Source organism: Streptomyces sp. NPDC101152, assembly GCF_044768275.1.
Classification (GTDB): Bacteria; Actinomycetota; Actinomycetes; order Streptomycetales; family Streptomycetaceae; genus Streptomyces.
Genome location: NZ_JBIWPO010000017.1, coordinates 1 through 56352 on the forward strand (window position 1 = coordinate 1; position 56352 = coordinate 56352).

Annotated in this window: 54 protein-coding genes (1 of these 54 only partly in view); 16 read left to right on the plus strand and 38 right to left on the minus strand. The window is 70.6% G+C overall.

Annotation, left to right across the window (positions count from 1 at the left end; genetic code table 11):
• Positions 1–360, plus strand: a 360-nt coding sequence (locus ACIRVK_RS22485) for a transposase (RefSeq protein ID WP_404249674.1), incomplete at its 5' end; no start/stop codon positions are given.
• Positions 361–408: 48 nt separating this feature from the next.
• Here the strand turns inward: ACIRVK_RS22485 and ACIRVK_RS22490 are convergent.
• Both ACIRVK_RS22490 and ACIRVK_RS22495 read right to left on the minus strand, forming a co-directional pair.
• Complete coding sequence (locus tag ACIRVK_RS22490; RefSeq protein ID WP_404249676.1) at positions 409–1848, minus strand: alkaline phosphatase PhoX; 1440 nt, start codon at positions 1846–1848, stop codon at positions 409–411.
• Positions 1849–2043: 195 nt separating this feature from the next.
• Complete coding sequence (locus ACIRVK_RS22495; protein WP_404249678.1) at positions 2044–3471, minus strand: hypothetical protein; 1428 nt, start codon at positions 3469–3471, stop codon at positions 2044–2046.
• Between the two features lie 277 nt (positions 3472–3748).
• On the opposite strand from ACIRVK_RS22495, the gene ACIRVK_RS22500 reads away from it, so the two are divergent.
• Positions 3749–5575: an endonuclease/exonuclease/phosphatase family protein gene (locus tag ACIRVK_RS22500; RefSeq protein WP_404249680.1), complete on the plus strand. Its 1827-nt coding sequence runs from the start codon at positions 3749–3751 to the stop codon at positions 5573–5575.
• A 44-nt stretch (positions 5576–5619) separates the two neighbouring features.
• Here ACIRVK_RS22500 and ACIRVK_RS22505 read toward each other — a convergent pair whose 3' ends face one another.
• The 6 genes from ACIRVK_RS22505 to ACIRVK_RS22530 form a co-directional block, all read right to left on the minus strand.
• Entirely contained in the window at positions 5620–6351 is a 732-nt protein-coding gene (locus ACIRVK_RS22505) for an SRPBCC domain-containing protein (RefSeq protein WP_404249682.1), read from the minus strand.
• 13 nt (positions 6352–6364) lie between these two features.
• The gene (locus ACIRVK_RS22510) at positions 6365–6961 is read right to left on the minus strand and encodes an ArsR/SmtB family transcription factor (RefSeq protein ID WP_404249684.1); all 597 of its coding nucleotides are present in this window, start codon (positions 6959–6961) and stop codon (positions 6365–6367) included.
• A 114-nt stretch (positions 6962–7075) separates the two neighbouring features.
• Positions 7076–7603 carry a DUF3618 domain-containing protein gene (locus tag ACIRVK_RS22515; protein WP_404249686.1) on the minus strand — a complete coding sequence of 176 codons (528 nt, stop codon included), beginning with the start codon at positions 7601–7603 and terminating at the stop codon, positions 7076–7078.
• Entirely contained in the window at positions 7600–8019 is a 420-nt protein-coding gene (locus ACIRVK_RS22520) for a phage holin family protein (RefSeq protein ID WP_404249688.1), read from the minus strand. The genes ACIRVK_RS22515 and ACIRVK_RS22520 overlap by 4 nt, the downstream gene beginning before the upstream one ends.
• Before the next feature lie 71 nt (positions 8020–8090).
• A complete protein-coding gene (locus ACIRVK_RS22525) occupies positions 8091–8783 on the minus strand; it encodes a hypothetical protein (protein ID WP_404249690.1) in 693 nt (230 codons plus the stop codon).
• Positions 8780–8920, minus strand: a complete 141-nt coding sequence (locus ACIRVK_RS22530) for a hypothetical protein (RefSeq protein ID WP_404249692.1) — start codon at positions 8918–8920, stop codon at positions 8780–8782. The genes ACIRVK_RS22525 and ACIRVK_RS22530 overlap by 4 nt, the downstream gene beginning before the upstream one ends.
• A gap of 166 nt (positions 8921–9086) precedes the next feature.
• Between ACIRVK_RS22530 and dapA the strand changes: the two genes are divergently transcribed.
• On the plus strand, positions 9087–9992 hold the full coding sequence (dapA, locus tag ACIRVK_RS22535; protein WP_404249694.1) for a 4-hydroxy-tetrahydrodipicolinate synthase: 906 nt from the start codon (positions 9087–9089) through the stop codon (positions 9990–9992).
• 89 nt (positions 9993–10081) lie between these two features.
• Here the strand turns inward: dapA and dapD are convergent, their stop codons facing one another.
• The 3 genes from dapD to ACIRVK_RS22550 all read right to left on the minus strand — a co-directional run bounded on the left by dapD (position 10082) and on the right by ACIRVK_RS22550 (position 12060).
• Positions 10082–11071, minus strand: coding sequence for a 2,3,4,5-tetrahydropyridine-2,6-dicarboxylate N-succinyltransferase (gene dapD, locus ACIRVK_RS22540; protein ID WP_404249696.1), 990 nt, complete (start codon positions 11069–11071; stop codon positions 10082–10084).
• 126 nt (positions 11072–11197) lie between these two features.
• Positions 11198–11740, minus strand: a complete 543-nt coding sequence (locus ACIRVK_RS22545; protein WP_404249698.1) for a TetR/AcrR family transcriptional regulator — start codon at positions 11738–11740, stop codon at positions 11198–11200.
• Positions 11740–12060: a DMT family transporter gene (locus ACIRVK_RS22550; RefSeq protein WP_404249700.1), complete on the minus strand. Its 321-nt coding sequence runs from the start codon at positions 12058–12060 to the stop codon at positions 11740–11742. The genes ACIRVK_RS22545 and ACIRVK_RS22550 overlap by 1 nt, the downstream gene beginning before the upstream one ends.
• 211 nt (positions 12061–12271) lie before the next feature.
• Between ACIRVK_RS22550 and ACIRVK_RS22555 the strand changes: the two genes are divergently transcribed.
• On the plus strand, positions 12272–13111 hold the full coding sequence (locus ACIRVK_RS22555; protein WP_404249702.1) for an AbfB domain-containing protein: 840 nt from the start codon (positions 12272–12274) through the stop codon (positions 13109–13111).
• An 84-nt stretch (positions 13112–13195) separates the two neighbouring features.
• On the opposite strand, the gene ACIRVK_RS22560 is transcribed toward ACIRVK_RS22555, so the two are convergent.
• Genes ACIRVK_RS22560 through ACIRVK_RS22595 form a run of 8 tightly spaced genes read right to left on the minus strand, consistent with a single transcriptional unit; the run spans position 13196 to position 19778 of the window.
• Positions 13196–13528 carry a metal-sulfur cluster assembly factor gene (locus tag ACIRVK_RS22560; protein WP_404249704.1) on the minus strand — a complete coding sequence of 111 codons (333 nt, stop codon included), beginning with the start codon at positions 13526–13528 and terminating at the stop codon, positions 13196–13198.
• A complete protein-coding gene (gene sufU / locus ACIRVK_RS22565) occupies positions 13525–13992 on the minus strand; it encodes a Fe-S cluster assembly sulfur transfer protein SufU (protein ID WP_404249706.1) in 468 nt (155 codons plus the stop codon). Before sufU ends, ACIRVK_RS22560 begins: the two co-directional genes overlap by 4 nt.
• A 9-nt stretch (positions 13993–14001) precedes the next feature.
• The gene (locus ACIRVK_RS22570) at positions 14002–15276 is read right to left on the minus strand and encodes a cysteine desulfurase (protein ID WP_404249708.1); all 1275 of its coding nucleotides are present in this window, start codon (positions 15274–15276) and stop codon (positions 14002–14004) included.
• Positions 15273–16037, minus strand: a complete 765-nt coding sequence (gene sufC, locus ACIRVK_RS22575; protein WP_404249710.1) for a Fe-S cluster assembly ATPase SufC — start codon at positions 16035–16037, stop codon at positions 15273–15275. Before sufC ends, ACIRVK_RS22570 begins: the two co-directional genes overlap by 4 nt.
• Positions 16038–16045: 8 nt before the next feature.
• Positions 16046–16363 carry a bifunctional 3-phenylpropionate/cinnamic acid dioxygenase ferredoxin subunit gene (locus ACIRVK_RS22580; RefSeq protein ID WP_133042646.1) on the minus strand — a complete coding sequence of 106 codons (318 nt, stop codon included), beginning with the start codon at positions 16361–16363 and terminating at the stop codon, positions 16046–16048.
• The gene (gene sufD / locus ACIRVK_RS22585; RefSeq protein WP_404249713.1) at positions 16363–17580 is read right to left on the minus strand and encodes a Fe-S cluster assembly protein SufD; all 1218 of its coding nucleotides are present in this window, start codon (positions 17578–17580) and stop codon (positions 16363–16365) included. Before sufD ends, ACIRVK_RS22580 begins: the two co-directional genes overlap by 1 nt.
• Before the next feature lie 57 nt (positions 17581–17637).
• Positions 17638–19062, minus strand: coding sequence for a Fe-S cluster assembly protein SufB (gene sufB, locus ACIRVK_RS22590; RefSeq protein ID WP_208782930.1), 1425 nt, complete (start codon positions 19060–19062; stop codon positions 17638–17640).
• Positions 19059–19778, minus strand: a complete 720-nt coding sequence (locus ACIRVK_RS22595; RefSeq protein WP_404249715.1) for a helix-turn-helix transcriptional regulator — start codon at positions 19776–19778, stop codon at positions 19059–19061. Before ACIRVK_RS22595 ends, sufB begins: the two co-directional genes overlap by 4 nt.
• 162 nt (positions 19779–19940) lie before the next feature.
• On the opposite strand from ACIRVK_RS22595, the gene ACIRVK_RS22600 reads away from it, so the two are divergent.
• The 4 genes from ACIRVK_RS22600 (at position 19941) to ACIRVK_RS22615 (ending at position 23651) form a co-directional block, all read left to right on the plus strand.
• Positions 19941–20789, plus strand: coding sequence for an aminoglycoside N(3)-acetyltransferase (locus ACIRVK_RS22600; RefSeq protein WP_404249717.1), 849 nt, complete (start codon positions 19941–19943; stop codon positions 20787–20789).
• Positions 20790–20799: 10 nt separating this feature from the next.
• Positions 20800–21723, plus strand: a complete 924-nt coding sequence (locus tag ACIRVK_RS22605; RefSeq protein WP_404249719.1) for an ABC transporter ATP-binding protein — start codon at positions 20800–20802, stop codon at positions 21721–21723.
• 145 nt (positions 21724–21868) lie between these two features.
• Positions 21869–22585 (plus strand): ABC transporter permease, encoded by a 717-nt coding sequence (locus ACIRVK_RS22610; RefSeq protein WP_404249924.1) that lies wholly within the window; start codon positions 21869–21871, stop codon positions 22583–22585.
• A 46-nt stretch (positions 22586–22631) separates the two neighbouring features.
• Complete coding sequence (locus ACIRVK_RS22615; protein ID WP_404249926.1) at positions 22632–23651, plus strand: heme A synthase; 1020 nt, start codon at positions 22632–22634, stop codon at positions 23649–23651.
• Here ACIRVK_RS22615 and ACIRVK_RS22620 read toward each other — a convergent pair.
• From ACIRVK_RS22620 to ACIRVK_RS22635, 4 genes are all read right to left on the minus strand, one after another.
• A complete protein-coding gene (locus ACIRVK_RS22620; RefSeq protein ID WP_404249721.1) occupies positions 23606–24349 on the minus strand; it encodes a nucleotidyltransferase domain-containing protein in 744 nt (247 codons plus the stop codon). The two genes, ACIRVK_RS22615 and ACIRVK_RS22620, sit on opposite strands and share 46 nt — an antisense overlap.
• Positions 24350–24367: 18 nt before the next feature.
• Positions 24368–25474, minus strand: coding sequence for an amidohydrolase family protein (locus ACIRVK_RS22625; RefSeq protein WP_404249722.1), 1107 nt, complete (start codon positions 25472–25474; stop codon positions 24368–24370).
• Between the two features lie 102 nt (positions 25475–25576).
• Positions 25577–25897 (minus strand): hypothetical protein, encoded by a 321-nt coding sequence (locus tag ACIRVK_RS22630; RefSeq protein WP_404249724.1) that lies wholly within the window; start codon positions 25895–25897, stop codon positions 25577–25579.
• Between the two features lie 71 nt (positions 25898–25968).
• A complete protein-coding gene (locus ACIRVK_RS22635) occupies positions 25969–26922 on the minus strand; it encodes a heme o synthase (protein ID WP_404249726.1) in 954 nt (317 codons plus the stop codon).
• A gap of 368 nt (positions 26923–27290) precedes the next feature.
• Between ACIRVK_RS22635 and tkt the strand changes: the two genes are divergently transcribed.
• From tkt to pgl, 5 genes are read left to right on the plus strand one after another with little or no spacing between them, the layout of a single operon-like run.
• On the plus strand, positions 27291–29393 hold the full coding sequence (gene tkt, locus ACIRVK_RS22640) for a transketolase (protein WP_404249728.1): 2103 nt from the start codon (positions 27291–27293) through the stop codon (positions 29391–29393).
• Positions 29394–29426: 33 nt separating this feature from the next.
• Entirely contained in the window at positions 29427–30545 is a 1119-nt protein-coding gene (tal, locus tag ACIRVK_RS22645; protein WP_404249730.1) for a transaldolase, read from the plus strand.
• A 3-nt stretch (positions 30546–30548) separates the two neighbouring features.
• On the plus strand, positions 30549–32072 hold the full coding sequence (gene zwf / locus ACIRVK_RS22650; RefSeq protein WP_404249732.1) for a glucose-6-phosphate dehydrogenase: 1524 nt from the start codon (positions 30549–30551) through the stop codon (positions 32070–32072).
• Positions 32069–33196: a glucose-6-phosphate dehydrogenase assembly protein OpcA gene (opcA, locus tag ACIRVK_RS22655; RefSeq protein ID WP_404249734.1), complete on the plus strand. Its 1128-nt coding sequence runs from the start codon at positions 32069–32071 to the stop codon at positions 33194–33196. Before zwf ends, opcA begins: the two co-directional genes overlap by 4 nt.
• Positions 33193–33975, plus strand: a complete 783-nt coding sequence (pgl, locus tag ACIRVK_RS22660; RefSeq protein WP_404249736.1) for a 6-phosphogluconolactonase — start codon at positions 33193–33195, stop codon at positions 33973–33975. The genes opcA and pgl overlap by 4 nt, the downstream gene beginning before the upstream one ends.
• 38 nt (positions 33976–34013) lie before the next feature.
• Here the strand turns inward: pgl and ACIRVK_RS22665 are convergent, their stop codons facing one another.
• The 5 genes from ACIRVK_RS22665 to ACIRVK_RS22685 form a co-directional block, all read right to left on the minus strand.
• Complete coding sequence (locus ACIRVK_RS22665) at positions 34014–34853, minus strand: carbohydrate ABC transporter permease (protein WP_404249738.1); 840 nt, start codon at positions 34851–34853, stop codon at positions 34014–34016.
• Entirely contained in the window at positions 34850–36208 is a 1359-nt protein-coding gene (locus ACIRVK_RS22670) for a carbohydrate ABC transporter permease (RefSeq protein ID WP_404249740.1), read from the minus strand. Before ACIRVK_RS22670 ends, ACIRVK_RS22665 begins: the two co-directional genes overlap by 4 nt.
• A gap of 6 nt (positions 36209–36214) precedes the next feature.
• Positions 36215–37543: an ABC transporter substrate-binding protein gene (locus ACIRVK_RS22675; RefSeq protein WP_404249742.1), complete on the minus strand. Its 1329-nt coding sequence runs from the start codon at positions 37541–37543 to the stop codon at positions 36215–36217.
• A gap of 39 nt (positions 37544–37582) precedes the next feature.
• Positions 37583–39193, minus strand: a complete 1611-nt coding sequence (locus ACIRVK_RS22680) for an alpha-amylase family glycosyl hydrolase (RefSeq protein WP_404249744.1) — start codon at positions 39191–39193, stop codon at positions 37583–37585.
• A gap of 149 nt (positions 39194–39342) precedes the next feature.
• Entirely contained in the window at positions 39343–40614 is a 1272-nt protein-coding gene (locus tag ACIRVK_RS22685) for an ABC transporter substrate-binding protein (RefSeq protein ID WP_404249746.1), read from the minus strand.
• A 298-nt stretch (positions 40615–40912) separates the two neighbouring features.
• Here ACIRVK_RS22685 and ACIRVK_RS22690 point away from each other — a divergent pair, with 298 nt between their 5' ends.
• From ACIRVK_RS22690 to ACIRVK_RS22700, 3 genes are read left to right on the plus strand one after another with little or no spacing between them, the layout of a single operon-like run.
• Entirely contained in the window at positions 40913–41428 is a 516-nt protein-coding gene (locus tag ACIRVK_RS22690; RefSeq protein ID WP_404249748.1) for a PadR family transcriptional regulator, read from the plus strand.
• Positions 41425–42174 carry an ABC transporter ATP-binding protein gene (locus ACIRVK_RS22695; RefSeq protein WP_404249750.1) on the plus strand — a complete coding sequence of 250 codons (750 nt, stop codon included), beginning with the start codon at positions 41425–41427 and terminating at the stop codon, positions 42172–42174. The genes ACIRVK_RS22690 and ACIRVK_RS22695 overlap by 4 nt, the downstream gene beginning before the upstream one ends.
• 59 nt (positions 42175–42233) lie before the next feature.
• Positions 42234–44516, plus strand: a complete 2283-nt coding sequence (locus tag ACIRVK_RS22700) for an ABC transporter permease (protein ID WP_404249752.1) — start codon at positions 42234–42236, stop codon at positions 44514–44516.
• A gap of 171 nt (positions 44517–44687) precedes the next feature.
• On the opposite strand, the gene ACIRVK_RS22705 is transcribed toward ACIRVK_RS22700, so the two are convergent.
• The 10 genes from ACIRVK_RS22705 to uvrC form a co-directional block, all read right to left on the minus strand.
• A complete protein-coding gene (locus ACIRVK_RS22705) occupies positions 44688–45023 on the minus strand; it encodes an RNA polymerase-binding protein RbpA (RefSeq protein ID WP_003976875.1) in 336 nt (111 codons plus the stop codon).
• Positions 45024–45250: 227 nt separating this feature from the next.
• Positions 45251–45484: a preprotein translocase subunit SecG gene (gene secG, locus ACIRVK_RS22710; protein WP_404249928.1), complete on the minus strand. Its 234-nt coding sequence runs from the start codon at positions 45482–45484 to the stop codon at positions 45251–45253.
• 94 nt (positions 45485–45578) lie between these two features.
• A complete protein-coding gene (tpiA, locus tag ACIRVK_RS22715; protein ID WP_404249754.1) occupies positions 45579–46355 on the minus strand; it encodes a triose-phosphate isomerase in 777 nt (258 codons plus the stop codon).
• Between the two features lie 7 nt (positions 46356–46362).
• Entirely contained in the window at positions 46363–47574 is a 1212-nt protein-coding gene (locus ACIRVK_RS22720) for a phosphoglycerate kinase (protein ID WP_404249756.1), read from the minus strand.
• Positions 47575–47699: 125 nt separating this feature from the next.
• A complete protein-coding gene (gap, locus tag ACIRVK_RS22725) occupies positions 47700–48707 on the minus strand; it encodes a type I glyceraldehyde-3-phosphate dehydrogenase (RefSeq protein ID WP_133042677.1) in 1008 nt (335 codons plus the stop codon).
• Positions 48708–48935: 228 nt separating this feature from the next.
• Positions 48936–51890, minus strand: coding sequence for a M14 family zinc carboxypeptidase (locus ACIRVK_RS22730; protein WP_404249758.1), 2955 nt, complete (start codon positions 51888–51890; stop codon positions 48936–48938).
• Positions 51891–52040: 150 nt separating this feature from the next.
• Positions 52041–53030: a DNA-binding protein WhiA gene (whiA, locus tag ACIRVK_RS22735; RefSeq protein ID WP_404249760.1), complete on the minus strand. Its 990-nt coding sequence runs from the start codon at positions 53028–53030 to the stop codon at positions 52041–52043.
• Positions 53021–54088, minus strand: coding sequence for a uridine diphosphate-N-acetylglucosamine-binding protein YvcK (gene yvcK, locus ACIRVK_RS22740; RefSeq protein WP_404249762.1), 1068 nt, complete (start codon positions 54086–54088; stop codon positions 53021–53023). The genes whiA and yvcK overlap by 10 nt, the downstream gene beginning before the upstream one ends.
• Positions 54085–55044 (minus strand): RNase adapter RapZ, encoded by a 960-nt coding sequence (gene rapZ, locus ACIRVK_RS22745; RefSeq protein ID WP_404249764.1) that lies wholly within the window; start codon positions 55042–55044, stop codon positions 54085–54087. The genes yvcK and rapZ overlap by 4 nt, the downstream gene beginning before the upstream one ends.
• Positions 55041–56352, minus strand: partial view of an excinuclease ABC subunit UvrC gene (gene uvrC / locus ACIRVK_RS22750; RefSeq protein ID WP_404249766.1) — the 3' portion only. It continues 761 nt past the right edge of the window; only the last 1312 of its 2073 coding nucleotides appear in the window; its start codon lies beyond the right edge, outside the window; it ends in the stop codon at positions 55041–55043. Before uvrC ends, rapZ begins: the two co-directional genes overlap by 4 nt.

The following is a 56352-nucleotide window of genomic DNA, read 5'->3' on the forward strand; positions in this document are numbered from 1 at the left end:
CTTGCCACGACCCTGGACCTGCTGGACGACCTCGGTCCGCTGCCCGACGACATCACTGTCCACCTGGACGCCGGCTACGACTCGGACAAGACCCGCACCGAACTCACCGCCCGCAACCTGCACGGCCGCATCGCCCACAAGGGCGAGAAGGCGCCCATCCAGGCAAGCCAGCGGTGGCACATCGAGCGCACCCACGCCTGGCAGAACGCCTTCCACCGCCTCGCCCGCTGCTACGAACGCCGGGCCACGGTCATCAACGCCTACTTCGACCTCGCCGACACGATCATCACCGTCCGTAGCCTAATCCGCCGCGCGTGGACCACCCACCGCTGGGACGACCGCCCGAACCACCGCCCATGAGTGCGCCTATCTGCGCGAGCTCTTAAAGGCCGTTCCCGTCGGCGCGACTTACCGCTTCTGCCGCTTCCACGGTCCCGTGATCGCCAGCATGACCCCCGGCTCCTGGATGTTGGCGTACAGGGTCCTGCCGTCGGGCGAGAAGGTGACGCCGGTGAACTCGCTGTATTCGGGCTTGTCTTCGGTGCCGATGTTGAGTTCGTTGCGGGCGATGGGGTAGGTGCGGCCGCTGTCGGTGGCGCCGAACAGGTGCTGCAGGCCCTCGCCGTCCTCGGCGATGACCAGGCCGCCGTACGGGGAGACGGTGATGTTGTCGGGGCCGTCGAAGTGGCCCTCGGCGGAGGGGTCGGGATTGACGCCGATCAGGACCTTGAGAGTGAGGGTGCGGCGTTTCGGGTCGTAGAACCAGACCGCGCCGTCGTGCTGGACGGGGCTCTCGTCGCGGGCGTACGAGGAGACGATGTAGGCGCCGCCGTCGCCCCACCACATGCCCTCCAGCTTGCGGGCGCGGGTGATGCGGCCCTCGGGGAACTGCTTGCGTGTCGAGACCGTCTTCGCGTCCCGGTCGGGGACATCCACCCAGTCGACTCCGTACACCGTGCCGATCTTCGTGGCGCGGGAGAGGTCGTCGACGAACTTGCCGCCGGAGTCGAAGCACTTGAAGGCCTGCAGGACGCCCGCGTCGTCGGCGAGGGTGCGCAGCTTGCCGCGGCCGTGGCGGAAGCCGGCCGGCGGGGTCCAGCGGTAGAGCAGGCCGTTGGGGCCGGAGGCGTCCTCGGTGAGGTAGAGGTGGCCGCGCCGGGGGTCGACGACGACGGCCTCGTGGGCGTAACGGCCCAGCGCCTTGACGGGCCTGGGGTTCCGGTTCGCGCGGCGGTCGGCGGGATCGACCTCGAAGACGTAGCCGTGGTCCTTGGTCATGCCGTTCTGGCCGGCCTTGTCCTCGGTCTCCTCGCAGGTCAGCCAGGTGTCCCAAGGGGTGTTGCCGCCCGCGCAGTTGGTGGAGGTGCCGGCGATGCCGACCCATTCGGCGACGTGGTCGCGGCGCACCTCGACGACCGTGCAGCCGCCGGACGCGGCGGGGTCGTAGACCAGGCCCTCGGTGAGCGGGACCGGGTACTTCCAGCTCGAGCGAGGGCCTTTGAGCTCATGGTTGTTGACCAGCAGGGTCGCGCCGCGGGGGCCGTCGAAGGTGGAGGTGCCGTCGTGGTGGGAGGGGGTGAACTCGCCGGACTCCAGCTTGGTCCGGCCGCCGTAGGTGATGACCCGGTACGAAAAGCCGGCGGGGAGGGCGAGGATGCCGTCCGGGTCGGGGAGCAGCGGTCCGTAGCCGACGCCGCCGTGGCCGTGCGCCGTCTCCTCGTCGCTGTCGGTCTCCGTGGAGGCGAGGGCGCCCGGGGCGGTGGCGAGGGCGCCGACGCTGCCCGCCAGCGCGACTCCGGCGCCGGTGATCGCGGATTTCCTGGCGAAGTCCCTGCGGGTGAGCGACATGGTTTCTCCTGTGACGGTGGGCGTGCCGTGGAGGGTGGCGGACCTCGGGTCTGCGCCACCGTTTCGCCCATGTCTGAACGGGAGTCGAACACCGGACGTCCGGACCGGACACAGTTCCATGAGTCCGCATGCCGCAACCCATGGGAACGGAAAGTCCCTTGGGGTGTTCTTTGGAGATCCGGGTGGGCCGCCGCGTCAGCCTCCGTGCTGCGAGCGCGCCTTGAACGCGGCCTTGCGGGCTTCCTTCGCGATCCGCTTGTCCGGATGCAGCCGTCCCATCGCCTCCAGCACGTCCGCGGTCGACGGGTGATCGACCCGCCAGGCCGCCGTGAAGAAGCCGCTGTGCTGCTGGGCCAGGCCCTCGACGAGCTCGCGAAGCTCCTCGGAGTTCCCCTCGGCGGCGAGTTGCGCGGCCACGGTGTCGACCGTCAGCCAGAAGATCATCGCCTCCGAGGGCGGCGGTACGTCGGACGCGCCGTGCTCAGCCAGCCACACCCGGGCCAGGCCGCCCAGCTCGGGGTCGTCCAGCACCTCGCGCAGGGCCGGCTCGGCCTCCGCGCCGACGAGCGACAGCGCCTGCTGGCAGCGCAGCCGCCGCAGTGGCGCACCGGCGTCCAGACCGCGGGCCGCCGCCAGCAACTCCCGTACGGCGGCGAGGGGTTCACGTCGGGCGAGCCACTGCTCGGTCTCCGCCTGCGCGGCACGTTGCGGGAACGTCGCCGTTCCGTCGAGCAGCGCGTCCGCCCCCTTGTCGGCGAGGTCGCCGACCGCGGGTGCCGTGAACCCGGCCTCCAGCAACCGGGCGCGCAGCCCGTAGAGCCCGAGCGGGGTGAGGCGCACCATGCCGTAGCGGGAGACGTCCGTGTCGTCGACCTGCGCGGCGGGTTCCTCGTCGGTGTCCGCCATCAACGCCTCGTCGACGGGCTGGTACTCGACGAGTCCGACCGGCTCCAGCAGCCGGAACTGGTCGTCGAGCTTCATCATCGCGTCGGAGACCTGCTCCAGGACGTCGTTGGTGGGCTCGCCCATGTCGGAGGGCACGATCATGGACGCGGCGAGCGCGGGCAGCGGGACCGGGGAGTCGGCGGGCCCGTCCTCCGCGACGGACAGCAGGTACAGGTTGGCGAGGACGCCGTCGAGGAACTCGGCCTCCGCCTCCGGGTCCCACTGGAGCTGCGCGAAGTCGAGTTCGCCGCCCTCGTCCAGCGCTTCCTCCAGGCCGTCCAGGTCGGGCACGCTCGCGTCGGCGATCAGGGTCTCCAGCGCCCCCTGCCACACGGCGAGCACGTCGTGCGGGGAACCGCCGGTCAGCAGCGCCAGGTCCGGTCCGGCCGTCACGGTGCCCTCGTCCTCGTCGGCGATCTCGACGAGCCCGGTGTCCAGGGCGACCCGCCAGGCCTCGCTCGCGTCCGCCGCGGCCTCGTCCCCGGTCAGCCCCAGGATCTCGGCGGCGGCCGGCACCTGCTCGTCGACGAGTCCGCCCCCGGCGTCGACCCGGGTGTCCGGGCCGGCCCAGCGGGCCAGCCGCGCGGCCCGGGACAGCAGGGGCGTGGACAGCGCGTCCCGCGCCAGCTCCGCTTCGGGGTGCAGCCGTACCGGCGGCAGGGGGGAGCTGTCTGACATCGGCTGGTTCTCCTAGGGGACCGGACGGCCGCACGACCACCTGGACGACGTACGACTCAGTCGCTCAGCCTAGACGGATTTCACCCCATGCCGCCCGGTTCATCTCCCGGCCAGGGTCCGTACATGGCCGAAACCTTGACAACTGGCCTGAGCAGGCAGGAGATTGACGCGCGTAGAAACGGGGGGTCAGGTGTTCACCTCGGCTCTACGCGCGTCACCAGTCGCTTCTCGCACCACCCTCGTCCCGGCGCTCACGTACGTCCCCGGAGGGATTCCGTTGCCGAGCAAGTCTTCCGCGCGTCTCGCCGCGCTCACCGTCGCCGCAGTGTGCTCCGCCGCGTCCACCGTCGCCCTGACCGCGCCCGCGCACGCGGACTCGGTGCGCATCCATGACATCCAGGGCACGACCCGTATATCGCCGTACGCCGGCCAGAAGGTCACGGACGTGCCCGGCATCGTCACGGCCACGCGCACGTACGGCTCGTCCAGAGGTTTCTGGCTGCAGGATCCGAACCCGGACGACAACCCGGCCACCAGTGAGGGCGTGTTCGTCTTCACCGGCTCCACGCCGAAGGTCGCCGTCGGTGACTCCGTCACGGTCACCGGCACGGTCTCGGAATACGTGCCGGGCGGTGCCGCGAGCGGCAACCAGTCGCTGACCGAGATCACCAAGCCGACCGTCACCACCGTGTCGACGGGCAACGCGGTCCCGGCGCCGGTCGTGATCGACGCGAAGTCGGTGCCCCGCGAGTACGCCCCGGCCGGCGACGCCACGACGAACAACTCGATCAACGGGCTGCCGCTGCAGCCGTCGAAGTACGCCCTGGACTACTACGAGTCCCTGGAGGGCATGAACGTCCAGGTCGCCGAGGCCCGGGTGGTCACCGCGACCGACCCGTACAGCGAGCTGTGGGTGACGGTGAAGCCGCACGAGCACCCGACCCGCCGCGGCGGCACACTGTACGGCTCCTACACCTCGCAGAACACCGGCCGACTGCAGATCCAGTCGCTGGGCCCGACGACCGACTTCCCGAAGGCGAACGTCGGCGACACCCTCACCGGCACCACGACCGGCCCGCTGGACTTCAACCAGTTCGGCGGCTACACGCTGGTCGCCTCCCAGCTGGGCACGCTCAAGAGCGGTGGCCTGCAGCGCGAGACGACGAAGAAGCAGGCTCACGGCGAGCTTGCGGTGGCCACCTACAACGTCCAGAACCTCGACCCGTCCGACGCCACCTTCGCGGCGCACGCCTCCGCGATCGTGAACAACCTCCAGTCCCCCGACATCGTGTCCCTGGAGGAGATCCAGGACAACGACGGCGCGACGGACGACGGCGTCGTCGACGCGAGCACGACCGTGAACAAGCTGATCGACGCGATCGTCGCGGCGGGCGGCCCGAAGTACGACTGGCGCTCGATCAACCCGGTCAACGACCAGGACGGCGGCGAGCCCGGCGGCAACATCCGCCAGGTGTTCCTCTTCAACCCCGAGCGGGTGTCCTTCGTGGACCGCGCGGGCGGCGACTCCACCACCGCCGTCGGCGTCACCAAGATGCACGGCAAGGCGCAGCTGACGGTCTCCCCCGGCCGCATCGACCCGACGAACGACGCCTGGAAGTCCAGCCGCAAGCCACTGGCCGGCGAGTTCGTCTTCCACGGCCACACGGTCTTCGTGATCGCCAACCACCTCAACTCCAAGGGCGGCGACCAGAGTCTGACCGCGCAGTACCAACCGCCGGTGCGCAGCTCGGAGACCCAGCGCCACGCGCAGGCGACCCTCGTCAACGCGTTCGTCAAGAGCATCCTCGAGGTCCAGAAGAACGCCGACGTCGTCGCGCTCGGCGACATGAACGACTTCGAGTTCTCCGGCACGGCGAAGATCCTCGAGGGTGACGGCGAGCTGTGGTCGGCGATCAAGTCGCTGCCGAAGAGCGAGCGTTACACCTACGACTACCAGGGCAACCAGCAGGTCCTGGACCAGATCCTGATCAGCCCGTCGATCCGGCGCGGCTGTGACTTCGCCTACGACAGCGTGCACATCAACTCGGAGTTCAACGACCAGATCAGCGACCACGACCCGCAGGTGCTGCGGTTCCGTCCGTAGGGCACCCGCGGTGTCGCGGTGAGTGCTGGGCGGGGTCGAAGTGGTCAGGCGTAGACCCCGTCCAGCCAGGTCTGCCAGGCGGTCTCGGTCGCCTTGGCGTCGGCGTCCGGGGCGAAGTCGTGGACGCTGATGCCGACGGGAGCGCCCCAGTGGTTGCGGCCGAAGAAGCGGATCAGGGCGCTCTCGGTGCGCAGCCCGAGGAAGTAGGGGTTGCGGAAGTCCACTACGGCGTCGAGGACTTGCCCCTCGGGGCCGCGCGCCCGCACCCGCGCGCCCTGCTCCGTGTCGTCGGCCAGCCCGAGCGCGCGTCCGACGGCGGCGAAGGCGTCGGCGGCCTTGGCTGCCTCGGGCCCTTCGAGCTGGGCGAAGGTGACCGGGCGGGGCGCGAAGTGGGTGAGGTACTCGCGCAGGGTGTGCAGGTAGAAGTCGGTGTGCTTGTCGGCGCCGTCGTACTGGTTGTCCCAGTCGTCGGTGAAGATGCCGCTGTGCACGTAGCGCACCCAGGCGCGGCGGCCCTCCTCGCGGGCCTCGATGGTGTAGTCGAGCTGGTTGAGGCTCTGGACGGAGAAGCCGACGTCCTCGCTGCGGATGGTGAGGCGGTGCGGCGGGTCGTAGGCGGTGACGGTGGAGCCGAAGGCGGCCTTGCCGCCGACGCGGGGCTCGGGCGGGTCCATGGGCCACAGGTAGGCGCCGCTGGCGTTGGTGACGGCCTCGAACACCTCCTCCGGCGTGGCGTCGACCTCGAACTCGCGGGCGATCTCGAATTCCTTGGACATGGCGGACTCCTGACTATTCCGACTCGGTCTGCTTGAGGGCGGGATGGACGGCCACGACGATCCGGTGGTCACGGCCGTCCGCGGCCTCCGGGGCGTCGTACTTGCGGATCAGGGCGCTGACCCCGGCCGTCAACTCCTGGATGAACGCGGCCCGTTCGGCGGCGGAGGCGAAGCGGACCTCGCCGTCCAGCGCGTAGGTGGCCAGTCGTTGGCGGGCCTTTGCCGCGCCGGTGATCAGTGAGCCGACGTCCCGTACCAGCCGGGCGCCGAGGGCGAGCAGCCAGCGCGCGGAGAGCTGGTCCCGGAAGCGGTCCGGGTCCGGCTGCACGGAGGCGAGCGCGAGGGGCGAGATGACGTACGACGCCGCGGTCGCCCGCATCAGGCGCTCGGTGACGTTGCCCTTGCGGCGCTCCCCGGCGAGCTCGACCAGGCCGTGCCGCTCCAGCGCCTTGAGGTGGTAGTTCACCTTCTGCCGGGGCAGCCCGACCTTCCCGGCCAGCATCGCCGCCGAGGCCGGCCCGGCGGCGAGCTCGGCCAGCAGACGGGCGCGTATGGGGTCCAGGGAGACGGCGGCGGCCTCGGGGTCCTCGATCACGGTGACGTCCAGCATGCGTCCACCGTCTCACCGAAAACTTTTTTTGTCCAGGGGACTCGAGTTGTCGGCAGAGCGCGAAAAACGCCGGCCGGGCCGCGATGTGCCCGTCCGGCGTTTCTGAGGTGCGTGCTACTTCTTGGGGTACCTCCACCCCACCACCACGACCACCGCGAGTGCCGCGCCGATGATCAGGGTGGGCCGGGGGTGGCGTACGGCCGCCCTGACCACGGGGCCGGCCGGCCAGGGCAGGTCGTGCTCGGCCCGGCGTTCCAGGGTGCGGCCCGTCTCCGACGCCCTGCCCTGGGCGGTGTGGCCCGCCCGGACCACCTGGTGCCCGGTGCTCGTCGCCCGGTCCTGCACCTTGTGCCCGGCCTGGGTGGCGCGTTCCTGCACGGCGTGGCCGGCGTGCGCGGCGCGTTCCTGTACGGCGTGGCCGGCATGTGCGGCGCGTTCCTGCACGGTGTGGCCGGCCAGCGCGGCGGTGCTGCGCAGTTGCACGGTCATCGCGCCGGCCTTGTCCATGAGGTCCGCCGCCCGGGCCCGTGCACGGCCCTTCACGTCCATCCTGCCCGCCAACTCCTCCACTGTGTTCCCGAGTTCGCTGCGGGTCTGCTCGATCTGCCGCCGCAGCTCGTCGGGGCCCTTGACGCCCGTCATCGGTGTGCCCTCTCCTTGATCTCCTCGACATCGGCCCTGACGCTGCCGAGGGTCTCCTCGGGGGTGGGGGGTGCGGCCCGGCGCAGCTGCGCGCGGCCGGTCACGCCGAGGACGGCGGCGATCACGAACAGCACCGCCGTCACGATCAGTGCCGCCGCCCAGACGGACAGCACCAGCGAGAGGGCTGCGACGCCCGTGCCCGCGGCCGCGAGCAGCCCGGCGTACGCGAAGGCTCCCGCCGCGCCGAGCAGTCCGCCGCCGCGTCCGGCGCGGCGACCCTTCTCGGCCAACTCCTCCTTGGCGAGGGCCACTTCCTGTTTCACGAGCCGGGAAAGCTGTTCGGTGGCCCGGCCGACGAGTTCGCCCACCGAGTGGTGCTCGTCGCGCACCGGCCCGGGGTGCGTGGTCCCGGTCACGGTGTCGCCTCCTCTCGTGTTCCTCTCCTGCACAGCGTTCGGAACACCCCGGGTACCCGGACCGGCCCTGGCTACCCCTGAGGCCCGCCGCCCTGCCCGGGCTCACGCAGCCGCGCCAGTTGGGTCTGGAACCAGTCGAGGCGGGCCTGCAACAGGGCTGCCTCGGCGACGAGTTCGGGCACCCCGAGATCGTCGGCGCCGGTGAGAGGGGCCACCTGCCCGGCGTCCCGCGTCCCGGCGATCACCCGCAGCCCCTCGCCGGCCAGCCGCGCGAAGGCGGCGAGCGAGAGCGACGGACGGCCGTGGGCGCAGGCCGCGCAGGTGGACGCGAGGGCACGCCAGCCGGGGCGGCCCCAGCCCGCGTCGGCCAGGGCGCCGGCGACGGTGCCGCAGGCGCAGGGTCCGATCGTGGCGGTGCGCACCCGCTGACGGGCGTAGCGGAAGCCGCGCTCGAAGCGGAGGTAGCGGCCGAGGACGGTCACCTCGAGCAGCACGGCAGCCCGGTGCTCCGCCGTGCACAGCAGCGCCTCGGCCGCCGCGCGGTCGTGCACGCAGTGGAAGCCGCAGCCGCAGCGCCGGTGCGGGGGACGGTGCCGCAGGCCGTAGACGCAGGACGCGTCGGCCAGGACCCCGTACGGCAGCGCGCCGCCGAGCGACACACCGGTGAACCCGCCCCGGGTGCCGTCCTGCGACAGCACCGGGTGGGCGATCTTGTATCCGGTCGGCGGCTCCGTCGGGCGTTCCTCCGGAAGCCGCAGTCTCATCGGGCCGCCGGTACCTCTTCGGGGGCCTTCAGTTCCCTGGTCTCCTCGGGGAGTTCGAGCTCCTCGGGTGCCTGGACCTGCGCCTCGGGCCGCTCTTCCGCCGCGACTCCGGTGGCCAGTGCCTTGCCGAGCTTCATGACGCCTCCATGGGCCGATGCCGATGACCGTCCCGACCATGGTGACCCATGAAGGGGCCGAATGAACATAGGGCCCGGCACCGGGACCCTTTCTACAGTGATGCTTAGCGATACCTCGTAGGAGAATTAAGTGGAGCTTCACTGTCCTTCTGCCGAGACTAGGGCCATGACGACGACCTCCGCACGCCCTGCCCCGCCCTTCGGTCGCGCCCTCTGCGCGATGGTCACGCCCTTCTCCGCCGACGGCGCGCTGGATCTCGACGGAGCCCAGCGGCTCGCCGACCACCTCGTCTCCCGGGGCTGCGACGGGCTGGTGCTGTCCGGTACGACGGGTGAGTCGCCGACCACCTCGGACGCCGAGAAGGCGGCGCTCGTCGAGGCGGTACGGGAGGCGGTGGGCGGCCGGGCGTCGATCGTGGCCGGGGTCGGGACCTTCGACACCCGGCACACCGTGGAACTGGCGCTGGCGGCCGAGAAGGCGGGCGCGGACGGGGTACTGGTGGTCAGCCCCTACTACAGCAGGCCTCCGCAGGACGCGCTGGAGGAGCACTTCCGCACGGTCGCGGACGCCTCGGGGCTGCCGGTCGTGCTGTACGACATCCCGGGCCGCACCGGCACCCGGATCGAACCCGGGACGATGCTGCGACTCGCCGAGCACCCCCGGATCGTGGCCGTCAAGGACTGTTCCCACGACTTCCTCGCCGCCCAAAAGGTGCTCGGGCAGGGGGAGTTGGCGTACTACGCGGGCTGCGACGAGCACAACCTCGCCTTGTACGCGGTGGGTGGCGCGGGCTATGTCAGCACGGTCGCGAACGTCGTGCCGTCCCAACTGCGCGCCGTCATCGACGCGTTCGACGCGGGCGACACGGCGGGAGCGGCCCGGCTGCAGCAACGGGCCACGCCGCTCATCGAGTCGATGATGGCGGCGGGTCTGCCCGGCACGGTCACCGGGAAGGCGCTGCTGAACGAACTCGGCCTGCCCGCGGGCCCGGTCCGCCCACCGCTGCGGCCCGCCGGCCGCGCCGCGCTCGACGGGCTGCTCGCGGCCTACGAGGACCTCACGGCGGCCTGACGACCACCGCCGTAGCGTTTCGCCAAAGGGCGGCGGACGTGACGAAGCGCCCTCCCCCGGGACGGAGAGGGCGCTCACCAACGGCCCGCTCAGTTGTGGCTGTGCAGGATCTCGTTCAGACCGCCCCAGACGGCGTTGTTCGGGCGGGCCTCCACGGCGCCGGTGACCGAGTTGCGGCGGAAGAGGATGTTGGAGGCGCCCGAGAGCTCGCGGGCCTTGACGATCTGCCCGTCCGGCATGGTCACGCGCGTGCCCGCGGTGACGTACAGCCCGGCCTCGACGACGCACTCGTCGCCGAGCGCGATGCCGACGCCGGCCTCGGCGCCGATGAGGCAGCGCTCGCCGATGGAGATGATGACGTTGCCGCCGCCGGACAGCGTGCCCATGGTGGAGGCGCCGCCACCGATGTCGGACCCGTCGCCGACGATGACACCGGCCGAGATACGGCCCTCGACCATCGAGGTGCCGAGCGTGCCGGCGTTGAAGTTGACGAAGCCCTCGTGCATGACGGTGGTGCCCTCGGCGAGGTGGGCCCCGAGGCGGACCCGGTCGGCGTCGGCGATGCGCACGCCCTTGGGCGCGACGTAGTCGGTCATGCGGGGGAACTTGTCGATAGAGGTCACCTGGAGGTGCAGCCCCTCGGCGCGGGCGTTGAGCCGCACCTTCTCCACGTCGTCGACGGCGACGGGACCGAGCGAGGTCCAGGCGACGTTGGCGAGGAAGCCGAAGATCCCGTCGAGGCTCTGGCCGTGCGGCTTGACGAGCCGGTGCGACAGCAGGTGCAGCCGCAGATAGGTGTCGTGGGCGTCGATCGGCTTCTCGTCCAGCGAGGAGATGACCGTGCGCACGGCGACCACATCGACACCCCGTCGGGCGTCCGGCCCGATCGCCTTCGCGGCACCCGCCCCGAGCAGTTCCACGGCACGCTCGGCGGACAGCCGCTCGGTGCCGGACGGACCCGGCTCGTCGGCCAGCTCGGGCGCGGGGAACCAGGTGTCGAGAACGGTGCCGTCGGCGGCGACGGTGGCGAGGCCGGCGGCCACGGCACCGGTGGAACGGGAAGCAGTCGTGTCGGTCATGAGGGCAACCTAACCGGCCGGGGGCCGCCCAGGCCAACCCGCGGGGAGGGTGTCTCAGGGTGCGGGCCGACAGGGACCGCCACCGGCGGTTTCCGCGGCTCCAGGAGGTCCGGGCCACGGCAGGGATCACCCGCCGGAGATCACCCGCCGCAGCATCTCCCGCGCGTACCCCTCGTCGTAGGCCACCCCCGTCAGCAGCACCTGCAGACAGATCCCGTCCATCAGCGCGACCAGCGCCCGCGCCGTCACCGCGTCGGTGCGCGGAGCGATCCGGTCGGCGAGGTCCTCGGCCCACTCGGCGGCCACCGGTCGCAGCACGGGACGGCGCAGGGCGGCGAGGTAGAGCTCGTACTCCAGCTCGACCCCGGTCCGGTCGCCCGCAAGCCACTCGCCCATCCAGCCCGCGAGTTCGGCGGCCAGGTCGGCCGAGGGGTCCTGAAGGCCGCCGCGCGAGGCGATCACCTTGGCGAAGCCCTCGCTCGCCTGCCGCAGCGCCGCGACCGTCAGCTCGTCGAGGGTCCTGAAGTGGTACGTCGTCGAGCCGAGCGGCACATCGGCCGCGGCCGCGACGGCGCGGTGGGTGAGCCCGGCGAGCCCTTTCTCGCCCACCACCCGGATCGCCGCGTCGATGATGCGCTGCCGCCGGTCGGGGTCGTAGCGCCGGGCCATCAGTGCGCGCCCCCGAGGTTGAGCACCACCACGCCGATGATGATCAGGGCCATTCCGGCGGCCTTGGTCACCGTCATGCCCTCGCCGAAGCAGATCAGCCCGATGGTGGCGATCGCCGCGGTGCCTATGCCGGACCAGATGGCGTAGGCCGTGCCGACCGAGACGGTCTTCAGTGTCTGCGCGAGCAGGACGAAGGAGACGATGTAGCCGACAACGGTCAGCACGGTCGGCACCAGCCTGCTGAAGCCCTCGCTGTACTTCATGGCGGTGGTGGCGCCCACCTCGGCGGCGATGGCCGCGCCGAGAAAGAGATATCCCATGTGGACGAGCGTACACAACGATGCGTACAGGTGTACACATCGCGGCTCGTGCCGATCTCTGGACAAGATTCCTGAGGGAGGTTCAAGATTCACGGAAACCGCTCGCTGAAACGCCCCCAGCACCCCCTCTGCTCCACTAGTGTTTCACCGCTCACTTACGTCACCCTCACATCCCCGGCCGCCGCCTCGGGCGCCGCTGGAGGAACAGCGCATGCCAGAAACCACCCCCCAGCCCCCGCCGAACGAGCCCTGGGAGAACGGCTGGACCCCCGACACCTCCCGGGCTCCCGGCACCCGAAGACTCTGGCTGGCCGGCGGGCTGGCCGTGGCCACGATCATCACGTGCGTGACCTGGATAGCCGTGATGGACAACGGTTCTGGCGGCTCGTCACGTGCCGCCAAGGACACGTCGCCGACCGGCGCCGCCACCGTGCCCGGCCTGATCTCCTTCGCCACGCCCCCGACGAACAGCCCCTCGTCACCGTCCACCGGGAAGTCCGGGCTGTCCCCGGCGGACACCGGTGCCTCCCCCAGCCCGCAGGAGAACGGCTCGCCGTCCGCCGCGGGCGGGCCGCAGCCCGCCAAGTCGCCGACCTCGCACTCGGGTTCGCCGGGCAGGCCGAAGCCCTCGGTCACCTACGTGTCCGTCAACGCGGTGAACTACCCCGACCGCTACTGGCACGTGAGCGGCGACTACGTGAAACTCGACCCGCTCGGCGGCTCGGAATCCCGGCAGGACTCCACCTTCCGGCTGATCAAGGGCCTGGCCGACGGCTCCTGTTACTCCTTCGCCACGCACGACGGCAAGTACCTGCGCCACCGGAACTTCCTGCTGCGTGACGAACCCGACGACGGTTCATCACTGTTCCAGCAGGACGCCACCTTCTGCGCCCGCCCGTCCGGCATCCCCGGCGCGGTCATGTTCGAGTCGGTGAACTACCCCGGCCGCTTCCTGCGCCACCAGAACTTCCAGCTGGAACTGGACCCTTACCAGTACGACGGCCAGTACCAGCAGGACTCGGCGTTCCGCCTGGTGGGCGGCGTGGCCTGAACGACGGCCTGAACGACGAGAAGCGGCGACGCCCCGAGGGGACGTCGCCGCTTTCTTCAGCAGGCCTTCTGCAGCAAGCGGATGTCAGACGTTGAAGCCCAGCGCCCGCAGTTGCTCGCGCCCGTCGTCCGTGATCTTGTCCGGGCCCCACGGCGGCATCCAGACCCAGTTGATGCGAAGCTCACTGACGAGGCCGTCCGTGGCGGACTTGGCCTGGTCCTCGATGACGTCCGTCAGCGGGCAGGCCGCGGAGGTCAGGGTCATGTCGACGGTCGCGATGTTGGACTCGTCGATGTGGATGCCGTAGATCAGGCCGAGGTTGACGACGTCGATGCCCAACTCGGGGTCCACGACGTCGTACAGGGCCTCCCGGAGTTCCTCCTCCGAGGCCGGCTTCATCTCAACGGTCTCGCTCATGCCGTCTTCCTTTCGGCGTCGGCGCCACCCAGTGCCTGGGCCGTCGCGTCCTTCCACGCCATCCAGCTCAGGAGGGCGCACTTGACCCGGGCCGGGTACTTGGAGACACCGGCGAACGCGACCGCGTCCTCCAGCACCTCCTCCATCGCGTCGTCGGGCTCGATCCGGCCCTTGGACTGCATCAGCTCCAGGAAGGTCTCCTGGATCCGCTGCGCGTCGGCCAGGTCCCTGCCGACCAGGAGGTCGTTCAGCACGGAGGCCGAGGCCTGGCTGATCGAGCAGCCCTGGCCCTCGTAACTGACGTCCTCGATCTTCGTGCCGTCGTACTTCACACGGAGGGTGATCTCGTCGCCGCACGTCGGGTTCACGTGGTGCACCTCGGCGTCGCCATCCCTCAGACCACGCCCGTGGGGGTGCTTGTAGTGGTCCAGGATGACTTCCTGGTACATCGAGTCCAGCTTCACGACAGCCTCTCAGCCGAAGAAGTTCCGTACGTGCTCCAGCCCGTCGACCAGAGCGTCTATCTCGGCCGGCGTGGAGTACAGATAGAACGACGCTCGCGTGGTCGCAGGAATTCCGTAGCGGAGGCAGACGGGCCGCGCGCAGTGGTGGCCGACGCGGACCGCGATGCCCTGCTCGTCGAGGACCTGGCCCACGTCGTGCGGGTGGATGTCGCCGAGGATGAAGGAGATCGCCGCGCCCCGGTCCTCGGCCGTGGTGGGGCCGATGATCCTGAGGTCGGGAACCTCCGACAGGCGCTTGACCGCGTACTCCGTCAGCGCGTGCTCATGGGCGAGGATCTTGTCCATGCCGATCGCGTTCAGGTAGTCGATCGCCGCGCCGAGACCGACCGCCTGGGCGATCGGCGGGGTGCCCGCCTCGAACTTGTGCGGGGCGGGAGCGTAGGTCGAGGAGTGCATCGACACCGTCTCGATCATCTCGCCGCCGCCGAGGAACGGAGGCAGGTCCTCCAGCAGCTCCTGGCGGCCCCAGAGGACGCCGATGCCGGTCGGGCCGCACATCTTGTGGCCGGTGAAGGCCACGAAGTCGGCCTGCAGCGCCTGCACGTCCAGCGGCATGTGCGGGGCGGCCTGGGAGGCGTCGATGCAGACGAGGGCGCCGACTTCCTGGGCGCGCCGGATGATCGTCTCGACCGGGTTGACCGTGCCCAGGATGTTCGACACCAGCACGAAGGAGACGATCTTCGTCTTCTCGGTGATGATCTCGTCGATGTTGGACAGGTCGAGCCGGCCGTCGTCCGTGAGACCGAACCACTTCAGCTTCGCGCCCGTGCGCTGCGACAGCAGCTGCCAGGGCACGATGTTGGAGTGGTGCTCCATCTCCGTGATGACGATCTCGGTCTCGGAGTCCACCCGGTAGGGCTCGTCGGCCCAGCCGAGCATGTTCGCCACGAGGTTGAGCGACTCGGAGGCGTTCTTGGTGAAGATCACCTCGTCGCGGCTGGGCGCGTTGATGAAGGAGGCGACCTTGTCGCGCGCTCCCTCGTACAGCGCCGTGGCCTCCTCGGCGAGCACATGCACACCGCGGTGGACGTTGGCGTTGTAGCGCTCGTAGTACTCGGCGAGGGCGTCCAGCACCTGGCGCGGCTTCTGCGAGGTCGCCGCGTTGTCCAGGTACACGAGCTTCCGGCCGTCGTGGACCTGGCGGTCCAGGATGGGGAAGTCCTTGCGGAGCGCCTCGTCGAGTAGTTGAGATGTTCCCGTGAGGAGGCCCGGCAACTGCGTCACGCGGATACGCCACCCTTCGTGTAAGCCTCGTAGCCCTCGTTCTCCAGCTTGTCGGCGAGCTCGGCGCCGCCGGACTCGACGATGCGGCCGCCCGAGAAGACGTGCACGAAGTCGGGCTTGATGTAGCGCAGGATGCGCGTGTAGTGCGTGATCAGCAGGGTGCCGACCTCGCCGGTCTCGCGGACGCGGTTGACGCCCTCGGAGACGATGCGAAGGGCGTCGACGTCGAGGCCGGAGTCGGTCTCGTCGAGGATCGCGATCTTCGGCTTGAGCAGTTCGAGCTGGAGGATCTCGTGGCGCTTCTTCTCGCCGCCGGAGAAGCCCTCGTTCACGTTGCGCTCGGCGAAGGACGGGTCCATGTTGAGGCGCTCCATGGCCTCCTTGACCTCCTTCACCCACAGGCGCAGCTTGGGGGCCTCGCCGCGGATGGCGGTGGCGGAGGTGCGCAGGAAGTTCGACACGGACACGCCGGGGACCTCGACCGGGTACTGCATCGCCAGGAACAGGCCCGCGCGGGCGCGCTCGTCGACGGACATCTCCAGGACGTCCTCGCCGTCGAGGGTGACGGTGCCGCCGGTGATCGTGTACTTGGGGTGGCCCGCGAGGGAGTAGGCGAGGGTCGACTTGCCGGAGCCGTTGGGGCCCATGATGGCGTGCGTCTCGCCCTGCTTCACGGTCAGGTCGACGCCCTTGAGGATCTCCTTCGTGGCGTTGTCGGCCTCGACGGTGACGCGCAGGTCTCGGATTTCAAGCGTTGCCATGGATTGCCTCAGGACTCCTGGTTGAGGGAGACGAGCACGTCGTCCCCTTCGATCTTTACGGGGTATACGGGGACGGGGCGCGTCGCGGGGAGGCCGGACGGCTTGCCGGTGCGCAGGTCGAAGCTGGAGCCGTGCAGCCAGCACTCGATCTGGCAGTCCTCCACCTCGCCCTCGGACAGCGAGACGTTCGCGTGCGAGCAGACGTCGTGGATCGCGAAGACCTCGCCCGCGGTGTGCACGACGGACACCGGCGTGCCGTCGAGTTCCACCCGCTTCGGGGTGTCCTCCTCCAGCTCGCTCAGCGCACAGGCGCGTACGAAGGCCATCAGACGGTGGCCTCCAGCTCGGCCTCGATCTTCTCGAGCAGCCGCGCCTCGATGTCCTCGACGCCGATCTGCTGGACCAGCTCGGCGAAGAAGCCGCGGACCACCAGGCGGCGGGCCTCGTCGGCCGGGATGCCGCGGGCCATCAGGTAGAAGAGCTGCTCGTCGTCGAAGCGGCCGGTCGCGGAGGCGTGTCCGGCGCCCACGATCTCGCCGGTCTCGATCTCCAGGTTCGGCACGGAGTCGACGCGGGCGCCGTCGGTCAGCACCAGGTTGCGGTTCATCTCGTAGGTGTCGGTGCCCTCGGCCTCGGCCTCGATGAGCACGTCGCCGATCCACACGGCGTGCGCGTCGTCGCCCTGGAGCGCGCCCTTGTAGACGACGTTGGACTTGCAGTGCGGGACGTTGTGGTCGACCAGGAGGCGGTGCTCCTGGTGCTGGCCGGCGTCGGTGAAGTACAGCCCGAACAGCTCGGCCTCGCCGCCGGTGCCGGCGTACCGCACGCGCGGGTGCAGCCGTACGAGGTCTCCGCCGAAGGTGACGACCACGGACTTGAAGGACGCGTCCCGGCCGATCAGCGCGTTGTGCTGGGCCACGTGCACGGCCTTGTCGTCCCAGTCCTGGACGGAGACGACGGTCAGCTTGGCACCGTCGCCCAGGATGTAGTCGACGTTGGCGGCGAGCACCGCGTCACCGGTGTGGTCGATGACGACGACGGCCTCGGCGAAGGCGCCCAGCTCGATCACCTGGTGGCCGAAGCGGACGCCGCCCTCGCCGTGCACGGCGATCCGGATGGGCTCGGTGAGCACCGTCTCCTTGGGGACGGTGACCACGCCGGCCTTCTCGAACGCGGAGTACGCCTGCGCGGCCACGCGGTCCACCGGGGTGCCGGCCTTGCCGATCCGGGCGTCGTCACGGCCGACGGTCTCGACGGTGACGCCCTCGGGCGCGTCCACCTCGACCTTGACGCCCTCGCCGGTCGCGACGGCGCTGCCGTCGTGCAGGCCGCGCAGGCGCTCCAGCGGGGTGAACCGCCACTCCTCCTCGCGGCCGTGCGGGACGGGGAAGTCCTGCACGTCGAAGGAGGGGGGCGCGCTCATGCGCGTGGCGACGGTCGACTCGGCGGCCACCGCGATCGAGCCGGCGGTGGTGGACCCCACCGGTGGGGGTCCCCCCGCCCGAACGGAGTTGAGGGCGGGGGAGTTCTGAGCCTCAGCCATGGCTGTCGGTCTGCTCGCTTTCTTACGTGAGTGGCGTGATGGGGACGGCGGTTGGTCTCAGCCGACCGCGCCTTCCATCTGGAGCTCGATCAGCCGGTTGAGCTCGAGGGCGTACTCCATGGGCAGTTCCTTCGCGATCGGCTCGACGAAGCCGCGCACGATCATCGCCATCGCCTCGAACTCGGAGAGACCGCGGCTCATCAGGTAGAAGAGCTGGTCCTCGGAGACCTTGGAGACGGTCGCCTCGTGGCCCATGGACACGTCGTCCTCGCGGACGTCCACGTAGGGGTACGTGTCGGAGCGGGAGATGGTGTCGACGAGCAGCGCGTCGCACAGCACGTTCGACTTGGAGCCGTGGGCGCCCTCGCCGATCTCGACCAGACCGCGGTAGGAGGTACGGCCACCGCCGCGCGCCACCGACTTGGAGACGATGTTGGAGGAGGTGTTCGGCGCCATGTGGACCATCTTGGAGCCGGCGTCCTGGTGCTGGCCCTCGCCGGCGAAGGCGATGGACAGGGTCTCGCCCTTGGCGTGCTCGCCCATCAGGTAGACCGCCGGGTACTTCATCGTCACCTTGGAGCCGATGTTGCCGTCGATCCACTCCATGGTCGCGCCCTCGTAGGCGACGGCGCGCTTGGTGACCAGGTTGTAGACGTTGTTCGACCAGTTCTGGATGGTCGTGTAGCGGCAGCGGGCGTTCTTCTTGACGATGATCTCGACGACCGCCGAGTGCAGCGAGTCCGACTTGTAGATCGGCGCCGTACAGCCCTCGACGTAGTGCACGTAGGCACCCTCGTCGACGATGATCAGGGTCCGCTCGAACTGGCCCATGTTCTCCGTGTTGATCCGGAAGTAGGCCTGGAGCGGGATCTCCACGTGGACGCCCGGCGGGACGTAGATGAAGGAGCCGCCCGACCACACGGCGGTGTTCAGCGAGGCGAACTTGTTGTCGCCGACCGGGATGACGGTGCCGAAGTACTCCTTGAAGAGCTCCGGGTGCTCCTTCAGCGCGGTGTCGGTGTCCAGGAAGATGACGCCCTGCTCCTCCAGGTCCTCGCGGATCTGGTGGTAGACGACCTCGGACTCGTACTGGGCGGCGACACCGGCGACGAGGCGCTGCTTCTCCGCCTCGGGGATGCCGAGCTTGTCGTACGTGTTCTTGATGTCCTCGGGCAGGTCCTCCCAGGACTCCGCCTGCTTCTCCGTGGAGCGCACGAAGTACTTGATGTTGTCGAAGTCGATGCCCGACAGGTCCGAGCCCCAGTTCGGCATGGGCTTCTTGTCGAACAGGCGCAGGCCCTTGAGGCGGAGCTTGGTCATCCACTCCGGCTCGTTCTTCTTCGCGGAGATGTCCCGGACGACCTCCTCGCTCAGACCTCGCTTCGCCGAAGCACCGGCTTCGTCGGAGTCCGCCCAGCCGTATTCGTACTTACCCAGGCCCTCGAGCTCAGGGTGGGCAGTCTCCTCGATGGGGAGAGTCATGCGGGGTTCCTCCCGGCCGTGCTTGCAGGTGCGTTGTGGGTGGTGTGGGAAATCTTGGGGATGAACGTCGTGCAGACGCCGTCACCGTGCGCGATGGTCGCCAGTCTCTGGACATGGGTTCCCAGCAACTGGGAGAAGATCTCGGTCTCCGCCTCGCAGAGCTGGGGGAACTTTTCCGCGACATGGGCGACGGGGCAGTGGTGCTGGCACAGCTGCTCGCCGACCGGTGCGCTGCGCGCCGTAGCAGCGTACCCGTCCGCGCTCAGCGCCCTGGCCAGGGCTTCGGTGCGCTCCTCGGGGGCGGCTGCCTCGATCGCCCGGCGGTAGGCGGCGGCCTGCTCGGCGATCCGCGCGCGGGCGAAGGCGACGACCGCCTCGTCCCCGCCGAACCTCTCCTGGATCCAGCGCAGGGCGTCGGCGGCGAGCTTGTCGTAGGACTGGTCGAAGGCGTCGCGGCCGCAGTCGGTGAGCGCGAAGACCTTCGCGGGGCGCCCACGCGTGCGCGTGCCGTACACCCGCTGCTCACGGGCCTCGACGACGTCGTCCGCGACGAGCGCGTCCAGATGCCGTCGGACGGCGGCCGGGGTCAGGCCCAGGCGGCCGGCCAGTTCGGTGACGGTCGACGGGCCGTGGTCCAGGATGGACCGCGCGACCCGGTTGCGCGTGGAGCGCTCACCGGTCGCGAGTTCCTCCGGAGCCTCGCCGACGTATTTCACAACACCATTGTTGCGTAATTCCTCAGCGCCGGGCAACCCACGCCAGGGGCGCCCGACGGTGCCCTGCGTCACTTAGGTTCACCTAAGCCGACCAGCGAAAACGATCTTTGATCGATCAAAACCGGTGGCACGGGCGATCCCCGTCGACCAGACTCCCCCACCATGCCGACACCTCTTTCGACCGGCCCCCTCGTCACCCGCGCCACCGTCACGGAGCAGCTGCGCGACCTGGGCGTCCAGCCCGGCGAGACCCTCCTCGTGCACTCGTCCCTCAGCCGCCTCGGCTGGGTCTGCGGAGGCGCGGTGGCGGTCGTCCAAGGGCTGCTGGACGCGGTGGGCCCGGACGGCACGATCGTCGTCCCGACCCAGAGCGGCGACCTCTCGGACCCGGCGCTGTGGGCGAACCCGCCCGTGCCGGAGGAGTGGTGGGAGCGGATCCGGGCGACGATGCCGGCGTACGACCCCCTGATCACGCCGTCGCGCGGGGTGGGCGTGATCCCGGAGACGGTACGCACCTGGCCGGGCGCCCTGCGCAGCGCGCACCCCCAGACCTCGTTCGCGGCGATCGGCCCGCGGGCGGCGGAGATCGTCGACGGCCACGCACCGGACTGCCGGCTCGGTGAGCACAGCCCGCTCGCTCGGCTGGAGGAGCTGCACGCGCGCGTGCTGCTGCTGGGCGTCGGCTACGACACCTGCACGAGCTTCCATCTCGCCGAGTACCGGATACCGTCCCCGCTCGTACGGGTCGGCCGCCCGGGAGCGGACGGGTGGGAGACGGTCACCGAGGTGTCGATCACCTCGGACCGCTTCGACGATCTGGGGCACGACTTCGAGCGGGACCGGCCCGTCGTGCGGGGCCGGGTGGGGGCCGCCGACGTACGGCTGTTCCCGGTGGCGGACGCGGTGGCGTACGCCGAGCGGTGGCTGGCGCTGCACCGGTCCCGCGAGGACGAGGTGGCCGCCGGTGGAGATCCCGTACCCGCCCGTCGGCGCCCTGGACGGCGAACCTAGACTCGGGCCCATGCGAAGTGAGCCCGTGGTCCAGGTTCAGGCCCTGGTGAAGCGGTACGGCACGAAAACCGCCGTCGACGGCCTCGACCTGGTGGCCAGAGCGGGCGTGACCGCCGTACTCGGCCCGAACGGCGCGGGCAAGACGACCACCGTGGAGACCTGCGAGGGGTACCGCCGGGCGGACTCCGGCACCGTCCGCGTCCTCGGCCTCGACCCGGTGCGGCAGGCCCGTGAACTGCACCCCCGCATCGGCGTGATGCTCCAGTCCGGCGGCGTCTACTCCGGTGCGCGGGCGGACGAGATGCTGCGGCACATGGCGAAGCTGCACGCGAACCCGCTGGACGTGGACGCGCTGATCGAGCGTCTGGGCCTCGGCAGTTGCGGCCGTACGACCTACCGCCGTCTCTCCGGCGGGCAGCAGCAGCGCCTCGCCCTCGCGATGGCCGTGGTCGGCCGCCCGGAACTGGTCTTCCTCGACGAGCCGACCGCCGGCCTCGACCCGCAGGCCCGCCACGCGACCTGGGACCTGGTCCGCGACCTGCGCGCCGACGGCGTCTCGGTGATCCTCACCACGCACTACATGGAGGAGGCCGAGCAGCTCGCCGACGACGTCGCGATCATCGACGCCGGCCGGGTCATCGCCCACGGCTCCCCCGAGGACCTGTGCCGCGGCGGCGCCGAGAACACCCTGCGCTTCACGGGCCGCCCCGGGCTGGACGTCGGCTCGCTGCTCAAGGCCCTCCCCGCTGACTGCTCGGCGGCCGAGCTGACGCCGGGCTCCTACCGGGTCGTCGGCAAGGTGGACCCGCAACTGCTCGCGACGGTGGCGTCCTGGTGCGCGCAGCACGGTGTGATGCCGGACAGGATCTCGGTGGAACGGCACACCCTCGAGGACGTTTTCCTCGAGCTCACCGGCAAGGAGCTGCGTTCATGATTCCGGCCCGCACAAGGACCTGCCGGGGGTCCGGGGGTTGGCCCCCGGGAAAGCACAGCCTGGAGCTCACCGGCAAGGAGCTGCGCCCGTGACGACGGCCACCGGTACGTACGCGCCGAAGCCCGGCGCGGCCCCCCTGCCCCGCATGATCGCGGCGCAGGCGGCGTTGGAGACCAGGATGCTGCTGCGCAACGGCGAGCAGCTGTTGCTGACGATCGTTATCCCGACCCTGCTGCTCCTGCTGTTCAGCTCCGTGGACATCGTCGACACCGGCGCCGGCAAGTCCGTCGACTTCCTCACCCCCGGCATCCTGGCGCTGGCGGTGATGTCGACGGCGTTCACGGGACAGGCGATCGCCACGGGCTTCGAACGCCGTTACGGCGTCCTCAAGCGCCTCGCCTCCTCCCCCCTCCCCCGCTGGGGCCTGATGACGGCCAAGACGGCATCGGTCCTGGTCACCGAGGTCCTGCAGGTCGTGCTGCTGACGGTGATCGCCTTCGCGCTCGGCTGGTCCCCGCACGGCAACCCCGTCGCCGTCCTGCTCCTGCTGGTCCTCGGCACGGCGGCCTTCTCGGGCCTTGGGCTGCTGATGGCGGGCACCCTGAAGGCGGAGGCGACGCTGGCCGCGGCCAACCTGGTCTTCCTGCTGCTGCTCGTCGGCGGCGGCGTCATCGTGCCGCTGACCAAGTTCCCGCAGGGTGCCCAGGACGTGCTGGGCCTGCTGCCGATCTCCGCGCTGTCGGACGGCCTGCGGGGCGTGCTGCAGCACGGGGCAGGCATGCCCTGGGGCGACCTGGGGATCCTGGGCGTGTGGGCGGTCCTGGGACTGGCCGTCGCCGGGAAGTTCTTCCGCTGGGAGTAGGGGCGGCATGGACCCTCGTGAAAGCGTGCACAAGCGGCGGCCTACCATGGAGCGCGTGCCGAACCTGACCCGCGCCGACGCCCTCGCGGCCGCGCGCAACCCGCTCGCCTTCATCGCCGCACGCTGGACCCCGACGCCTCGGACGGTCCAGCGGGCGGCCCTGTCCGCGCTCGTCATGTCCGTGATCATCGTGGTCACCGGTGGCGCGGTGCGGCTGACCGGGTCCGGGCTCGGCTGCCCGACCTGGCCCACCTGCACGGCCGACTCGCTCACCACGACGCAGGCCATGGGCGTGCACGGCGTGATCGAGTTCAGCAACCGCATGCTGACATACGTACTGTGCGCGGCGGTCGGCTGGGCGATCATCGCGGCGCGCTCGGAGAAGCCGTACCGGCGCTCCCTGACGCGGCTCGGCTGGGCGCAGTTCTGGATCGTGATGAGCAACGCGATCCTCGGCGGCATCGTGGTCCTGGTCGGGCTCAACCCGTACACCGTCGCGGCGCACTTCCTGCTGTCCTGCGGTCTGATCGCGGTCGCCGCCGTCATGTGGCAGCGCACCCGCGAGGGCGACGGGGAGCCGCGGCACCTGGTCGGCAGGCCGGTGCAGCAGCTGGTGTGGTTCCTGGTCGTCGCGTCCGTCCTGCTGATCGCGGTGGGCACGGTGGTGACCGGCGCGGGTCCGCACGCGGGTGACTCGAAGGAGGTCGACCGGATCCCGATCGACTGGGAGACGGTCGCCAAGCTGCACGCGGTGCTCGCCTGGATCGTGGTGACGCTGACCTTCGCCCTGTGGTTCATCCTCAAGGCGGTCGACGCCCCCAAGGGCCCGCTGGCCCGCACCCGCGAGCTGTTCCTGGTCCTGCTCGCCCAGGGCGTCATCGGCTACGTCCAGTACTTCACGCACCTGCCCGAGGTCCTGGTCGGCCTGCACATGCTCGGCTCCGCGGTGATCTGGATCTGGGTCCTGCGGGTGCTGCTGGCCCTGCGCGAGCGGCCCGCGGCGGAGGCGGAGCTGCCGGGTCAGGCGTACGAGGCCACGAGCGCGTCGATCGCCGGACCCAGGTAGCGCCTCGTCAGCTCGGCCCGGCGGGCCGTCCAGCCCTCGCCGGGCGGCGGCGGCTGTCCGTAGCGCCGTCGCCTGATGTCCTCGACGACCTCGACGGGCGCGCCGAGTCCGGGCAGCAGGTCCAGCGCCTCCCGCTTGGAGATGAGCCGTCCCTCGCGCAGGGTCACGCTCGCCCGGGCGAAGGTCACCAGGCCCATGTCGACCCAGATGTCCCGCTTCCACAGACGGGCCGTGTCGACGTGGGGACGCCAGTACTCCCGCTGGTCGCGCACGACGAAGTCCCTGAGCTCGCGCTCCGGCACCGGGGGCAGCACCGCGGCCGGCGGCTCACCCCGCAGGACCCGGCCGAAGGTGTGCAGTTCGCGCCGGGTGACCGGTGTGACCGCCCGCCGCATGACGTGCTCGTGCGCCCAGGTCAGGTGCCCGCGTTCCGTGTCTGCCAGCCTGCCCGGCGTCAGATAGCTGCAGTGCAGCCGGTCGGCGAGCGGCTGGGCGCGCAGGCGGCGGTGCAGGGCGACGACCGTGCGTACCGCGCCGAGCCGCACCGGGCCCGGCAGCACCGCGATCAGATCCAGGTCGCTGCGCCCCTCCTGGTAGTCGCCCCCGGCGAGCGAGCCGTGCGCCCAGACCGCCACGGGGGCGAGCGGGGCGAGGTCGTCGAGGAAGCGGGTCAGCAGGGCGTCGGTCGGCGTCGGCATGGCCCCAGTCTGGACAGGTCAGTCCAGCCCGTACACCCTGCGCGCGTTGCCCGCCGCGACCATCCCTGCCACCCGCTGGGCGTCCGCCAGCGCCCACGCACCCTCGGCCACCCAGCCGCCCAGCACCCGCCCGAGGGCCTCGCGGAAGAGGCGGGCACCCACCACGTGCAGTTCGGGCAGGCCGTGGGCCCCGCTGGAGAAGAGGATCTTGCCGAAGGGGGCGAGTTCGAGGATCTCGGCGAGGACCGTCGCCGAGCGGGCGCCGGTGCGGATCAGGGCGGCGCCCGAGTCGGTGTAGACGTGCGGGAAGACGCCGGCCAGGTGGGCCGCGTGGCGGTGGTAGGGGTAGCCGTGCAGGAGCACCAGGTCGGTGCCGAGACCTGCGGTGGCGCGGACGAAGTCCGTGAGGAGCACCGGGTCGGTGCGGTCGATGCGGGTGCCCGGCTCGCCGAGGCCGGCGTGGAGCTGGAGGGGCCGCCCGGAGGCCACGGCGATCCACAGGAGGTGCCGTAGCAGGACAGGGTCGTTCAGCTCGCCGCCGACCGCGCGGGCCGCCAGCCACCGTCCCGCCGCGCCCCGCACCTCCCCCGGGCCCGGCGGCTCGGGTGCCAGCGCGAGGCCGTGCCGTACGCCGGCGACGGAGGTGAAGGCGACGGCGCTCCCCGCGGCGCCGTGCACCGACTCGGCGAGGTTGGCGAGGAAGGACTCGACGGTGCCGGAGGTGTCGGCGACCTGCTCCGCGAGCAGCTCCAGCCGCACGATCTCGTGGGCGTCGGCGGCGCCGGTGGACGCCATCTCGCCAGGGCCGGTGAGGTCGCCGGGCAGCCCGGTGTCGACCAGGTAGGTCGTGATGCCGCTGCCGCGCAGGAGCCTGCGGCCCGCTTCCAGTACGCCGAGTTCACGACGCCGGGCCAGGTAGCGGGCGGGCGGGCAGTGCGGTTCCAGACCGAGTAACGGGGGGCACCAGCGGCGTAGCGCGAAGCCCGTCTGGGTGTCGAAGAGGGTGGTGCCGGGCGCGGGCGGGCCCTCGGTGCGGGCCAGCTGGGCCTCGAAGGTGCCTAGGCCCAGCTCTGTTCTGAGGACGCCGTGGCAGTACTGGTCCACCAGGGACGGCGTTTCGATCATTCCGGCTCCCCGCTGGGACGTGGTCTTGCACGTCCTAACGGGTGAACGGGGTGCGAGGTCGCGGCCTGATTTCGTGACGCGCCCGTCCCCGGCCGGTGTCGCTCAGCCGCCCAGCTGGATGCCGGCCATGCGCTTCCACTCGTAGGCGCCCGTCCGCACCTTCGCCGCGAACTCGCCGTCGAAGGATTCGTGGGTCGTGATGCCGGACTTCTCGACCGCCTTCTCGGCGATCTCCTGCGTGCGGGCCACCAGGTCGCCCCAGGTGCCGTCGTCGCCGACGAGGACGATGCGGGCGCCGCGTTCGCCGATGTGGGCCACCTGGCCCTCGGCGCCGCCGTGCGCCTTGGAGAAGGCGTCGATCCGCTTGGCGAGCTTCGCCGCCTTGCGCTCGGCCTTCGCGTCAACCTGCTGCGTGTCTGCCATGGCCAGGATGCTACCGACGAGTAGATCGTTTGGCGACGGGCGGGGTGAGTGACCCCCGCCTCAGCGGCGCCTCAACGGAGGAAGGGGTCCACGGCCACCGCCACGAACAACAGCGACACATAGGTGATGGACCAGTGGAACAGGCGCATCTCCTTGAGCTTGCCGCCCGTCACCTCGGCCTTCGCGCGATTCTGCAGGGCGTGCGCCTCCCACAGCCACCAGCCGCCCGCCGCCAGGGCGACGGCGGTGTAGAACCAGCCGGTGTAACCGAGGGGGGTCAGCAGCAGGGAGACGGCGACCATGACCCAGCTGTAGATCACGATCTGCTTGGCGACCACCTTGTTGGAGGCGATGACCGGCAGCATCGGCACGCCCACGCGCGCGTAGTCCTCCTTGACCTTCATCGACAGCGGCCAGTAGTGCGGCGGCGTCCAGAAGAAGATCACCAGGAAGAGGATGAGCGGGGCCCAGGAGAGCGAGTCCGTCACGGCCGACCAGCCGATCAGCACCGGCATGCAGCCCGCGATGCCGCCCCAGACGATGTTCTGCGCGGTGCGGCGCTTCAGGATCATCGTGTAGACGACGACATAGAAGAGGAGCGCCCCGAGGGAGAGCCAGGCCGAGAGCCAGTTGACGGTCAGGCCGAAGAGCAGGGTGGAGACGACCGCGAGGGAGATACCGAAGGCCAGGCACTCGCGCGGGCTCACCATGCCGGTGACCAGCGGCCGCTGCGAGGTGCGGTCCATCAGCGCGTCGATGTCGCGGTCGATGTACATGTTGAGCGCGTTGGCGCCGCCCGCGGAGAGGTAGCCGCCGACGCAGGTGAGCAGGACCAGCTTCAGGTCCGGCACGCCCTGCTGGGCGAGGAACATCACCGGAACGGTGGTGATGAGCAGGAGCTCGATGATCCGCGGCTTGGTCAGCGCCACGAATGCCTTGACACGGGCCCCGAACGGCCGGTGACGCGGGCTCTCGCTCGCACCGATTACCCCCGCTGGACGGGATTCGACGGCCGTCACGCACACCCCTACAGAGACATCCCAGCGAGCCGGACCGTGTGAATGCCCGGTAAAGGCTCGCGCGTACCACGCCACTGTAGACGTTGCCCATACCCCGACCTTCGCGGGGGTGGGGTCGTGTTGGCGGGGGTCGCCCGACGGCGGCTCACGACCCGCTCATCGGTCGTACCGAAGCTCGATTGAGCAGTCAGATGAGCGGCTCCGTATTCAGTTGCCGAATACGCATCACCGCAGTCGGGAGGCGGATCTCCCGCGGGCCCGGCAGTCTGGAATGACTCGAAAAAACGCGCTTGTTCCGGGGGTAGGCTCGACAACGGCCGGTGGGCGTCCAGTGCACCGGCGTTCGAACATGTGGAGAGGAGCCCTGACCCAGGGTGAGCACCAAGCCGACCACCACAGACCTCGAGTGGACCGAGTTGGACCAGCGGGCCGTGGACACCGCCCGCGTCCTGGCCGCCGACGCCGTACAGAAGGTCGGCAACGGCCATCCCGGTACGGCGATGAGCCTGGCGCCCGCCGCCTACACCCTCTTCCAGAAGGTGATGCGGCATGACCCGGCCGACCCCGACTGGGTGGCCCGCGACCGCTTCGTGCTGTCCGCCGGCCATTCGTCCCTGACCCTCTACACCCAGCTCTACCTGGCCGGCTTCGGCCTGGAGCTGGACGACCTCAAGGCGTTCCGCACCTGGGGCTCCAAGACCCCCGGCCACCCCGAGTACGGCCACACCAAGGGCGTCGAGACGACGACCGGCCCGCTGGGCCAGGGTGTCGCCAACGCCGTGGGCATGGCGATGGCCGCCCGCTACGAGCGCGGCCTGTTCGACCCCGAGGCGGCGCAGGGCGAGTCCCCGTTCGACCACTTCATCTTCGCGATCGCCGGTGACGGCTGCCTGCAGGAGGGCATCTCCGCAGAGGCGTCCTCGCTGGCCGGCCACCAGAAGCTCGGCAACCTGATCCTGCTGTGGGACGACAACCACATCTCGATCGAGGGCGACACCGAGACGGCCGTCTCCGAGGACACCGTCAAGCGCTACGAGGCCTACGGCTGGCACGTGCAGCGCGTCGCGCCGAAGCCGGACGGCGACCTCGACCCGCACGCGATCTACAACGCGATCGAGGCCGCGAAGAAGGTGACGGACAAGCCGTCCTTCATCGCGATGCGCTCGATCATCGCCTGGCCCGCTCCGAACGCGCAGAACACCGAGGCAGCGCACGGCTCGGCGCTCGGCGACGACGAGGTCGCGGCCACCAAGCGCGTCCTCGGCTTCGATCCGGAGAAGTCCTTCGAGGTCTCCGACGACGTCCTCAAGCACACCCGCCAGGCCCTGGACCGCGGCCGTGAGGCGAAGGCCGAGTGGGAGAAGTCGTTCCAGCTGTGGCGGCAGAACAACCCGGAGCGCGCGGCCGAGTTCGACCGCATCAACGCGGGTGAGCTGCCGGCCGGCTGGGAGGAGAAGATCCCGGTCTTCGAGCCCGGCAAGGGCGTCGCCACGCGTGCCGCGTCCGGCAAGGTGCTGCAGGCGCTCGGCGCGGTGATCCCCGAGCTGTGGGGCGGCTCCGCGGACCTCGCGGGCTCCAACAACACGACGATCGACAAGACGTCGTCGTTCCTCCCGGCGGACAACCCGCTGCCGGAGGCGAACCCGTACGGCCGCACCGTCCACTTCGGCATCCGCGAGCACTCCATGGCCGCGGAGCTGAACGGCATCACCCTGCACGGCAACACCCGTGTCTACGGCGGCACGTTCCTCGTCTTCTCCGACTACATGCGCAACGCCGTGCGCCTCTCGGCGCTGATGCACCTGCCGGTGACCTACGTGTGGACGCACGACTCCATCGGCCTCGGCGAGGACGGCCCCACCCACCAGCCCATCGAGCACCTCGCCTCGCTGCGCGCCATCCCGGGCCTGAACGTGGTCCGCCCGGCCGACGCCAACGAGACCGCGATCGCCTGGCGCGAGATCCTGCGCCGCTACACCAAGGTCTACGGCAAGGGCGCCCCGCACGGTCTGGCGCTGACCCGTCAGGGTGTGCCGACGTACGAGCCCAACGACGATGCTGCGAAGGGCGGTTACGTCCTGTTCGAGGCCGAAGGGCCCGAAGGGCAGAGCGCCGCGCCGCAGGTCATCCTCATCGCCACCGGTTCCGAGGTGCACGTGGCCGTCGAGGCGCGTGAGCAGTTGCAGGCGGACGGTGTGCCGACGCGGGTCGTGTCCATGCCGTCCGTGGAGTGGTTCGAGGAGCAGGACCAGGGGTACCGGGACAGCGTCCTGCCGCCGCAGGTGAGGGCGCGGGTCGCGGTCGAGGCCGGTATCGGGCTCACCTGGCACAAGTACGTGGGGGACGCCGGACGCATCGTTTCCCTGGAGCACTTCGGTGCTTCCGCGGACGGCAAGGTCCTCTTCCGCGAGTTCGGCTTCACTGCCGAGAACGTGGCCGCCCAGGCCCGGGAATCCATCGTGGCCACCCAGCGCTGACGCTCATATACGACACGTAGGAGATGTAATTCCATGACAGACGCACTCAAGCGCCTCTCCGAGGAGGGCGTCGCGATCTGGCTGGACGACCTGTCGCGCAAGCGGATCACGTCCGGCAACCTCGCCGAGCTGATCGACCAGCAGCACGTCGTGGGCGTCACCACCAACCCGACGATCTTCCAGAAGGCGATCTCCGAGGGCGACGGCTACGACCAGCAGCTGTCGGACCTCGCCGCCCGCAAGGTCACCGTCGAAGAGGCCATCCGCATGATCACCACGGCGGACGTCCGCGACGCCGCCGACATCCTGCGCCCGGTCTTCGACGCCACCGAGGGCCAGGACGGCCGCGTGTCGATCGAGGTCGACCCGCGTCTGGCCCACGACACCAAGGCCACCGTCGCCGAGGCCAAGCAGCTCGCCTGGCTGGTCGACCGGCCCAACACCCTCATCAAGATCCCGGCCACCCGGGCGGGCATCCCGGCGATCACCGAGGTCATCGGCCTCGGCATCAGCGTCAACGTCACGCTGATCTTCTCGCTGGAGCGCTACCGCGAGGTCATGGACGCCTACCTGGCCGGCCTGGAGAAGGCCAAGGAGCGCGGCCTGGACCTGTCGAAGATCCACTCCGTGGCGTCCTTCTTCGTGTCCCGCGTGGACACCGAGGTCGACAAGCGCCTCGACGGGATCGGCACCGACGAGGCCAAGGCGCTGCGCGGCAAGGCCGCCGTCGCCAACGCCCGGCTCGCCTACCAGGCGTACGAGGAGGTCTTCTCCTCGGACCGCTGGGGCAGGCTGGAGAACGCGGGCGCCCGCAAGCAGCGTCCGCTGTGGGCCTCGACGGGCGTCAAGGACCCGGCGTACAAGCCGACCCTCTACGTCGACGACCTGGTGGCGCCGAACACGGTCAACACCATGCCGGAGGCCACGCTGCACGCCACCGAGGAGAGCGGCTCGATCACCGGCAACACGATCGCCGGGACGTACGAGCAGGCCCGCGCCGACCTCGACGCGGTCGAGAAGCTCGGGATCTCCTACGACGACGTCGTGCAGCTCCTGGAGGACGAGGGCGTCGAGAAGTTCGAGGCGTCCTGGAACGACCTGCTCAAGTCGACGGAGGCGGAGCTGGAGCGCCTCGCTCCCTCGGAGGGTTGATCTTTGTCGAGCAGCAACCCGCTGCGTGACCCCGCCGACCGACGGCTCCCGCGTATCGCGGGGCCGTCGGGCCTGGTCATCTTCGGCGTCACGGGCGATCTGTCACGGAAGAAGCTCATGCCCGCCGTGTACGACCTCGCCAACCGGGGTCTGCTGCCACCGGGCTTCTCGCTGGTGGGCTTCGCCCGCCGCGACTGGGAGCACGAGGACTTCGCCGAGGTCGTGCACGACGCGGTCAAGGAGCACTCGCGCACGCCGTTCCGCGAGGAGGTCTGGCAGCAGCTCATCCAGGGGATGCGCTTCGTCCAGGGCACCTTCGACGACGACGACGCCTTCGAGCGGCTGCGCGGCACCATCGAGGAACTGGACAAGGCGCAGGGCACGGGCGGCAACTTCGCCTTCTACCTGTCCGTGCCGCCGCGGTCCTTCCCCGTGGTCATCCAGCAGCTGAAGAAGCACGGGCTGGCCGACCAGACCGGTGGCTCCTGGCGCCGCGCGGTCATCGAGAAGCCCTTCGGCCACGACCTGAAGTCGGCCGAGGAGCTCAACAAGGTCGTCCACGAGGTCTTCGGCTCGCACCAGGTCTTCCGCATCGACCACTACCTGGGCAAGGAGACCGTCCAGAACATCCTGGCGCTGCGCTTCGCCAACACGATGTTCGAGCCGATCTGGAACCGGTCCTTCGTGGACCACGTGCAGATCACCATGGCCGAGGACATCGGCATCGGCGGCCGGGCCGGCTACTACGACGGCATCGGCGCCGCCCGTGACGTCATCCAGAACCATCTGCTCCAGCTGATGGCGCTGACGGCCATGGAGGAGCCCGCCTCCTTCGACGCGGACGCGCTGGCCGCCGAGAAGACCAAGGTGCTCGGGGCCGTGCGGCTGCCCAAGGACCTGGGCCGCAGCACCGTGCGCGGACAGTACGCGGAGGGCTGGCAGGGCGGCGAGAAGGCGGTCGGGTACCTCCAGGAGGAGGGCATCGACGCCAACTCCAAGACCGACACGTACGCGGCGATCAAGCTCGAGGTGGACAACCGCCGCTGGGCTGGCGTCCCGTTCTATCTGAGGACCGGCAAGCGGCTGGGCCGCCGGGTCACCGAGATCGCGGTCGTCTTCCAGCGGGCCCCGCACTCCCCGTTCGACCACACGGCGACGGAGGAGCTGGGCAAGAACGCGATCGTCATCCGCGTCCAGCCGGACGAGGGCGTGACGGTCCGCTTCGGTTCCAAGGTGCCGGGCACGTCCATGGAGATCCGGGACGTGTCGATGGACTTCGCGTACGGCGAGTCCTTCACCGAGTCGAGTCCGGAGGCGTACGAGCGGCTGATCCTGGACGTCCTGCTCGGCGACTCGAACCTCTTCCCACGCACCGAGGAGGTCGAGCTGTCCTGGAAGATCCTCGACCCGATCGAGCAGTACTGGGACTCCAACGGCAAGCCCGCCCAGTACCCGGCCGGTACCTGGGGCCCCGTCGAGGCGGACGAAATGCTCGCACGAGAGGGACGGAGCTGGCGCCGGCCATGAAGATAGACCTCACGGACACCACGGCCAGCAAGATCAACAAGGCGCTGGTGCAGGGCCGGCGGGCCATCGGCACGCCGGCCGTCGGCATGGTGCTCACGCTGGTCATCGTGACGGACGAGGAGAACGCGTACGACGCTCTGAAGGCGGCGAACGACGCCTCGCGCGAGCATCCATCGCGCACGCTCGTCGTCATCAGGCGGGTCTCCCGCTCGCCCCGCGACCGCACGTCGTCCCGCCTGGACGCGGAGGTCCGGGTGGGCGCGGACGCGGGGACGGGTGAGACCGTCGTGCTGCGCCTGTACGGCGAGATCGTGGACCACGCCCAGTCGGTGGTCCTGCCCCTGCTGCTGCCGGACGCGCCCGTCGTCGTCTGGTGGCCGGTGAACGCGCCGCTCGACCCGGCGAACGACCCCCTGGGCGCCCTCGCCCAGCGCCGGGTGACCGACACGTACGCCGCCGAGCAGCCGGTACGGGAGCTCACGGCGCGCGCCGACACCTACACCCCCGGCGACACCGACCTCTCCTGGACCCGCATAACGCCCTGGCGTTCCATGCTGGCGGCCGCTCTCGACCAGGTCACCTGCACGGTGGAGGCCGTCGAGGTGGAGGGCGAGGAGTTCAACCCGAGCTGCGAGCTGCTGGCGATGTGGCTGGCGGACCGGCTGGACGTGCCGGTGAAGCGGTCGCTGTCCTCGGGCCCCGGCCTGACGGCGGTCCGCATGCACACCGACGGCGGCCCGATCACCCTGGACCGACCGGACGGTTCCCTGGCGACCCTCTCCATCCAGGGCCAGCCGAACCGGGCGGTGGCGCTGAAGCGGCGCGAGACGGCCGAGCTGATCGCGGAGGAGCTGCGGCGGCTGGACCCGGACGACACATACGCCTCGGCACTGCGGTTCGGGGTGGACCGGCTGAACGAGGGCCCCTCCTTTCAGGAACCGGCTCCCAAAGGAGAACCGGTCAGCGCGGGAGAACAGGTCACCGCAGGAGACGTCGCCGGAGGATCGGCCGACGAGCCTGTCGCCGTCGAAACGCCTGTCGAGGACGCTGCGAAAGCTCCCGCGGCACAGGCGGCGGCGCCGGAACCGGTGAAGCAGCAGTCCAAGAAGGCGGCGGCGAAGTGAGCACTCCGCAGCTGGTCGTGCATCACGACAAGGAACTGATGGCGCAGGCCGCCGCGGCCCGCCTGATCACGAAGATCGTGGACGCGCAGGCCTCCCGCGGCTACGCGTCCGTGGTCCTCACGGGCGGCCGCAACGGCAACGGCCTGCTGGCGGCGCTCGCGGCCGCCCCGGCCCGGGACGCGATCGACTGGGCGCGTCTGGACCTGTGGTGGGGCGACGAGCGCTTCCTGCCCGAGGGCGACCCGGAGCGCAACGTCACCCAGGCCCGCGAGGCCCTGCTCGACGCCGTCCCGCTGGACCCGAAGCGCGTGCACGCCATGCCGGCGTCCGACGGCCCGTACGGCACGGACGTGGAGGCGGCGGCGGAGGGCTACGCGCAGGAACTGGCGCGTGCGGCCGGTCCCGAGAACCATGGGTCGGTGCCCACCTTCGACGTCCTGATGCTGGGCGTGGGCCCGGACACCCATGTAGCCTCGCTCTTCCCGGAGCTGCCCGCGGTCCGCGAGACGGAGCGCACGGTGGTGGGCGTCCACGGCGCTCCCAAGCCCCCACCGACCCGGGTCACCCTGACCCTCCCCGCCATCCGCGCGGCCCGCGAGGTCTGGCTGCTGGCGGCCGGTGAGGACAAGGCGGAGGCGGCGGCGATCGCCCTGTCCGGCGCGGGCGAGATCCAGGCCCCGGCGGCGGGCGCCCAGGGCAGGCAGCGCACCCTGTGGCTGCTGGACGACGCGGCGGCCTCGCAACTGCCCCGCTCGCTGTATCCACCGGCCTCGCCGTGAGCGTGCGGTGGGGGGTCCCTTCGGGAGCCCCCACCGTCTCATTTCACGGACCCGGCCATCACGCCCTGCACGAAGTGCCGCTGGAACGCGAAGAACACCACCAGCGGGACCACCAGCGACACGAACGCCCCCGGTGCCAGGACGTCGATGTTGCTGCCGAACTGCCGGATCTGCGACTGGAGTTCCACCGTCAGCGGCTGTGACGAGCTGTCCGCGAACAGCAGGGCGACCAGCATGTCGTTCCACACCCAGAGGAACTGGAAGATGGCCAGCGAGGCGATGGCGGGGCGCCCCACGGGCAGCACCAGCCGCGTGAAGATGCGCCATTCGCTGCCGCCGTCCATGCGGGCGGCCTCCAGCATCTCCTTCGGCATCTCGGCGAAGTAGTTGCGCAGGAGGAACACGGCGAACGGCAGGCCGTAGGCCACGTGGAAGAGGACGACCCCGGGGATGGTGCCGAACAGACCCAGTTCGCCGAAGAGTTTGGCCACCGGCAGCAGGCCGATCTGCACCGGCACCACCAACAGGGCCACGACGACCAGGAAGACGGCCTCGCGGCCGGGGAAGTCCAGCCAGGCGAAGGCGTATCCGGCCAGTGCGGCGAGGACGACGACCAGCGTCGTGGCCGGCACCGAGATCAGCACCGTGTTCCAGAAGGCCTGCGTGATGCCCGCGTTCTTCAGCAGCGCCGAGTAGTTGTCGAAGGACAACTGGCCGGGGCTGGTGAACGCCGTCCACCAGCCGCTGCTCGCCGAGTCCCCGGACGACCGCAGCGAGGACAGGAACAGTCCCGCGAGCGGGGTCAGCCACACCAGGCCGATCAGGACGAGGAAGGCCTGCACCAGCCCGCTGCCGAGGACTCGGCGTACCGCGTTCATCGCTGACTCCTTCGGAAACGACGGACGTTGAAGACCATGGCGGGGACCACCAGCAGGAGGAGCAGGACGCCCAGCGCGCTGCCCAGGCCCTGGTTGTTGCCGCCGCCGAAGGACACCAGCCACATCTGTGTGGCCAGCACGGTCGCGTCCTCCTGCACCGGCCCCGGCGCGATGATGTAGACGAGGTCGAAGACCTTCATCACGTTGATCACGAGGGTCACGAAGACCACCGTCAGCACCGGGGCCAGGAGCGGGACCGTGATGCGGCGGAAGATCTGCCACTCGTTCGCGCCGTCCATCCGCGCCGCCTCCAGCGCGTCCCGGGGCAGGGTGGCCAGCCCCGCCCCGATCAGCACCATCGCGAAGCCCGTCCAGATCCAGACGTACGCCCCGATGATCGCCGGCGTGACGAGCGCGGGACCGAGCCAGGAGACTCCCTGGTACGGCTGCGCGAAGTTGGAGGCCGGCAACTTCACCGTGTACGAGCCGGGCTTGAGCCCCGTGAAGCGGAAGGAGCCGTCGGCCGCGGTCGTCGTGGCGGCGACCGTGCCGCCGTCCCGCACGGCCTCGACCCGCATCCGGGGCAGCCCGCTCTCCCGCGGGTCGACCTTCCCCCGTACCCCTCCCCCACCGGGCGTGAAGTCCAGGTAGACGACCCCGCGCACCTCGTCGGCGCCCGCGCTGCGGTGCGCGGCCGGGTAGGCGGGCTCCGCTCCCTTCGGCAGGTCCTTGGGCGCGACGCCCACCAGCCCGAGCGTCACCGAACTCCCCGGTGAGACGGTGGAGTTCGTGCGGTACGAGCCGTCTGCTCCCTTGGCCAGGCCGAATCCCGCCCGGGCCCGGGCGGTCGGATAGGCCGACGTGCCCTTGAAGGCGTCGTGCATCCCGACCACGGCAGCGTTCAGCACGCCCTGGTGCGGGTCCTCGTCGTAGGCGAGCCGGAAGATGATTCCGGCGGCCAGGAAGGACACGGCCATCGGCATGAAGAGCAACAGCTTGAAGGCGGTCGCCCAGCGCACCTTCTCCACCAGCACGGCGAGGATCAGACCGAGGCCGGTCAGCAACGCGGGCGCGACGACGACCCAGATGACCGTGTTCCGCACGGCCTTGAGGGTCGCCGGGTCGCGGAACATCTCGGTGTAGTTCTCACCGCCCACGAACCGCGTGCCGGACGCGTCGAAGAAGCTGCGGCCGATCGAGAACAGCACCGGGTAGACGACGAGCGCGCCGAGCAGGAGCAGCGCGGGGAAGACGAACAGCAGGGCGACGATCCGGGCCCGCCGCCGGGATCTCCGGGCACGTTCGACGAGCCCTGTCCCGGGCGGCCTCGTCTCGTTCACCAAGGTCGCGGTCACGGCCCGTCAGCCCTTGTACGCCTTGGCCGCCGCGGCTTCCAGCTTGGCCGCGGTGCCCTTCGGGTCGGACGGGTCGCGCAGGAAGTCCTGCAGCAGTTTCCACTCGCCCGCGCCCTTGGTGCCGCCGAACGCGGCCGGCGCCTGGTCGGACATGTCGAAGCGGACCGAGTCACCGGCGCCGACGAGGGACTTGGCGGTCGCGCGGGTGACGTCGTCGGCGTAGGCGCTCGGGTCGAGCTTCTTGTTCGGGGACAGGAAGCCGCCCGCCTTCGCCCACACCGCCGCCGCCTCGGGGGTCGCCAGGTACTCGAGGAGCTTCATGCCGGCCTTGGCGTTCTTGCCGTCCTTCAGCACCACCGCCGCGTCGCCGCCGCTGACCACCGGCGCCGAACCGCCGTCGACGGCGGGGAACGGGAAGAAGTCCGCGTCCTTGCCGATGCTCCTGCCGAACTGGTCGTGGGCCACCCCGGCGACGAAGTCGCCCTCGTAGACCATGCCCGCCTCGGGCTTGGGCCCGAACACCTTCTCCACCGAGCCCGGGAAGTCGGTGTTGAGGGCCTCCTTCTGGCCGCCCGCGATCAGCTGCCTGTCCTTGAACAGCCTGCCGAGCGTGCCGAGTGCCTTGACCACGCTCGCGTCGGTCCACTTCAGCGTGTGGGCGGCGAGGGCGTCGTACTTCTGGGGGCCCGCCTGGGAGAGGTAGATGTTCTCGAACCAGTCGGTGAGGGTCCAGCCGTCCTCGCCGGCGACGGAGAAGGCGGCGAGCCCGGAGTCGGAGAGGGTGTGGCCGTCCTTCAGCATCTCGTCGTACGTCTTCGGCGGCTTGACGCCGGCCTGGTCGAGGGCGGCGGGGCTGTACCAGACGGTCGACTTGTGGGCGGCCTTGAAGTAGAGGCCGTACAGACGGCCGGCGACGCTGCCGTACTTCTTCCAGACGGGGGCGTAACCGGCGTCCACCGCCTTCTCGGTGGTGGCCGACAGCGGGGTGAGCCAGCCCTTCTTCGCGAACTGCTGCAACACACCGACCTGCGGGACCATCACCACGTCGGGAGCGTTGCCGCCCTCGATCTTGCTGCCGACGACGGTGGAGACGTTGTCCCCCGTCGACACGAACGCGGTCTTGGCGCCGGTCTTCGCGGTGAACGCGTCCAGCACCTTCTGGAAGTTCTTCTGCTCGCTGCCGGTCCAGACACCGGCAACGGTGACCGTCTGTCCGTTCAGTGCCTTGTCGCCGCCGCCCGCGGTGACCGGTCCGCCGCCTCCGCAGGCGGTCGCGCCGAGGGCCAGGGCGAGGGCGGTACAGCCGGTGAGCAGGGTCGTGCGTCGTCGCATCATCGTTGATGTCCCTTCAGGGGGTGGGGAGGTGACGGGTGATCAGAGATCGCTGATCCACCAGGCGGCCGTGGAGCCGGGGAGCACCCCGGCCGGGCACGGGCCGCTGGACAGCAGGGGGGTGCCGGAGACCGGCGAAGGCGTGGGCGCCGTCCCGAAGTTGACCGCGCACACGAGTCCGTCGCCGCGGACGAAACCGAGGACACCCGGCGGGGTGTCCAGCCACCGCAGCGCCCCCTCGCCCAACTGCGGTAGTGCGGCGCGGAGTTGGAGGCCGTCCCGGTACAGGTGCCAGAAGGAGCGGGTGTCGGCGAGGGCACGGTCGGTGGCGTACTCGGCGAAGTACTCCGGCTGCGGCAGCCACGGCCGCGCGCTCTCGGCACCGGAGGTGAAGCCGAAGGGCGAGGCCTGTCCGGACCAGGGCAGCGGGACCCGGCAGCCGTCGCGGATCCTGGCGCGACTGCCCGTGCGCCGGAAGATCGGGTCGGTCAGCACGTCGTCGGGCAGGTCGACGACCTCGGGCAGCCCGAGTTCCTCGCCCTGGTAGATGTACGCGGCTCCGGGCAGCGCCAGCATCAGCAGCGCGGCGGCGCGGGCGCGGGCGGCGCCGAGTCCGCTGCCCTCGGTGGCGGGTTCGCCGTACCGCGTCACCGTGCGCACCTGGTCGTGGTTGTTGAGGACCCAGGTGACCGTGGAGCCCGTGCCGGCGATGTCCTGCATGGCCTCCGAGATGACCTTGCGGAAGGCGTCGGGGTCCCAGGGGGCGCTGAGCAGGTCGAAGAAGAAGGCCTGGTGGAGCTCGTCGGGGCGGACGTACCGGGCGTGTTCGCGGGCGGTCGGGACGGACACCTCGCCGACCAGCAGCCGCTCGCGTCCGTCGCGGGCGGTGTACTCCTCGCAGGTGGCCCGCCAGCGCCGCCACACGTCGTGCACCTCGGGCTGGTTCCAGGCCAGCGGGTTGACCGAGTCGCGGGTGCGGGCGTCGGCCTCGGGGTCGTCCGAGTCGGGCAGGTCCGGGTGCTTGTAGAGGCCGGCCGCCACGTCGATGCGGAAGCCGTCGATCCCCCGGTCCAGCCAGAAGCGCAGCACCCGGTCGAACTCGGCGCCGATCTCGGGGTTGCGCCAGTTCCAGTCGGGCTGCTCGGACGCGAACATGTGCAGGTACCACTGGCCGTCGCCGACCCTCGTCCAGGCGGGGCCGCCGAACATGGAGTGCCAGTTGTTGGGCGGTTCGGCACCGTCCGGGCCGTGTCCGTCGGCGAAGTGGAACCGGGCCCGGGCCGGGCTGCCGGGTCCGGCCGCCAGCGCCTCCTGGAACCACGGGTGCTCGCTGGAGCAGTGGTTGGGGACGATGTCGAGCAGCACCTTGACGCCGAGCCGCCGGGCGGCCGCCATCAGCAGGTCGAACTCGGCGAGGTCGCCGAAGAGCGGGTCGACGTCGCAGTAGTCGGCGACGTCGTAGCCGTGGTCGTGCTGCGGGGACGGGTAGAAGGGGCTCAGCCAGATCCCGTCGACGCCCAGCTTCTTCAGGTACGGCAGCCCCGCCCGGACCCCGGCGAGATCGCCGACGCCGTCACCGGTGCTGTCCAGGAAGCTGCGGACGTACACCTGATAGATCACCGCGTCCCGCCACCAGCGGTACTTACTCAGCATGCATGCATGTTAGGTAGGCGTGTCGAGAAGGTGTCAATGAACGAGCAGGAAGCTACCGTCGAGTCAGCCCTTAATATGGCGATTTATGAGACAAGAACGGGCGCAAGAGAGACCAGCGCGTTACTTAACGAGTAACTATCGAGAGCTGCCTAGCGACCCGGGATCGCGGCCAGCTCCCGCGCGAGACGCCGCACCGCCGCCGCGGGCGTCTGCTGCCCGGTCAGCGCGTCGTGCACGACCGCCTGCACGACCAGGCTGACCTGGTCGTAGCGCGGGCTCTTGGGGCGCGGCATCGCGGAGATCACGCTCGCGCGCAGGGTGGGGAGGTACGGAAACCGGCGTACCAGACCGGGATCGTCGTACAGCGCGGCCCGCACGGGCGGCAGCGCGCCGCGGGTGAGGACCTGGCGCTGGACCGGCTCGCTCGTGAGGTAGGCGATCAGTCGCGCGGCCGAATCGGGGTGCCGGGCACGGGTGTTGACGGCGAGATTGGAACCGCCGAGGACGCTGGTGCCGGGGCCGTGCGGTCCGGGCAGCGGCACGGCGCCGATCTTCCCGGCGACCGGGGAGCCCTTGGCGGAGGCGAGGACGTAGGCGTAGGGCCAGTTGCGCAGGAAGAGCAGCCTGCCGTCCTGGAAGGCCCGCTTGGACTCCTCCTCCTTGTAGCCGAGCGCCGCCCGGGGGATCCAGCCCTCGCGCACCCCGCGCGCCAGGAACCCGATCCCCTCCCTGGCCGCCGCCGAGTCGACGGTGACGCGGGCACCCTCGTCGCCGAGGATCGTGCCGCCCGCCGAGTAGACGGCCTCGGCTGCGTTGACGGTCAGGCCCTCGTACGGCAGGAACTGCCCGGCGTAGCCGCCGAGTCCGTACTTCGGGGCGATGGTCCTCGCGTCGTGTTCCAGCTCGGCCCAGGTGCGCGGCGGCGGGACGCCCTCCTTGGCGAGGACGTCCTTGCGGTAGAGGAGGAGGCCGGCGTTGGTGACGTAGGGGACGGCGTACAGCCGTCCGTCGTAGGTGGCGGTCCTGACCACCGGCTTGAGGAAGGTGTCGAGGGGGAAGCGGTCGCGGGGCAGCGGTCGGATCCAGCCCGCCGCCGCGAACTCCGAGGTCCAGCTGACGTCGATGTTGAGGACGTCGAAGCGGCTGCGGTCGCCGTCGCGCAGGTCGGTGGTCATCTGGGCGTGGGTCTCGTCGGCGGAGTCCGGGAGCTCGACGAGGGTGACCTTCTCGCCGGGGTGGGTGCGGTTCCAGCCCTCCAGGAGGGGGCCGAGATAGCCGGTCAGGTCACCGGCGGTCGCGAGGGTGAGGGGGCCGCGACCGCTGCCGGCCCCCTCGTCGGCACGGGCGCCCGAGGTGACGTAACCGGCGAGGATCACGACCAGGACGAGGAGCCCCCTACCGGCGGCGTGTATCCACCGCATAGGTTCCTCCTTGCACACCTGCACCGGTCACCTTCGTCCGGAGTCAGAGGCCATGTATACCTGTTAGGTATGGGCGATACTAGGGCCTGGCGTCAATCTCCCGTCGTCCGCCCGAAGGGCGGGCCCGGCGGTGTCTGGTGCGTGCGATCGCTAGGCGCCGGAGCGCTCTTGTGGCGGAGCCACGTGGGCGGTTCGGCAACGCGGCGAGCGCGCGTGCCAGACACCGCCGGGCAGGCGGGAGACTGACGGCAGGCCCTAGGGGTCTGGCCCACATTAGGCGGACGGGAGGACTGCGGTAGTGCGCCTGCCTCTCCTGGCACTTCTCGCGCGCGGTCCGGCCCATGGCTACGAGCTGAAGCAGGACCTTGAGCAACTGCTGGGCTCCGCGTACCCTCAGCCGAACGTCGGCCAGATCTACGTGACCCTCGGCCGTCTCGAGAAGCAGGGACTGATCGAGGGCGAGGACGTCGAGCAGTCCAGCCGGCCCAACAAGAAGGTCTACCACCTCACCGAGGCCGGGCGGGCCGCACTGCGTGTGTGGTTCGAGGAGCCCGAGGACGAGCCGCGGGTGCGGGACGAGTTCTTCATGAAATTGGCGCTCGCTCCGCAGACGGGTCTCGCCGACCAGATCGCCCTGATCAACAAGCAGCGGCGACAGTATCTGAACACCATGCGGCAGTTGTCGAAGCTGGCCGCCGCCGAGGACCGGGACAACCGTGTCGCCCAGTTGCTGATCGAGGGCGCGATGCTGCACCTGCAGGCCGACCTCGACTGGCTGGAGCGGTGCCAGGAAGAGCTGGAGGAGCTGGAATGAGCGAGCGTCCCGCTCCCGTGCTGCGCGCCGAGGGCCTGGTCAAGACGCATCACGGCGAGGGTGCCCCGGCGCACGCGGTGCGCGGGGTCGACCTGGTGGTGACGCGAGGCGAGTTCGTGGCCGTCACCGGGCCCTCCGGCGCCGGCAAGTCGACCCTGCTGCATCTGCTGGGCGGGCTGCAGCGGCCCGACGCCGGCAGCGTGTGGCTGGACGGGGCGTGCGCGGACGGGTGGAGCGAGGCGCGCTGGGCGGTGGAGCGCAGGAAAGGGATCGGGATCGTCTTCCAGTTCTTCAACCTGGTCTCCAACCTGTCGGTCGCCGACAACGTGGAGCTGCCGGCGCTGCTCGCCGGGGTGCCGCCGAAACGGGCGCGCGCCGAGCGGGAGGGGCTGCTGGACGAGCTGGGGCTCGCGGGCAAGGAGCGGAGCCTGCCCGGTGAGCTGTCCGGCGGTGAGCAGCAGCGGGTCGCGCTGGCCAGGGCCCTGGTCAACCACCCTCCGCTGCTGCTCGCGGACGAGCCCGCCGGCAGCCTCGACAGCAAGGGCACCCGCGAGGTGATGCGGCTGCTGTCCCGCTTCCACCGCCGGGGCCAGACGATCGTTCTGGTCACCCATGACGCCCGGCTCGCGAGCGCCGCGGACCGGGTGATCAGCTTCTTCGACGGCCGCATAGCCGACGACGCGGACCTGGACGACACGCTGTCCCGCCGGACCGGCATCTCCGGGGTACTGGAGTTCAAGGACTGACATGCGGACGTACGACGACGGTGAGCGCGCGGACGCCCAGGGCGCGGGGAGCTGATCTCGTGCGGGCGACTCTGCGCTGGGCGCATTCGGATCTGCGGACACATCGCGGTGAGGCCTTGTTCCTGGTGCTCGCGACCGCGGGGATCGTCGTGTCGCTGCTGCTGGCGACGGCTCTGTTCGGGTACGCGACCAACCCCTGGCAGCGTGTCTTCACCCAGGCGCGTGGTGCCCACGTCTGGATCCACACGGGCCCGTCCGCCGACGTGCGCGCACTGTCGGGCCTTGACGGGGTCGAATCCGTCGCCGGCCCCTATCCCACCGCCGCCACCACCCTCGTCTCCCGCGGCACCCGCGCCGCCGCCGAGCTTCGCGTGACGCCGGACCGCCCCACCGTCGGCCGCCCGCTGCTCACCGCCGGCCGCTGGCTCGACCCCGCCACCCCCGACGGCGTCGTCCTGGAGAGCCGTCTGGCCCGTGCCCTGCTCGCGGTGCCGGGCGACCGGCTGACCCTGCCGGGCGCGGCACGCACGGTGACCGTCCTGGGCGTGGCCGACAGCGCGGAGCCCCGCTACCGCCCCGGCGAGCAGCCCGGCCTGGTCTGGGCCCTGCCCTCCGCCGTACCGCACCCCACCGGCCAGGTCATCGGCCTGCGCCTGACCGACCCCGAGGACACCGACTACGTCGTCCAGCGTGCCGTCACCGTCCTCGGCGCCGGCGCCATCGGCGGGGTGTCCACCTGGAAGCAGGCCCGCGCCGAGGCCCAGGGCGACAACCGGCTGCTCGGCCAGGTGCTGGGCCTGTTCGGCCTGGGTGCGCTGATCGCGGCCGGACTCGCGGTGCACGGCGCGATCGCCACCCGTATCCGGGGGCACCTCCGTGACATCTCGGTCCTCAAGGCGATCGGCTTCACGCCGGCCCAGGTCGTGCGGGTGTTCCTCTTCCAGCACGTCGCGTACGCACTGCTCGGCGCCGTCGGCGCGGCGGCGCTGACGCAGGCCCTGGGCAGCCGTGTCCCGGGCCGCCTCGGCGACGCGGTCGGCGTCTGGCAGGGCCTGCCGGGGCACACCCCGGCCCTGGCGGCGATACCGGCGGGCGCCGTCCTGTTCATCGGCGCGACGACGGGCCTGGCGGCCTGGCGAGCGGGGCGGGTACCGCCCGTACCGGTACCGCGGCCCCCGGTCTCCCGCGGCGGGCGTCTGTCGGGGGCGGCACGGTGGGCGCTCGGGGTGCGGCTGCCACCCGCGCTGATCCTGGGCTGGCGGACGGCGTTCACCCGCCGGGTCCGCTCGCTTGCGACCATCACCCGGCTTGCCCTGCCGCTGCTGCTGATCGTGGTGGCGATGAGCGCCTGGACCACCATCGACCGGGCGCAGAACCGGCCCGAGCGGATCGGGCTGCCCGCCGCGCTGTCCGTGCACACGGACGCGGGCCTCGACGACCGGGCCGCCCGCGCGCTGCTGGCCCGCGATCCGCAGGTCGCCGCCGTCTACCCGGGGGTGGAGGTGGCCGCGCTGGTCCCCGGCCAGACCGCCACGATCGCCCTGCGCGGCTTCGGCACCCGGCAGGAGCCGTATCCCTACACCCTCGCCGAGGGCCGCCCGGCACGCGGCGGCGACGAGGCGGTGGCCGGGCAGGGCCTGCTCGACCTGCTGGACGTCCGGGTCGGCGACTGGGTGCGCATGACCGTGGGCGACCAGCCGCAGATCCTGCACATCGTGGGTCGCAGCATCGAACCGGAGAACGCCGGCCGGGTCATCTCCACCTCCCTCGACACCCTCCGCGGGAACGACCCGCACCTCACCCCGACCCTCTACCAGCTGCGCCTGCGCCCCGGCACCGATCCGCACACGGTCGCCGGACGGCTGGCCGGTGCCGGGCGCGGGCATCTGGAGGTGCACGCGGTCGCCAACCCGGCCGACGGACTCTCGCCGTTGCGCTCGGTCGTCCTCGGGCTGATCGGCGTCCTCGCCCTCATCGGGATCGTCGAGCTGCTGACCGCGATCGGCGGCATGGTCCGGGAGGGCGAACGCGATCTGCTGGCCCTCAAGGCCATCGGCCTGTCCCCGCGCCAGATCACCTCCGTCACCGTCACGGCCACCGGCTGCACCGCCCTGGCCGCGGTCGTCGTCGGCACGGCCCTCGGCACGCCCCTCGCGCACTGGCTGATCGACAGCCAGGGCAGATCGAGCGGCATCGGCGCCGGGATCGCGCAGAGCCCGTCGCCGGCGCTGCTGGTCCTGTTCGCGGTGGCGGCGGTGCTGGGCGCGGCCGCGCTCGCCGCCGTTCCCGCCGCCCGCGCGGCCCGCCGACGGCTGGCGGACACGTTGACCGCGGTGGCCTGAGCGACCGCCTCACCACCGGCCGCGCAGCTCCCGGTACTTGGCAGGCCAGTACCTCCACGCCTTCGGTCAGCGCGATTCGCACTCGCACAAACCGTAGCGGGCACCACTGACAACCGGTCCTGGGACAGCTCCGGCCAGTCACCCACAGGGTGCCCGGCCGGCCGTCAACTCCTAGATCTCGCCCCGCAGTTTGGCGAGCGCCTCGGCGAGGATCGCCTCGCCGTCCGCGTCGCTGCGCCGCTCCCGGACGTACGCGAGGTGCGTCTTGTAGGGCTCGGTGCGCGGCGGGTCCGGCGGGTTGTCCCGGTCCTGACCGGCCGGGAAGCCGCAGCGCGGGCAGTCCCAGGTCTCGGGAACCTGCGCGTCGCTGGCGAAGCTGGGCTGCGTCTCATGCCCGTTGGAGCACCAGAAGGAGATGCGCAGACGCGGCGCGGACTCGCCGCGCTCGGCCTCGCCCATCGGCCCCGCCCCGACCCGGCTTCCTCGGATCGCGTTGCCACTTGCCACGGTCGTAACTCCCTGCGTGATGGTGCCGCGAAGCGAGTCGGCGTGTCGCTTCGTTGCGAGCGCCTCAGTCTACGTAAGGCCCAACGCACGTCCAGTGGTTGGAGTTACAAGCCCCACACCTAGACGCAAGCCCCATGATAGGCCGCGCTCAGCTGCGCGTACCGAACATGGGGCCTTACGTGCGGAATGGAAGTGCTGTGTGCGTGTTGCCGCTCAGCTGTTCGTCTTCACGACGACTTCATGATGATGCCGAGGACGACAATGCACGCGAACCACAGCAGACCGATCACCAGGGTGATGCGGTCGAGGTTGCGCTCGGCGACCGAGGACCCACCGACGGACGACTGCATGCCGCCACCGAACATGTCGGACAGGCCGCCGCCCTTCCCCTTGTGCATCAGCACCAGCAGCATCAGCAGCAGGCTGAAGACGATCAGGGCGATCGAGAACCCCAAAACCACGGCTGGACCAACTTCCTCGGACTCGATGGACGACGCGGGGTCCGGCACAGTGCTGGACCCCGCAAGGGTACGACGGATCGCGCCTAGGGCCTACTCACTGGTCACGGAAGCGCACGATCTTGACGAACTCGTCGGCGTCGAGCGACGCGCCGCCCACCAGCGCCCCGTCGATGTCGGCCTGTGCCATGATCTCGGCGACGTTGCCGGACTTCACGGAACCGCCGTACTGGACGCGGACCTGGTCGGCCAGCTCCTGCGTGTACAGCTCGGCGAGCTTGGCGCGGATGGCGGCGCAGACCTCCTGCGCGTCCTCGGCGCCGCAGACCTTGCCGGTGCCGATGGCCCACACGGGCTCGTAGGCGATCACGACGGACTCGGCCTGCTCCGCCGGGAGGTCCTTGAGGCCGCCCTCGACCTGGGCGAGCGTGTGCGCGACGTGGTTGCCCGCCTCGCGCACGTCCAGCTCCTCGCCGACGCACAGGATCGGGGTGAGGCCGTGCTTGTAGGCCGCCTTGACCTTGGCATTGACGATCTCGTCGGTCTCGTTGTGGTACTGGCGGCGCTCGGAGTGGCCGACGACCACGTAGGTGCACTTCAGCTTGGCCAGCATCGGCCCGGAGATCTCGCCGGTGTAGGCGCCGGAGTCGTGCTGCGAGATGTCCTGGGCGCCGTACTTGATCCGGAGCTTGTCGCCGTCGACCAGGGTCTGCACGGAGCGCAGGTCGGTGAAGGGCGGCAGGACGGCGACCTCGACGGCCTCGTAGTCCTTGTCGGCCAGGGCGAAGGCGAGCTTCTGGACGTGCGCGATGGCCTCGAGGTGGTTGAGGTTCATCTTCCAGTTGCCCGCCATGATCGGCGTGCGAGTGGTCATAGCGGGGTCAGTCCTCCAGTGCGGCGAGGCCGGGGAGCGTCTTGCCCTCGAGGTATTCGAGGGAGGCGCCGCCACCGGTCGAGATGTGTCCGAACGCGGTCTCGTCGAAGCCCAGGAGGCGGACGGCCGCGGCGGAGTCGCCGCCGCCGACGACCGTGAAGGCCGGGGAGTCGAGGAGGGCCTGGGCGACCGCCTTGGTGCCCTCGGCGAAATCGGGGTGCTCGAAGACGCCCATCGGGCCGTTCCAGAAGACGGTGGCCGCGTCGATGATCTTCGAGGTGTACAGCTTGCGGGTCTCCGGACCGATGTCCAGGCCCATCTGGTCGGCGGGCACGGCGTCCGCGGCGACGGTGGCGGGGTTCGTGGCGGCCTTGGCCTTCAGGTCCGGGAAGGCGGGGCCGACCAGCGCGTCGACGGGCAGGACCAGCTCGACGCCGGTCTTCTCGGCCCGCTCGATGTACTCGAGGACCGCGGGGATCTGGTCCTCCTGGACGAGGGACTTGCCGATCTCGTGGCCCTTGGCCTTGAGGAAGGTGTACATCATGCCGCCGCCGATGAGCAGCCGGTCGGCCTTGCCGAGCAGCTCGTCGATGACGGCGAGCTTGTCGGAGACCTTGGCGCCGCCGAGCACGACCACGTAGGGGCGCTTGACGTCCTCGGTGAGCTTCTTCAGGACGCCGACCTCGGTGGCGATGAGGTACCCGGCGTAGTGCGGCAGCCGGGCCGGCAGGTCGTACACGGAGGCGTGCCGCCGGTGCACCGCGCCGAAGCCGTCGCCGACGTACACGTCCGCGAGGGCCGCGAGCTGGTCGGCGAACTCGCCGCGCCCGGTGTCGTCCTTGGCGGTCTCGCCGGCGTTGAAGCGCAGGTTCTCGATGACCGCGACCTGGCCGGGCTGCAGGCCGTTCACCGCGTCGTGGGCGGCGGGGCCGACGGTGTCCTGGGCGAAGGCGACCGGGGCACCGAGGAGTTCGGCGAGCCGCTCGGCGGCGGGCAGCAGCGAGAAGGCGGGGTCCGGGGCACCCTTGGGGCGGCCCAGGTGCGAGGCGACCACCACCTTGGCGCCCGCCTCGGCGAGGGCCTTGACGGTGGGCAGGACGGCGCGGATGCGGCCGTCGTCGGTGATGAGGCCGTCGGCGAGCGGCACGTTCAGGTCGGCGCGGACGAAGACCCGCTTGTTGTCCACGCCTTCGGCGAGAAGTTCGTCGATCGTCTTCATGAGGGACTCCTGGTGAGGGCTGCTCTGATCGTACGAGAGCTGTTCTGTACGTGAGTCAGGGCCCGGGCGGCGCGTCCCTGCGCCGCCCGAGCCCTGCTCTCACAGCAAAGTGCCTGCTCTGGGGATCAGAGCTGGTTGCCGACGAAGACCGTGAGGTCGACGAGGCGGTTGGAGTAGCCCCACTCGTTGTCGTACCAGCCGAGGATCTTCACCGAGGTGCCCTCCTGGACCATGGTCAGGGAGGAGTCGAAGGTGCAGGACGACGGGTCGCTGACGATGTCCGAGGAGACGATCTCGTCCTCGGTGTAGGTCAGGTAGCCCTGCAGTTCGCCCTCGGCGGCCTTCTTGAAGGCGGCGTTGACCTCGTCCTTGGTGACCTCGCGGGACAGCTCCACGACGAGGTCGGTGGCCGAGCCGGTCGGGACCGGGACACGCATGGCGATGCCGTCCAGCTTGCCCTTGAGCTGCGGGAGGACCAGCGCGGTGGCCTTCGCGGCACCCGTGGTGGTCGGGATGATGTTCTCGGCGGCGGCACGAGCGCGACGCAGGTCCTTGTGCGGGAAGTCCAGGATGCGCTGGTCGTTGGTGTACGCGTGCACCGTCGTCATCAGGCCCTTGACGATGCCGAAGTTCTCGTCGAGGACCTTCGCCATCGGCGCCACACAGTTGGTGGTGCAGGAGGCGTTGGAGATGACGTGGTGGTTCGCCGGGTCGTACTTGTCCTGGTTGACGCCCATCACGATGGTGATGTCCTCATCCTTGGCCGGGGCCGAGATGATGACCTTCTTGGCGCCGCCCGCGATGTGCTTCGCGGCGTCTTCCTTCTTCGTGAAGATGCCGGTGGACTCGATGACGATGTCGGCGCCCAGCTCGCCCCACGGGATGTCGGCGGGGTTGCGCTCGGACAGGACCTTGATGGTCTTTCCGTCGACGGTGATGGTGTCGGCGGTGTGCGACACCTCGGCCTTGAGGCGGCCCAGGATGGTGTCGTACTTGAGCAGGTGAGCGGTGGTCGCGGTGTCACCCAGGTCGTTGACAGCCACGATCTCGATGTCAGCACCCTGCTCCAGCAGCGCGCGGAAGTAGTTGCGACCGATACGACCGAAGCCGTTGATGCCTACGCGGATCGTCACGAACCGATCTCCTCGTTGGTACGCCGGCCATGCGGTGCCGGCGAGCTCTGTTTGGGATGTCCCCGACCACCCCCGACCCTACCTCCCTGAGGGCCCCGCGGTGACATCGAGATGCCGCATACACGGGCAGGCGGTCCGTACCCGCCAGTAGGGGTACGGACCGCCCGGCTCGAAAGTTCTGGTCACTCTTTTTGACTACGGAGAGCTAGTCATCGTTGACCAGGCTGTTCACCTTCCCAGAGCGGCGAGCGCCTTCTTGACGAGTGCGGCACGGTCCGCCGCCGCGCCGACGTGCTCCAGGCCGAAGCCCAGCAGCACCGTCCGGTCGGTGGTGACGGCGCCGTACGTCTTGAACAGGGCTCCGGTGCGCTGCCAGTCGTCGAGCACGGCCGGGCTGCCCGCGGGCGGTCCGGGGACGTGCCAGGCACCGAGCGAGGTCTCGAATCCCTCGGTCTGTGTCGCCGTGCCGTCGAGGACGAGCGAGGCCTCGTCGGCGAGCACTCCGTGGCCGCCGGTCCCGGGATCGCTGACGTAGCTGATGGAGACCTCGACCGACTTGCCTGCGTAGGCGCTCAGTCCGTACTCGACCTGCTGCCAGCCGTTGGAGGCGCCGGTCAGGCTGTTCCAGGAGCCGCTGGTTCCGGTCGCGGTACAGCCGCTGCTCGCCACGGTCAGGTAGTGCCTGAGCCACGGGTGCTCGTTGACCAGGAAGCCCGCCTCGCAGTCGGACGGCACGGCCTTGCTGGTCGCGCCGCCCGCCTCCGGGAGCGTCGTCCAGTCGTCCGCGCCGGTGGTGTGGGCCTCGACGATGACGTGGTCGTAGCCGGGCTCGGTGTCCCACAGCAGCCGGCTGCGCAGGGCGGGTTTGTCGGCCGCCGACACCCCGGTGAGGTCGATGGTGCGGGTGAGGCGCTTGTACGCGTCGTCGGTGTGCACGGCGGCCGCCATGTAGGAGCCCGCGTAGGGCCCGTACGGGTTGACGGTGCCGGCGAACTGGCCCGCGCCGGCGCTCGCGAACTGCGGGTACTTGTCGGCGGGCAGCGAGTCGGAGGTGACGGCGTAGGTGCCGGCCTTGTCGAGCGGGTTTCCGGGCGCGGCGCCCAGGGCCCCGCTGAAGCCGCCGAGTTCGCCGGAACCGGTGAAGCCGGTGGCGCCCGGTGTCGACGTACGGGAGTAGGCGCCCAGGTAGTACTGGCTGAAGTCGTCGGACAGGGTGCCGCCGCCGAGGTCGACGTCGCCGCCGGCCTGCTCGCCTGCCTCGATCAGCTTGCCGCCCTCGTTGAGGTAGGCGCGCAACTGGAGCTGGGTGGCGTTGCCGGGGGCGCTCGCACCGGTGTAGTGGACGACGGTCCTGAAGTGCTTCAGCACCCCGAGCGCGTCGGGCGCGCCCTGGGTGGCGACGTCCCAGACGACGGCCTTGTGTCCGTTGGCCTTCAGCGCGTCCACGTAGGTCTGCGCCTGCGTGGCGGCGGCTCCCTCCTCGGCGACGACGAGGGTGTCGGCCTGCGCCCGCTGGGCGACGGTGTACGTGAAGTGCTCGCTGGAGACCTTCTTGCCGGCTCCGGACCGGCCGGTGAACCACACCTCGACCTTGTCGCCCGGGCTGCCGTCGCCGACCTTGGCCCGGTACTCGTCGAAGTGCAGGTTGTCCTGGCCGCCGTAGGTCTCGCCGCCCTTCCAGGCCCGCAGCGGCCGGTGCTTCGTTCGGCCGCCGTTGACGCGGTAGTCGAGCTCCTTGTCGCGGATCGCCTTGCGGACCACGACGGAGACCTCCTGGTCGGCGCCGCGGGAGTACGACGTGGAGAACGTCGCCGGGGTGAAGTCGGCGGCCGTCAGACCGAGCGAGGAGGACGGTGTGTCGGGGTGGGCGGCGGTCTCGGCGACCGAGAGGGCGAACGGGACGTTCTTCTCGAACTCCTGCTGGATCAGGTGTTCGTCGTCCGGGAAGTTGAAGACGGACTGGCAGTCGGCGGCGTTCCACTGGTCGTTCGGGTCGAGGTTCGACGCCGTCTGGCAGGTCGACATCTCGGGGGTGAACATCGACATGCCGTTGACGTTGGCGGCGTGGCCGTCCGCCTCGCCGTTGGTGGTGTACAGCTCCGAGGAGACCTGCGGGCGGTAGCCGGGGATCGCGGAGTGGTCCGGGGAGCCGGCGAGTGCCTTGTAGACGACGTCGTCGGGGGTGGGGGTGGCGACCTGCCAGCCGACGCCGTAGAGGAGGAGTTGGGCGGCGGAGTGGTAGTTGACGCCGTAGGAGAAGCGGATGCGCTTCTCGAAGGCGTCGATCGCCCTGGTCTCGGGTTCGGAGGCCGGGCTCGCGCCGCGGTAGGTCTCGCTGGTGGGGTTCGGGGAGGAACCCTCGTCGTCGTAGCCCCACTTGTAGGGGAAGTTGCGGTTGAGGTCGACGCCGTCCCCGGTGGAGATGACGCCGTCGCCGTTGACGTCCCGCAGGTTCTTGCGCCACAGGCGGGTGGTGGAGTTCTTGAAGGTGTAGTCGTAGCCGTCGGGGTTGGCCGAGATGACGAACCAGAGTTCGGTCGTGTCGACGATCCTTCTGATGCGCTTGTCGGTCTTGTAGTGGTCCAAGTAGTAGTGCATCAGCCGGCGGGTCATCTCCGGCGTGATCCACTCGCGCGCGTGCTGGTTGGACAGGTACAGCACGGAGGGTTTCGAGCCGTCCTTCGTTTTCTTCGCGTTCTTGGTCAGTTTGAGCGCGAGGATGTCCTGGCCGTTGATCGTCCTGCCGATGGAGACGACCTTGGTCAGCCCGGGGTTCCGCTGCCCGGTGCGGACGATCTCCTCCTTGAGCCCACCGCTTCCGCTGTACGGGCGGAACACGCCCTGGGCCGCGTTCTCGACCCGCTTCTCCGCCTTGGCCGAAAGTGTGTGCTCGGTGAGGTCGACGCCCTGCTTCTCGAGCTTGTGGGCCTGCTCACGGGTGAGGTAGAGCTCGACCGAGGCGGTGCCCTTCGTGGGGACCTGCTCGGCGAGTTCCTGGCCGTCCTGCCCGGCCGCCAGCAGCAGGGGTACCTGCCGGGCGGTGACGTCCGCGCGGTAGACGTCGACCTCGTTGGGGTCGGAGCCCTGTGACGGTCCGTTCTGTGCCTGGGCGATGGGCGCGAGGCTCGCTCCGCCGATCAGGAGCGCGCCGACAGCGAGGATCGATCTCGCTCTGTGTCTCATGAACCCCCCTAGCCGTGTTTCGTCACGCCGACGAATCGCTTGCCAGGCTCATGCCACTTCAGGGCTGAGTCAAGAGCGCCTCAAAGACAGTAAAACGCCGGTGCCGACGGGCCCAAGTGGGCGTCGGCACCGGCGTGTTGGAGCCTCGGGTCAGCCGACCAGGTGGTCGGCCATCTCCTCGGTGATGCTCGACTCCGTGCCCGGGATGCCGAGGTCGGAGGCGCGCTTGTCGGCCATCGCGAGCAGCCTGCGGATACGGCCGGCGACCGCGTCCTTGGTCAGCGGCGGGTCGGCGAGCGCGCCCAGCTCCTCCAGGGACGCCTGCTTGTGCTCCATGCGCAGGCGTCCGGCGGCCGCGAGGTGCTCGGGCACCTCCTCGCCGAGGATCTCCAGCGCGCGCTGCACACGGGCGCCGGCGGCCACGGCCGCGCGAGCGGAGCGGCGGAGGTTGGCGTCGTCGAAGTTGGCGAGACGGTTCGCCGTGGCCCGCACCTCGCGGCGCATCCGGCGCTCCTCCCAGGCCAGCACCGACTCGTGCGCGCCGAGACGGGTCAGCAGCGCGCCGATCGCGTCGCCGTCGCGGACGACGACCCGGTCCACGCCGCGCACCTCGCGGGCCTTGGCGGCGATCGACAGCCGGCGGGCGGCCCCGACCAGGGCGAGGGCGGCCTCGGGGCCGGGGCAGGTCACCTCCAGGGAGGAGGAGCGGCCGGGCTCGGTGAGCGATCCGTGCGCGAGGAAGGCGCCGCGCCAGGCGGCCTCCGCGTCGCAGGTGGCCCCCGAGACCACCTGCGGGGGCAGGCCGCGGATCGGGCGGCCCCGCCCGTCCACCAGGCCGGTCTGCCGGGCCAGCTGGTCCCCGCCGGCGACGACCCGGACGACGTAGCGCGAGCCGCGGCGCAGTCCGCCGGGTGCCATCACGATCAGCTCGGAGGAGTGGCCGAAGATCTCCAGGATGTCCCGCTTCAGGCGCCGGGCCGCCATCGCGGTGTCCAGCTCCGCCTCGATCACGATGCGCCCGCTGACCAGGTGGAGGCCGCCGGCGAACCGCAGGATGGCGGAGACCTCCGCCTTTCTGCAGCAGGTCCGGGTGACGGGGAGCCGGGAGATCTCGTCCTTCACCGCTGCCGTCATCGCCATGGGCCGATCCTTCCATGCATCCGAAAAATACGGTCGTACGCGGCGGCCAGCAGCTCCGGGTCGTGCCGCGGAGTTCCGTCCCTCCGGGCGACCGGAGCCAGCTCGACCGCGGCTCCGAGCCGCTCGGCGGCCTCGGTGAGCACGTCACGGTCGGGCACGGCGGCCTCGTCGGCCAGCACCACGTCCAGGGCGAGTTTAGGGGCGTGTCGTCCCAAAACCTCCAAATGACGCTGCGGGGAGAAGCCCTCGGTTTCTCCGGGCTGCGGCGCGAGATTCAGCGAGAGTACCCGGCGGGCCTTGGTCTCGGTGAGGGCGTCCAGGAGTTGCGGCACGAGCAGGTGCGGGATGACCGAGGAGAACCAGGAGCCGGGGCCGAGGACCACCCAGTCCGCGTCCAGCACGGCCTCGACGGCCTCGGGAACGGCGGGCGGGTCGTGCGGCACCACGTGCACGGACTGCACCTCGCCGGGCGTCAGCGCCACCGTCGCCTGCCCGCGCACGGTGTCCACGTCCTCCGGCCGCCGGGGATCGTGTCCCTTGACCAGGGCCTGCAGCTCCAGGGGTACGGCGGACATGGGCAGCACGCGCCCGTGCGCGCCGAGGAGGTTGCCGACCAGGTCCAGGGCCTGGACGTGGTCGCCGAGCTGCTCCCAGAGGGCGACGATCAGGAGGTTGCCGACCGCGTGGTCGTGCAGGTCGCCCTGGGAGGTGAAGCGGTGCTGGATCACCCGGGCCCAGGTCTGGCCCCACTCGTCGTCCCCGCACAGCGCGGCCAGCGCCTTGCGCAGGTCGCCGGGCGGCAGCACGCCCAGCTCGTCCCGCAGGCGCCCGCTGGATCCGCCGTCGTCGGCCACGGTGACGACGGCGGTGAGGTCGCCGGTGATCCGGCGCAGGGCGGCGAGCGAGGCGGACAGGCCCATACCGCCGCCGAGGGCGACGACCTTGGGCTGGGCACCGCGCCGGCGCGGCCGGGCGCCGCGGGCCTCGACCTGCCGTACCGCGCGGGAGTCGGGCGCCATCCGGCGCAGCCGGCTCAGCCGAGGAGAACGTTCCGTCATTCCCGTCCCATGTCCCGGTGCACGACCACCGTCTCCACGCCCTCGGCCGCCAGGCGCGCGGCGAGCTTCTCCGACATGGCCACCGAGCGGTGCTTGCCGCCGGTACAGCCGATGGCGATCGTCACGTACCGCTTGCCCTCGCGGCGGTAGCCGGCCGCGATGAGGCGCAGCAGTTCGGCGTAGCGGTCGAGGAACTCCTTGGCGCCGGGCTGGTTGAAGACGTACGCCGCCACCTCCTCGTTGAGGCCGGTGAAGGGGCGCAGCTCCGGGACCCAGTGCGGGTTGGGCAGGAAGCGCATGTCCGCGACAAGGTCGGCGTCCACGGGGAGGCCGTACTTGAAGCCGAAGGACATGACGGTGGCCCGCAGCTCGGGCTCCTCCTCACCGGCGAACTGGGCGTCCATCTTGGCGCGCAGCTCGTGCACGTTGAGGCTGGAGGTGTCGATCACCAGGTCGGCGTCGCCGCGCAGCTCGCGCAGCAGCTCGCGCTCGGCGGCGATGCCGTCGACGATGCGGCCGTCGCCCTGGAGGGGGTGCGGACGGCGGACCGACTCGAAGCGGCGGACCAGGGCCTCGTCGGAGGACTCCAGGAAGACGATCCGCCGGGTGACGTGCTTGGCCTCCAGGTCGGCGAGGGACTCCCGGAGGTTGTCGAAGAAGCGGCGGCCGCGGACGTCGACGACGACCGCGATCCGCGCCACGTTGCCCTGGGAGCGGGCGCCGAGCTCCACCATGGTGGGGATCAGCGCGGGCGGCAGGTTGTCGACGACGAACCAGCCGAGGTCCTCCAGACACTTGGCGGCCGTCGACCTGCCCGCACCGGACATGCCGGAGATGATCACCAGCTCGGGGATGGCCGCGTCGGGAAGCCCGGCCGTCTCGCTGGTCGTGCCCGTACTCACCTGTGCTCCGTCTCCGCCCTGGTCCTGTTGCCGGTCGTGCTCGTTCACATTCATGTCTCCTGCCCCCGTCGTTCGTCCGGGGCGCCCGTCGTCACGGGCTCCGCGCCCAAACCCGTGGTATCGGGTTCCTCCTCCATGATCTCTCCAGTCGCCGTGTTGACGGCGGGTGCGGCGGGGGCCACCTGGGCGAGGGCCACGGCGATGGTCTCGGCCGTCTTGCGGCCTATGCCGGGGACCTCGCAGATCTGGTCGATGGTGGCGGACCGCAGTTTCTTCAACGAACCGAAGTGCTTCAGAAGTGCCTGCTTGCGCGCGTCCCCGAGGCCGGGCACCTCGTCCAGGGGGCTCGCCTTGAAGCGCTTGGCCCGCTTGGTGCGCTGGTAGGTGATCGCGAAGCGGTGGGCCTCGTCCCGGACGCGCTGGAGCAGGTAGAGGCCCTCGCTGGTGCGGGGAAGGACCACCGGGTCGTCCTCGTCCGGCAGCCACACCTCTTCGAGGCGCTTGGCGAGGCCGCAGACGGCGATGTCGTCGATGCCGAGTTCGTCGAGGGCCTTCTTGGCGGCGGCGACCTGGGGCTGTCCGCCGTCGACGACGACGAGCTGCGGCGGGTAGGCGAACTTCTTGGGGCGGCCGTCCTCGTCCTTGAGGCCGCCGCCGAGGTCACCGCCGAGTTCGCCCACGAGGCCGTCCTCGTGGCCGTCCTCCACCCACTCGCCGGTCTTCTCCTTCTCGGCGAGGTAGCGGCGGAAGCGGCGGGTGATCACCTCGTGCATCGAGCGGACGTCGTCCTGACCGGCGAAGCCCTTGATCTGGAAGCGGCGGTACTCGCTCTTGCGCTGCAGGCCGTCCTCGAAGACCACCATGGAGGCCACGACGTCGTCGCCCTGCAGGTGCGAGATGTCGTAGCACTCGATGCGCAGAGGGGCGCTGTCGAGGTCGAGGGCGTCGGCGATCTCCTCCAGGGCACGCGAGCGCGTGGTGAGGTCGGAGGCGCGCTTGGTCTTGTGCAGCGCGAGGGCCTGCTGGGCGTTGCGCTCGACGGTCTCCATCAGCGCCTTCTTGTCGCCGCGCTGCGGGATGCGCAGCGAGACGCCGGAGCCGCGGCGCCCGGTGAGCCAGTCCTGGACGGGCCCGAGGGGGTCGGGCAGGGCGGGGACCAGGACCTCCTTGGGGACGGAGTCGCCCGTCTCCTCGCCGTAGAGCTGCTGCAGTGCGTGCTCGACGAGGGCGCCGGTGGTGATCTCCTCGACCTTGTCGGTGACCCAGCCGCGCTGGCCGCGCACGCGTCCGCCGCGCACGTGGAAGATCTGCACGGCCGCCTCCAGCTCGTCCTCGGCGACGGCGATCAGGTCCGCGTCGGTC

Coding starts and splice junctions, on each gene's coding strand:
- ACIRVK_RS22505 (WP_404249682.1), bottom strand. CDS start 6,351: ATGTCCAAGGAATTCGAGATCGCCCGCGAGTTCGAGGTCGACGCCACG.
- ACIRVK_RS22580 (WP_133042646.1), bottom strand. CDS start 16,363: ATGGCCTTCGTACGCGCCTGTGCGCTGAGCGAGCTGGAGGAGGACACC.
- ACIRVK_RS22610 (WP_404249924.1), top strand. CDS start 21,869: ATGATCGCGGCGCAGGCGGCGTTGGAGACCAGGATGCTGCTGCGCAAC.
- ACIRVK_RS22685 (WP_404249746.1), bottom strand. CDS start 40,614: ATGCGGTGGATACACGCCGCCGGTAGGGGGCTCCTCGTCCTGGTCGTG.
- ACIRVK_RS22530 (WP_404249692.1), bottom strand. CDS start 8,920: ATGAAGCTCGGCAAGGCACTGGCCACCGGAGTCGCGGCGGAAGAGCGG.
- ACIRVK_RS22730 (WP_404249758.1), bottom strand. CDS start 51,890: ATGAGACACAGAGCGAGATCGATCCTCGCTGTCGGCGCGCTCCTGATC.
- ACIRVK_RS22605 (WP_404249719.1), top strand. CDS start 20,800: ATGCGAAGTGAGCCCGTGGTCCAGGTTCAGGCCCTGGTGAAGCGGTAC.
- ACIRVK_RS22675 (WP_404249742.1), bottom strand. CDS start 37,543: ATGATGCGACGACGCACGACCCTGCTCACCGGCTGTACCGCCCTCGCC.
- dapD (WP_404249696.1), bottom strand. CDS start 11,071: ATGACCGACACGACTGCTTCCCGTTCCACCGGTGCCGTGGCCGCCGGC.
- opcA (WP_404249734.1), top strand. CDS start 32,069: ATGAAGATAGACCTCACGGACACCACGGCCAGCAAGATCAACAAGGCG.
- yvcK (WP_404249762.1), bottom strand. CDS start 54,088: ATGACGGAACGTTCTCCTCGGCTGAGCCGGCTGCGCCGGATGGCGCCC.
- ACIRVK_RS22510 (WP_404249684.1), bottom strand. CDS start 6,961: ATGCTGGACGTCACCGTGATCGAGGACCCCGAGGCCGCCGCCGTCTCC.
- ACIRVK_RS22680 (WP_404249744.1), bottom strand. CDS start 39,193: ATGCTGAGTAAGTACCGCTGGTGGCGGGACGCGGTGATCTATCAGGTG.
- ACIRVK_RS22600 (WP_404249717.1), top strand. CDS start 19,941: ATGCCGACACCTCTTTCGACCGGCCCCCTCGTCACCCGCGCCACCGTC.
- ACIRVK_RS22720 (WP_404249756.1), bottom strand. CDS start 47,574: ATGAAGACGATCGACGAACTTCTCGCCGAAGGCGTGGACAACAAGCGG.
- sufB (WP_208782930.1), bottom strand. CDS start 19,062: ATGACTCTCCCCATCGAGGAGACTGCCCACCCTGAGCTCGAGGGCCTG.
- dapA (WP_404249694.1), top strand. CDS start 9,087: ATGACGACGACCTCCGCACGCCCTGCCCCGCCCTTCGGTCGCGCCCTC.
- ACIRVK_RS22550 (WP_404249700.1), bottom strand. CDS start 12,060: ATGGGATATCTCTTTCTCGGCGCGGCCATCGCCGCCGAGGTGGGCGCC.
- ACIRVK_RS22620 (WP_404249721.1), bottom strand. CDS start 24,349: ATGCCGACGCCGACCGACGCCCTGCTGACCCGCTTCCTCGACGACCTC.
- ACIRVK_RS22695 (WP_404249750.1), top strand. CDS start 41,425: ATGAGCGAGCGTCCCGCTCCCGTGCTGCGCGCCGAGGGCCTGGTCAAG.
- ACIRVK_RS22625 (WP_404249722.1), bottom strand. CDS start 25,474: ATGATCGAAACGCCGTCCCTGGTGGACCAGTACTGCCACGGCGTCCTC.
- sufC (WP_404249710.1), bottom strand. CDS start 16,037: ATGGCAACGCTTGAAATCCGAGACCTGCGCGTCACCGTCGAGGCCGAC.
- ACIRVK_RS22630 (WP_404249724.1), bottom strand. CDS start 25,897: ATGGCAGACACGCAGCAGGTTGACGCGAAGGCCGAGCGCAAGGCGGCG.
- ACIRVK_RS22545 (WP_404249698.1), bottom strand. CDS start 11,740: ATGGCCCGGCGCTACGACCCCGACCGGCGGCAGCGCATCATCGACGCG.
- rapZ (WP_404249764.1), bottom strand. CDS start 55,044: ATGAATGTGAACGAGCACGACCGGCAACAGGACCAGGGCGGAGACGGA.
- ACIRVK_RS22560 (WP_404249704.1), bottom strand. CDS start 13,528: ATGAGCGAGACCGTTGAGATGAAGCCGGCCTCGGAGGAGGAACTCCGG.
- sufD (WP_404249713.1), bottom strand. CDS start 17,580: ATGGCTGAGGCTCAGAACTCCCCCGCCCTCAACTCCGTTCGGGCGGGG.
- ACIRVK_RS22515 (WP_404249686.1), bottom strand. CDS start 7,603: ATGACGGGCGTCAAGGGCCCCGACGAGCTGCGGCGGCAGATCGAGCAG.
- ACIRVK_RS22555 (WP_404249702.1), top strand. CDS start 12,272: ATGCCAGAAACCACCCCCCAGCCCCCGCCGAACGAGCCCTGGGAGAAC.
- tal (WP_404249730.1), top strand. CDS start 29,427: ATGACAGACGCACTCAAGCGCCTCTCCGAGGAGGGCGTCGCGATCTGG.
- ACIRVK_RS22525 (WP_404249690.1), bottom strand. CDS start 8,783: ATGAGACTGCGGCTTCCGGAGGAACGCCCGACGGAGCCGCCGACCGGA.
- ACIRVK_RS22615 (WP_404249926.1), top strand. CDS start 22,632: ATGGAGCGCGTGCCGAACCTGACCCGCGCCGACGCCCTCGCGGCCGCG.
- tpiA (WP_404249754.1), bottom strand. CDS start 46,355: ATGACCACTCGCACGCCGATCATGGCGGGCAACTGGAAGATGAACCTC.
- ACIRVK_RS22665 (WP_404249738.1), bottom strand. CDS start 34,853: ATGAACGCGGTACGCCGAGTCCTCGGCAGCGGGCTGGTGCAGGCCTTC.
- ACIRVK_RS22490 (WP_404249676.1), bottom strand. CDS start 1,848: ATGTCGCTCACCCGCAGGGACTTCGCCAGGAAATCCGCGATCACCGGC.
- ACIRVK_RS22495 (WP_404249678.1), bottom strand. CDS start 3,471: ATGTCAGACAGCTCCCCCCTGCCGCCGGTACGGCTGCACCCCGAAGCG.
- whiA (WP_404249760.1), bottom strand. CDS start 53,030: ATGGCGATGACGGCAGCGGTGAAGGACGAGATCTCCCGGCTCCCCGTC.